The organism is Streptomyces sp. NPDC101191 (genome assembly GCF_044767915.1).
In the GTDB taxonomy this organism is placed as follows: Bacteria; Actinomycetota; Actinomycetes; order Streptomycetales; family Streptomycetaceae; genus Streptomyces.
The window spans coordinates 282499-337417 of the sequence record NZ_JBIWOU010000007.1 but is presented as its reverse complement, the minus strand read 5'-3'; the positions used below and the strand labels follow the sequence as shown (position 1 = coordinate 337417).

Genomic DNA, 54919 nt, shown 5'->3' with positions numbered 1-54919 from the left:
ATGCCCATGTTCAGGCCGCGCACCGCGAGCGCCACGATCGCCGTGATGGTGATCAGGATCGAGATGCCGTACCAGATCCTGCGGTTGCCGATGAAGTCGTAGCCGACCTCACCTCGGTGGAGCCGGGCGCCGAGATCTCCGAGCTTCGACATCTCACGCCTCCTTCGTGTCGACAGGGCCTGCGGCGGAAACGGACTGACGGCGGGAGCGGCGCAGCGGCGGCTTGGCACCGAGGCGCTTCGGGTCCAGGCCGGACCACTTGTGACCGTTGCCGAAGAACTTCGTACGGGCGAGGAGCGTCATCACCGGCTTGGTGAAGAGGAACACCACCACGATGTCGAGCAGGGTGGTCAGACCGAGCGTGAACGCGAAGCCCTGGACCTTGCCGACGGTGACGATGAAGAGCACCGCGGCGGCGAGGAACGACACGAAGTCGGAGACCAGGATGGTGCGCCGGGCACGCGGCCAGGCACGCTCGACGGCCGGGCGCAGGGTGCGGCCCTCGCGGATCTCGTCGCGGATGCGCTCGAAGTACACGATGAACGAGTCCGCGGTGATACCGATGGCGACGATGGCACCGCAGACGGCCGGCAGGTTCAGCGCGAAGCCGATGGCCGGGCCGAGCAGAGCCATGATCACGTACGTGAGCAGGGCCGAGACGCCGAGGCTGAGGATCGCGATGAACGACAGGCCGCGGTAGTAGATCACCAGGTACAGGATGACCAGGGCCAGGCCGATGGCGCCGGCGATCAGACCCGCGTGGAGCTGCTCGCCGCCGAGGGCGGCGGTGACGGTGTCGACGCTCTGGGTGTCGAAGGACAGCGGCAGCGCACCGTAGGACAGGATGTTGCCGAGGTCCTGGGCCGACTGCTGGTTGAAGCTGCCGGAGATCTCGGCGCTGGCGCTCAGCGTCTGGCGCACGGACGGGGCCGAGACGACCTCGCCGTCGAGGACGATCGCGAACTGGTTCTGCGGCTCGGTCTGCTGCGACAGCTTGCCGGTGATCTTCTGGAACTTCTTCGAGCCCTCGCCCGTGAAGTCCATCGTGACGATCCACATGCCGCGCTGCTGGTCGAAGACGCCCTTGGCGTCGTCGACGTCCTTGCCGTCGACCTCGGCCGGGCCGAGCAGGTACTTCTCCCACTGGCCGAGGGAGTTCTTGCCACAGGCGACGACCGGGTCGGCCGGCTTGACGCCCTGGCCGGCGGCGGCGCGCTGCTTGGGGTCGAGGCAGTTCAGCGCCGCGAACTTCTGCTGCAGGGCGTTGGTGGCGGCGTCACCCGACTGCGTCGGCTTCGGCGTCGTGGACGCCTTCGACGACGCGGAGGAGCTCGCGGTCGGGGTCGGGCTCGGGGCCTTCAGGGCCTCGCTGACCGCGCGGCCCTGGGTGGAGGCGCTCGCCGACGGGGTGGCGGTCGTGTCGCCCTTGCCCTTGCCCTTGTCCGCGGTGGCGCCGGAGGCCTTCGGCTTCGGCGAGGCGGAGGAGCTCGGGGTCGCGCTCGGGTTCGGCGCGGGCTGCTCGGCCGCGGCGACGGCCAGGACCGGCCGGAAGTACAGCTGGGCGGTGGTACCGACCTGCTCGCGGGCCTGCTTCTCGTTCGTCCCCTTGGGGATGTTCACGATGATGTTCTCGCGGCCCTGCGTCTGGACCTCTGCTTCCGAGACACCCAGACCGTTGACACGGCGCTCGATGATGCCGACCGCGGTGTTCATGTTGGTCTCGTTGACGGCGGACTCCTGTCCGGGCTCCGCCTTCGCCTTGAGCGTGATCGACGTGCCACCGGCGAGGTCGATGCCCAGGCGCGGGGTGGTGTGCCCCGACCAGAACATGCCGCCGGTGAGCGCGACCATGGCGATCAGAATGAGTGCCAGGGCGCGGCCCGGCCGGCTCTGGCCCCCCGCCGGCCTTCGGCCCTTCTTCGGTGCTGCCACCTGTCGTTTCTCCCTGTCCAAACCGCCCCGCGCCGGGTGGGCACGAGACGGCCACGAAGTGTGTGTGGGGACCTGCCCCCGCAGACGTCGAACCGTTCCGGGGCGGCGGACGCCGGTGGGTGTCCGCGTCCGCCCCGGGGGCGATTACTTCGCCTCGGTCTCCCCGTCGGCCTTGCCGTTCTTCTCGACCTCGGAGTCGGCCGCCTCGGCGGCGTCCTTCTTGGTCAGGTCGGCCTTGGCCGCCCCCTCCTGACCCTCGGCGTCGTCGGCGGCCTCGGTGAGCGAGGACGCGTCGTCCGGGACGACGGTGTCGCTGTCGTCGTCGCCGTGGACGATGCGGTTGTACTCGGAGTCCTCGAGGACCGCGCCGATCGCGTTCTTGGCGTAGACGGCGTGGACGCCGGGAGCGACCTCGAGGAGGACGGTCTCGTCGCCGATCTCCTTGACGGTGGCGTACATCCCCCCGATGGTGCGCACGCCGGTGCCCGGCTGCATCTCGTTGCGCATCTGAGCCGCCTGTGCCTGCTTCTTCTTGGCAGAGCGGGTCATCAGGAACATGGCCCCGATGAGGACGATGAAGGGGAGGAGGGTCACGATGTTCACGGGACGGGTTTCCTTCGCACGGTCGCGGAGGAACCGCGGCCTGATCTTCGGGGGTGGGTACGCCGACCAGAAAGGGCGGCATCGGCGGAGTCTAGGCGAGTCCGCATCGATGGAACAACGCCCAGCATCGCACCGTGGTTCCTGGTCGGGCGAGTCTCCGCGCCGTCGGGCGGCGCGCAGGGCGCCGTCACGCCCCGAAGAGACCCTGTTGTCCCGATCCAGCCGCCCCCGGGCCCGCTGCCTGCGGCGGAACCAGTCCGAGGTGGGTCCAGGCCGCCGGAGTGGCGACCCGGCCACGGGGTGTGCGCGCGAGGAGTCCCTCCCGTACGAGGAAGGGTTCGGCGACCTCCTCGACGGTCTCGCGCTCCTCCCCCACGGCGACCGCGAGGGTGGACAGACCGACCGGTCCGCCGCCGAAGAGCTTGAGCAGGGCCTGCAGCACGGCGCGGTCGAGGCGGTCGAGGCCGCGGCTGTCGACCTCGTACACGCCGAGGGCGGCCGCGGCGATGTCGCGGGTGATCACTCCGTCGGCCTTCACCTGCGCGTAGTCCCGCACCCGGCGCAGCAGCCGGTTGGCGATGCGGGGGGTGCCGCGGGAGCGGCCGGCGATCTCCGCGGCGCCGGCCGGGTCGATCTCGACGTCGAGGAGCCCCGCGGAGCGGCGGACGACGCGCTCCAGCTCGTGCGGCTCGTAGAACTCCATGTGCGCGGTGAAGCCGAAGCGGTCGCGCAGCGGGGGCGGCAGGAGGCCGGCCCGGGTGGTGGCCCCGACCAGGGTGAAGGGCGGCAGCTCCAGGGGAATGGCGGTGGCACCGGGGCCCTTGCCGACGATGACGTCGACGCGGAAGTCCTCCATCGCCATGTAGAGCATCTCCTCGGCGGGCCGGGACATCCGGTGGATCTCGTCGAGGAAGAGGATCTCGCCCTCCTGCAGGGAGGACAGAATGGCGGCGAGGTCGCCGGCGTGCTGGATGGCGGGGCCGCTGGTGATCCTGATCGGGGCGTTCATCTCCGCCGCGATGATCATCGAGAGCGTGGTCTTGCCGAGGCCGGGGGCGCCGGAGAGCAGGACGTGGTCGGCGGTCGCGCCGCGCTGCCGGGCCGCCTTCAGGACCAGGTCGAGCTGCTGGCGGACCTTCTCCTGGCCGACGAACTCGCGTAGGTCCTTGGGCCGCAGCGCGGCCTCGACGGCCTGGTCGTCGCCCTCGGCGGAGGCGCCGACGATGCGCTCCTCGGCGGCCGCTGCCGTCTCGTCGTCCCAGTTCACGATGGTGGTTGCCTTCTCGTTCGTACGGCCGGTCAGCGGGCGCGGTTGAGGGTCTGCAGGGCGGCGCGCAGCAGCTGCGGGACGGGCGCGGAGCCGGTCTCGGCGAGCGCGGCCTCGGCCTGCGGCGTGACGGCGGCGACGGCCTCCTCGGCGTCGCGGCTCGCGTAGCCGAGGCCGATGAGCGCGGCGGAGAGCTGCTCGCCCCAGGGGGCGGGTCCGGTGGCGACCGCGCGCTGCTGCCCGACGAGGCCGCTGCTGCCGAGCGGGGCGCCGAGCTTGTCCTTCAGTTCGAGGAGGAGCTTCTGGGCGCCCTTCTTGCCGATGCCGGGCACCGCCGTCAGCGCCTTCTCGTCGCCGGTCGAGAAGGCGAGCCGCAGTGCGTCGGGGCGGTGCACGCCGAGCATCGCCTGGGCGAGCCGCGGCCCGACGCCGCTGGCGGTCTGGAGCAGCTCGAAGACCTGGCGCTCGTCGTCGTCGGCGAAGCCGTACAGGGTGAGCGAGTCCTCGCGGACGACGAGGGAGGTGGCCAGCCGCGCGTGCTCACCGACGCGCAGGCCGGCGATCGTGTCGGGGGTGCACTGGACGGCCATGCCCACGCCGCCCACCTCGACGACGGCGGTCGTGGGGGCGAGGGCGGCGACCGGGCCGCTGACGAAGGCGATCATGGCGTGCGGCCTTTCGAGGCGTGCAGGGCGACGGCCTGCTGGAGGCGGTTCTGGGCGGGAGCGCGCCAGATGTGACAGATGGCGAGCGCGAGGGCGTCGGCGGCGTCGGCCGGCTTGGGCGGTGCGGAGAGTCGGAGCAGCCGCGTGACCATGGCGCCCACCTGGGCCTTGTCGGCGCGGCCGCTGCCCGTGACGGCGGCCTTGACCTCGCTGGGGGTGTGCAGGGCGACGGGGATCCCACGCCGGGCGGCGCACAGCATCGCGACGGCGCTGGCCTGCGCCGTGCCCATCACCGTGCGCACGTTGTGCTGGCTGAACACCCGCTCCACGGCGACGAGTTCGGGGTCGAAGCGCTCGATCCACTCCTCGATTCCGCGCTCGATGCCGACCAGCCGGAGTCCGATGTCGGCGTCCGCGGCCGTCCGCACCACGCCGACGCCGAGCATGGTCAGCGGGCGTCCCGCGACCCCCTCGACCACGCCCACGCCGCACCGGGTGAGCCCCGGGTCCACCCCGAGTACGCGCACGCCGCCCCTCCCTGATCGCAAGTCTGTTTGTGCAGGCTATCGGCTGCCACTGACAACGCAGCGGGCCGACGGGTGTGTCCCGTCGGCCCGCTGCTGAGAAAGCCCGCGATCAGGCGTCGACCTTCTCCATGACCTCGTCGCTGACGTCGAAGTTGGCGAAGACGTTCTGCACGTCGTCGCTGTCCTCCAGGGCGTCGATGAGCTTGAACATCTTGCGCGCGCCGTCCTCGTCGAGCTCGACCTGCATGGTCGGGACGAAGCTGGACTCGGCCGAGTCGTAGTCGATGCCGGCCTCCTGGAGCGCGGAACGGACCGCGACCAGGTCGGTGGCCTCGCTGATGACCTCGAAGCTCTCGCCGAGGTCGTTGACCTCTTCGGCGCCCGCGTCGAGGACGGCACCGAGGACGTCGTCCTCGGAGAGCTCGCCCTTGGGCAGCACGACGACGCCCTTGCGGTTGAACAGGTACGACACCGAGCCCGGGTCGGCCATGGAGCCGCCGTTACGAGTCATGGCGACGCGCACGTCCGAGGCGGCGCGATTGCGGTTGTCGGTGAGGCACTCGATGAGCACCGCGACACCGTTCGGGCCGTAGCCCTCGTACATGATCGTCGCGTAGTCGACGCCGCCGGCCTCGAGGCCGCCGCCGCGCTTGACGGCCGAGTCGATGTTCTTGTTCGGAACGGACGACTTCTTGGCCTTCTGGATGGCGTCGTAAAGCGTCGGGTTACCGTCCGGGTCGGAGCCTCCGGTGCGGGCCGCGACCTCGATGTTCTTGATCAGCTTCGCGAAGAGCTTGCCGCGCTTGGCGTCGATCACGGCCTTCTTGTGCTTCGTCGTAGCCCATTTAGAGTGGCCGGACATCTGCCTGTCTCCTTCGCGTAACCCATTTCTGAACGAACCCCAGAGATCCTACAAGGATCGGGTCACCGCTCGGCGCGCACCATGTTCACGAACAGCTCGTGGATCCGGTGATCGCCGGTGAGTTCGGGATGGAACGAGGTCGCCAGCGCGCGGCCCTGCCGCACGGCGACGATGTGGCCCTCGTGCTCGGCGAGCACCTCGACCTGGGCACCGACGGACTCCACCCACGGGGCGCGGATGAAGACGCCCTCGACGGGAGAGTCGATCCCCGCCACGGTGACGCCCGCCTCGAAGGACTCGTTCTGGCGTCCGAAGGCGTTGCGGCGCACGATCATGTCGATGCCGCCGAAGGTCTCCTGGCCCGAACGCGGGTCGAGGATCTTGTCGGCGAGCATGATCAGGCCGGCGCAGGTGCCGTAGACCGGCATGCCCGCGGCGATCCGCTCACGCAGCGGCTCCATGACCCCGAAGAGCACGGCGAGCTTGGAGATGGTGGTGGACTCGCCACCGGGAATGACCAGGCCGTCGATCTCGGCGAGTTCCTCGGGGCGCCTGACGGGCCTGGCCACGGCGTCTGCCGCGGCCAGGGCGATCAGGTGCTCCCGTACGTCGCCCTGGAGGGCCAGGACACCAATGACGGGAGTGCTCATGGGTGCTTACCAGCCCCGGTTCGCGTAGCGCTCGGCCTCGGGCAGGGTGTCGCAGTTGATGCCGACCATGGCCTCGCCCAGGTTGCGGGAGGCGTCCGCGATGACCTTCGGGTCGTCGTAGAAGGTGGTGGCCTTCACGATGGCGGCGGCGCGCTTGGCCGGGTCGCCCGACTTGAAGATGCCGGAGCCGACGAAGACGCCCTCGGCGCCGAGCTGGCGCATCAGCGCGGCGTCGGCCGGGGTGGCCACACCACCGGCGGAGAACAGCACGACCGGCAGCTTGCCGAGCTCGGCGACCTCCTTGACGAGCTCGTACGGGGCGCGCAGCTCCTTGGCGGCGGCGAACAGCTCGTTGTTGTCGAAGCCGCGCAGCTTGGCGATCTCGTTCTTGATCTGGCGCAGGTGACGGACGGCCTCGACGACGTTGCCGGTGCCGGCCTCGCCCTTGGAGCGGATCATGGCCGCGCCCTCGGCGATGCGGCGCAGGGCCTCGCCCAGGTTGGTGGCCCCACACACGAACGGGGTGGTGAAGGCCCACTTGTCGGAGTGGTTGACCTCGTCGGCCGGGGTGAGCACCTCGGACTCGTCGATGTAGTCCACGCCCAGCGACTGCAGGACCTGGGCCTCGACGAAGTGACCGATGCGGGACTTGGCCATGACCGGGATGGAGACGGCGCCGATGATCTCTTCGATCATGTTCGGGTCGGACATGCGCGCCACGCCGCCGTCCTTGCGGATGTCGGCGGGGACCCGCTCCAGGGCCATGACGGCCACGGCGCCGGCGTCCTCGGCGATCTTCGCCTGCTCGGCGTTGACGACGTCCATGATCACGCCGCCCTTGAGCTGCTCGGCCATGCCGCGCTTGACGCGGGCCGTGCCGGTCTCGGGGGACTGGACGTTGGTGGAAGGCGTGGTGGACACGGGGTACCTCACTCGTGACAACGGGGTTGACGACTAGAGCGAGGAAACAGTCCACGAGCGGTCCACATCAAGGGCCAATGTGGAGCCGGTGGATCGTTTTCGCGGATTACGAAGGCAGAGCCCCGTCAGACCGGGCGATCCGCAAGTGCGACAGGCGGTTCATCATCCATTTCGAAGGCCATGGGAAACGGGGCGTGGCCCGCCAGCCGGAACCAGCGCACCTTGCGGTGCCGGCGCAGCGCGCGGGCGGCGCGGACGGCGTCGTTGTGGAAGCGCCGCGCCATCGGCACCCGGCGCACGGCCGCCGCGAGCTCCCCCGCCGCCTCCTCGCCGCCGGGCGCCGACCGCACCACCTCGACCTGCTCCGGCTCGCCGAACACCGCCCGCAGCGCCTGGCTCAGCTCGCTCTCGGCGACCTCACGGTGGTCCTCCTCGGCCTGGCGGGCCGCGTGGGCCGCCTCGTACAGCACGATCGACGCGGCGGGGTCCAGCACCCCCGAGGTGGCCAGCTCCTGCGCGACCGAGGCCCGCCGCAGCAGCTGCGCGTCGAGCGCGGCGCGCGCGGCGTCGATCCGCGTGTGCAGCCGGTCGAGGCGGCCGGCGGTCCAGCTCAGGTAGACGCCGACGAGGATCAGCGCGACGACGGTCCAGATCACGGTTTCGGTCACGGGCGCACAGGCTACCGGGGCGTCGGCAGCGTCCCTTCCCGGACCTCCCGGTCATGGGCGAACAGGACCCGCACGTCCCGCCCGCCCGCGAGCTCCGCGATCCGCCCGATCCAGGACCGGTACGGCGTCCCGAACTCGTGCGCGAAGTCATAGGCCTGCCCGGCGAGCACGGTCACCCGGTCCCCGTGATCGAGCACCACCGACTGATGCCCCTCGGTGTGCCCGGGCGTCGGCAGCAGCAACACCCCGTCCGCGATCCCGTACTCCCCCTCGACCTCCTCGTAACGGACGCCGGGCAGCAGGGAGTCGATGGTGTAGCCGCCGGCCCGCGCGGTGGCGAGCTCCTTGCGCTGCACGAGGACGGGGGTGTCGGGGAACCCCTGATTGCCGCCGATGTGGTCGAAGTGCAGATGGGAGTTGACCACGAGGTCGACCTCGCCCACCGTCAACGGCCGCCGCACCGGCCGGTAGTGCGCGTCGGTCTCCGGGGACCCGGTCCCCATCCCGGTGTCGAAAAGGAGACTCCCGCCCTCGTACCGCACGAGGTACGCGAGCACCGGCTCCTCGCGGTCGTGGGGGCCGCCCCACTCCGCGGCGGGTCGCGTGAAGTATCCGAGATCGAGACGCTCGACAGAGATCATGAGGACAGCGTCCTCCGCGCGCCGCTCCTCCGCGAACGACTCCGCCGACAGCGGAAAGCAGCGATCCATCCCCACGGGACGGGCAGCCGACGACGGCGGGGAGGGGGCCGGTGACTCCGCGGGGGAGGGGGTGTCCGGACGTGGCGGCGACCTCCACGAGCGAAGCGAAGTGGAGCTCGCAGTCCGGACACCCCCTCCCCCGCGGAGCCGCCGGCCCCCGTGAACACACGGGGTTTCCGCGCGGCACACCACAGGGCGCGCGTCGACGCACAGGGAGCCTGGGCCCGGCAAGGGCCGACGTCGTGTGCCCCGAACCGGGGGGACCGCAGCCCAGCGATGGAGGCGGGCGGACGCACCCACGCACCGGCCCGAGGCCCGCACGAAACGGCCCGCCGCCCCGGCCCCCCGCGGCCCCGGCCCCCCGCCCCCGCGGAAAGCGGGCCAGGCGGAGGCGTCACCCGCCCCCGCGGGGCGGCCTACAGACCCAGGCGGGCGCGGAGGCCGGTGGCCCGCTCGTCGGTGGCCACCGACGCCGCGCCGTCCGTCACCGTCTCGTACACCGCGAGGATGTCCGCGCCGACCGTCGCCCAGTCGAAGCGCCGCACGTGGGCGGAGCCCCGCTCGCGGAGTTCCTCGCGGCGGGGCTCGTCGCCGAGGAGGCGGATCGCGCGGTCGGCGAGGTCGTCGGCGTCCTCGTTGGCGAAGAGTTCGCCGGCCGCGCCCTGGTCGAGGACCTGGGCGAAGGCGTCGAGATCGGCGGCGAGCACCGGCGCCCCGGCCGAGAGCGCCTCGACCAGGATGATGCCGAAGCTCTCGCCGCCCGTGTTGGGCGCCACGTACAGGTCGACGCTGCGCAGCAACCGCGCCTTGTCCTCGTCGCTGACCATGCCGAGGAACTCGACCCGCGAGCGCATCTCGCGCGGCAGGGAGGCGACGGCCTCCTCCTCGTCGCCACGCCCGGCCACGAGCAGCCGGGTCTCGGGGCGTTCCGTGAGGATCTTCGGGAGCGCCTTCATGAGGACCGGCAGGCCCTTGCGCGGCTCGTCGATCCGCCCGATGAAGCCGAGCGTGCCGCCCTGCCACTCCTTCTTCGGCTCGGCGCGCGCGAAGAAGTCGACGTCGACGCCGTTGGGGATGACGACCGCGTCGCCACCGAGGTGCTCGACCAGCGTGCGGCGCGCGTACTCGCTCACGGCGATCCGGGCGCTGATCTTCTCCAGGGCGGGCTGGAGGATCGGGTACGCGGCGATCATCGCGCGCGAGCGCGGGTTGGACGTGTGGAAGGTGGCCACGATCGGCCCCTGTGCCGCCCAGCAGGTGAGCAGCCCGAGCGAGGGCGAGGTCGGCTCGTGGATGTGCACGACGTCGAAGGTGCCCTCGTGCAGCCAGCGCCGTACCCGCGCGGCGGACAGGAAGCCGAAGTTGAGGCGGGCGACGGAGCCGTTGTACGGGACGGGTACGGCGCGCCCGGCCGACACGACGTACGGCGGGAGCGGGGTCTCGTCGTCGGCGGGCGCCAGGACGGAGACCTCGTGGCCGAGCCGGATGAGGTGTTCCGCGAGGTCGCGGATGTGGAACTGGACGCCGCCCGGCACGTCCCAGGAGTAGGGGCAGACGATGCCGATCCTCACGCCGTCCGGTCCTCCTGCCGCTGCTCGAGATCGGCCGTCCACAGTCGCTGCAGCATGTGCCAGTCCTCCGGGTGGTCCGCGATGCCCCCGGCGAAGACGTCGGCGAGGGCCTGTGTCATGACGGACGTCTTCTCGGCGCGGGTGCCTGACTCGGGCACGTCGATCGGTGCGTGCACCTGGCCCCGCATGACGTCGGTGTCGTCGTACCAGAGCGTCACGGGCAGCAGCAGCGCCCCGGTCTGCTGGGCGAGTATCGCCGGGCCGGCCGGCATCCGCGCCGGCTCGCCGAAGAAGGAGACCTGGACGCCGGAGGCGGACAGGTCGCGGTCGGCGACGAGGCAGACCAGGCCGCCGGACCGCAGCCGCCGGGCGAGGGTCCCGAAGGCGGAGCCGCCGGTGTGCGGCAGGACCTCCATGCCGAGGGACTCGCGGTAGGCGACGAAGCGGTCGAACAGCGACTCCGGCTTGAGCCGCTCGGCGACGGTGGTGAACGGCACGCCGAGCCCGCGCGTGACCCACACGCCCGCGAGGTCCCAGTTCGCCATGTGCGGCAGGGCGAGGACGACGCCGCGCCCGGAGGCGAGCCCGTCGGTGAGGTGGTGGACGTCCTTGGGGTCGAAGCTGCCGGCCGCCCGTTCCTGGCTCCAGGCCGGCAGCCGGAAGGACTCCATCCAGTAGCGCATGTAGGAGCGCATGCCGGCCCGGGAGAGCGCGGCGAGGCGCTGCGGGGAGGCGTCGGGGACGACCCGCGCGAGGTTGGACTCCAGCCGCAGGACGCTCTTCCCGCGCCTCTTCCACGCCGTGTCGGCGATGCGCCGGCCGAGGCCCTTGGCCACCGGCTCGGGCAGCTTCTTGACCGTCGCCCAGCCGAGCCCGTACAGCCCGTCCGTCACGCTGTCCTTGATCCCGGCGAGTCCGCCGGGTCCGCCGCGTCCGCTCATGACGTCGCCTCGCTCCCCCTGGCGGCGGCGTCCGCCTCCGCCGACTCCCTGCGTACGGTCACGACCCGCTGGCCCAGGGTCACGGCCGAGCCGACCGCGACGATCCAGAGGGCGATGGGCAGCAGCACCTGGATGCCGGGCACGCCGAAGGTGTGCAGTCCGGCGAGGCCCGCGGCGACCAGCGAGATGACGAGCCGCTCGGCCCGCTCGACGAGGCCGTTGACGGCCACCGGGAGGCCAATCGATTCGCCTCGCGCCTTGGTGTAGGACACCACCTGACCGCTGGCCAGACAGAAGATCGCGACGGCGCACAGGATGTTGTCGTCGCCCTTGCCGGCGTACCAGAGGGCGAAGCCGCCGAAGATCGCTCCGTCGGCGACCCGGTCGAGGGTCGAGTCGAGGAAGGCGCCCCAGCGGCTCGAGAGGCCGGCCTGGCGGGCCATGTTGCCGTCGACGAGGTCCGAGAAGACGAACAGCGTGATGACGATCGTGCCCCAGAAGAATTCTCCGCGGGGGAAGAAGACCAGCGCGCCGGCCACGACCCCGGCGGTGCCGATCAGGGTGACGGTGTCGGGGCTCACCCCCCGGCGGAGCAGGAACGCGGCGAACGGTGTGAGGACACGCGTGAAAAACGCACGCGCGTACTTGTTCAGCATGGCCTTGAGGCCTTCCCGAGGTTCGGTGGGCCGCGCGGCCCCTACGGCCACCGGCCCGCCCATCGTAGCCACGCGGGCCCGCCCGGGAGCGGCGGCACCCGCCAGCCGCGTCGCCCGCCCCCGCCGGGCCGGTACGGCGGGGGGAACGCTCCGCTCCCGCCGGACCGGTGCGGCAGGGGAACGCCCCGCCCCCGCGTACGACGTATGGACGCACCGTGACGTCGGTGCAAAGCTCGAAGGACAACCGCGGGCGTCGCCGGAACCGCACGCGACAGGCGGCCCTCCGCCGCCGGTGCCACCACTCCCCCGTGCCCGCGCCCCCCTCACCGTACGAGCAGTCGGGAGGAAGAAATCATGGGCGACAAGGCGAACACCTCCGGGGCCGCCGGCAGGGCTCCAACGGCCGACCGGCCCTCGGCCGTGCGGAACGTGGTGCTGGTCGGCCACAGCGGATCGGGCAAGACGACCCTCGTCGAGGCGCTGGCACAGACCGCGGGGGCGGTCAACCGGGCCGGACGCGTCGAGGACGGCGGGACGGTCTCGGACTACGACGAGATCGAGCACCGCCAGCAGCGTTCCGTACAGCTCTCGCTCGTCCCGGTCACCTGGGGCGAGTACAAGATCAATCTTCTGGACACACCCGGGTACGCCGACTTCGTCGGGGAGCTGAGGGCCGGTCTGCGCGCGGCGGACGCGGCCCTCTTCGTCGTGTCGGCGGCGCAGGAGGCCGACGCGGTGGTCGGTTCGACCCGCGCGGTGTGGGAGGAGTGCGCGGCGGTCGGGATGCCGCGGGCGATCGTGGTCACCCACCTGGACACGGCCCGCACCGACTACACGCGCCTCACGGAGGTCCTGGCGTCGCTGTTCGGCGGCGACGACCCGGATGCCATCCTCCCGCTCTACCTGCCGGTGCGCGGCCCCGAGGGCGCCGACGGGCACGCGCCCGCCACCGGCCTGGTCGGCCTGCTCACGGAGCGGATCTTCGACTACTCGACCGGGGCGCGGCGGGAGGACCCGCCGGACGAGGAGCAGCGGGCGCTGATCGCGGAGGCCCGGGCCCGGCTGATCGAGGGGATCATCGCCGAGAGCGAGGACGAGACCCTCATGGACCGCTATCTCGGCGGCGAGCACATCGACCTGGGGACGCTGATCGAGGACCTGGAGAAGGCGGTCGCGCGGGGCACCTTCCATCCGGTGCTGGCGGCGGCCCCGGCGACGGACGGCGGGAAGCAGGGGCTCGGCACGGTCGAGCTGCTGGAGCTGATCACGGGCGGCTTCCCGACCCCGCTGGAGCGGGAGGCGCCGGCCGTCACGACCCCCGGGGGCGAGCCGCGTCCGGCGCCGGTCTGCGACCCGGAGGGGCCGCTGGTCGCGGAGGTCGTGAAGACCTCCTCGGACCCCTATGTGGGACGGATCTCGCTGGTCCGGGTCTTCTCGGGGACCCTGCGCCCGGACGAGACGGTGCACGTGTCGGGGCACGGACTGTCCGACCGCGGGCACGAGGACCACGACGTCGACGAACGGGTGGGGGCGCTGACCTCACCGTTCGGCAAACAACAGCGCACCCTCGCGCACTGTGTGGCGGGCGACCTGGCGTGCGTGGGCAAGCTGACGCGGGCGGAGACGGGTGACACCCTGTCGGCCAAGGACGCCCCGCTGCTGATGGAGCCGTGGTCGATGCCGGAGCCGCTGCTGCCGCTGGCGATCGAGGCGCACAGCAAGGCCGACGAGGACCGGCTCTCGCAGGGGCTGGCCCGGCTGGTGGCCGAGGACCCGACGATGCGCCTGGAGCAGAACCAGGACACGCACCAGATCGTGCTGTGGTGCCTGGGCGAGGCGCACGCGGACGTGGCGCTGGAGCGGCTGCGCGGCCGGTACGGCGTGCAGGTCGACACCGTGCCCTACAAGGTGTCGCTGCGGGAGACCTTCGGCGAGGCCTCGGCCGGGCGGGGCCGGCACGTGAAGCAGTCGGGCGGGCACGGGCAGTACGCGATCTGCGAGATCGACGTGGAGCCGCTGCCGCCGGGCAGCGGCATCGAGTTCGTCGACAAGGTGGTCGGCGGCGCCGTGCCGCGCCAGTTCATCCCCTCCGTGGAGAAGGGCGTCCGGGCGCAGGCGGCCCGCGGGGTGGCGGCCGGATATCCGCTGGTGGACATCCGGGTGACGCTGCGGGACGGCAAGGCGCACTCGGTGGACTCCTCCGACGCGGCCTTCCAGACGGCAGGTGCGCTGGCCCTGCGGGAGGCGGCGGCCGAGGCGCCGATCCGCCTGCTGGAGCCGGTCGCGGAGGTGACCGTGATGGTGCCGGACGACTACGTGGGCCCGGTCATGAGCGACCTGTCGGGGCGGCGCGGCCGGGTGGTGGGCACCGAGCAGGCGACGCCGGGGCGGACCGTGGTGCGCGCGGAGGTGCCGGAGATCGAGATCGGACGGTACGCGGTGGACCTGCGTTCCGTCTCCCACGGGACGGGCAGTTTCGACCGTGTGTACGCACGGCACGAGGCGATGCCTCCCCATCTGGCGGACAAGGTCCGCGAAGGGGGCGAAAAGGGTTAGCGACTGACGGTCCGTCGCCCGGATGACGCCGATGCCGCCCGCGCAACTCCCCTCCGGCGGGCGGCATTCGGCCGCCCCCCGTGCATTCGGACGCCTCCGCCCGCTCCGGTGACGCATCCGGCGCCACCCGGTTACGCTGTGGTGCCCAGCTCAGAAGGTGTGCGGGGCGCGGCAGTTGGGAACAGCCCGCACAGGGAACAGTGGCGATGGGGGCGGCAGTGACGATCGGCAGTTTCGGACCCGGGGCGCAGATTCCCCTTCAGGGCTCGGACGCACAGACGGCGGCGACCCATGCCCTCGCCTCCGCCGCGTACCGCGACAGCCCGGTCGAGGTGATCCTGGAGGCCAACAACGAGTGGCACAAGTCGACGGTCAAGGAAGGGAAGTGGAAGAAGCTCTTCCGACCCGACCTCGGCGAGGCCTTCTCCCGTGCCGTCCAGGTGCGCATGCTCGGCGGCGCCCGCAAGCCGCTCATCCAGTCCTTCGGCGCGGACCCGCAGCCCGTCGTCGAGCACTGCCTGGCCGCCAGCAGCATCCGCAAGCAGCGTGACATCAAGCTGACCCTGGTCACCTTCGTCTTCGGCGTGCTGTTCCTGCCGGGACTGCTGCTCTGGCTCGGTGTCATCCAGCTGCGCCGCATCGCCGCCGGCTCCGAGAAGAAGCGCACCAGCGCCATCGGCACGGCCGTGCTGCTCGCGGCCGGCGCCCTCGCGGTGCTGGTGCTGCTGCGGCTGCCCTTCGACGGCCTGCTGCCCAACTACCTGCGCGCGATGATCGTGGCCCCGGTCGTCGGCTGGTTCCTGGCCCGCCGGATCTGCGAGAGCACCGCGGTCGACCTGCGCGAGCGCTGGACCGCCCTGCTCAGCGGCGGCGGCATCGGCGCGGCGGTCCCCGAGGCCGTGCCGAAGGACCCGACCGAGAAGACCGCCGAGGAGCTGCGCCTCAACCTGGAGAAGCTGACCGCCGAGCAGCAGTCCAACGTCGTCTTCTACGCGGGCCCCAAGGGCATACTGGGCATGGGCACCCGCTGGGGCAGCTGGACCCTGGCCGAGGAGCTGCTCCCGCAGACCGGCAAGGAGATCCACGACTTCCGCGCCTGGGACGTGGTGCGTCAGATCCACACCGAGCTGACGCTGCTCGAACGCGGCTCCCTGAAGACCGGCTTCCCCAAGCCGACCGTGAAGCACTGGATCGTCTCGCCCGTCGGCGAGGGCGCCGACGAGGTCGGCCGCCCCGAGGGCGACAACATCGTGCACTTCCAGGTGAAGCCGCACGAGATACAGCGCATCTGCAACGACCAGCAGTTCGGCAGCGGGAACCGGCACTACCTCGGCGTCCAGTTCACGCTCTGGGACGGGCAGTTGGTCCTCACCATGATGGTGACGGTCACCTCGCTCCACCACACGCTGCGCGTCGAGGTCACCGGTCACGCCCTCGGCCCGGTGCACGGCCTGTTCACCACCAAGCCGAAGGCGAAGACGAAGGAGGTCTCCAAGACCGTCAGGTTCTGGGAGACCCGCGAGATCCAGCTGCCGCTGACCGACACGGACGACGTGGTGCGCCAGGCGGTCCGCGCCCCGCTGACCTGGTTCCCGCCGGTCCTCGACTTCCTCGGCGGCAAGCTGGTCCTGCCCGAGCCCTTCGGCCTGCGGCACGCCTGGGCGGGCCAGCCCTGGCGACACCGCTTCATGGCCGACGACGCCATCCGCGCCGCGACCCCGGTCCTGCGGGCGGTGCACGCCGCGACCGTCAGGGTGCTCGACGACCACAACGTGGACACCGAGCGCTTCACGAACCGCTCGCTGATCCTCAGCGCCGGGATCCAGGACCCCGGCCCGAAGAAGGCCGACCTCTACGACGCGTAGCCGGGTCCGTCCGGATCAGATGCCGGCCGGCCAGGCGTCGGCCAGCATCTTCCGGGTGTCGGCGAGCAGCTGCGGCAGCACCTTGGTGTGGCCGACCACCGGCATGAAGTTGGTGTCGCCGCCCCAGCGGGGAACGACGTGCTGGTGCAGGTGCGCGGCGATCCCGGCGCCCGCGACCGTGCCCTGGTTCATACCGATGTTGAAGCCGTGCGCCCCGGAGGCCGCGCGCAGCGCGACCATCGCCCGCTTGGTGAAGTCGGCGAGCTCCGCCGTCTCGGGCACGTCGAGGTCGGTGTAGTCGGCGACGTGCCGGTAGGGGACCACCATCAGGTGCCCGCCGTTGTAGGGGTACAGGTTGAGCACCGCGTAGACGCTGGTGCCGCGCGCGATCACCAGTCCGTCCTCGTCCGACTTCGACGGGATGGTGCAGAAGGGGCAGCCGTCCTCGGCACCCGGGCCGGTCGGCTTGTTCTCGCCCTGGATGTAGGCCATCCGGTGAGGCGTCCACAGGCGCTGGAACGCGTCCTGCGTCCCCACTCCGATCTGCTGCTCCGGCTCAGTCGTCATGCTGTGCAGCATATTGCTTCGCCCGTTCGGAACGTGTCGCCGGGGCGGAAGATCCATGCGGGGGCCATGCTGATGCGATGAAGGACAGGCCGCCGACCCCGCCGGGGCAGGAGCGCTGGGACCGCCGGATGGACATGCCGCTGACGGTGACCTCGCTCGTCTTCCTCGGCAGCTACGCGATGCGGATCCTCGGCCGTGACCTGCCGTCCGGCTGGCGTGACGTCTGCCTCGCCCTCACCTTCGGCTCCTGGATCGTGTTCGTCGTCGACTACGCGGTGCGCCTCAGACTCAGCGGTCTCGGTCCGCTGCGATTCGTGCGCCGGCACTTCCTGGACACGGTGGTGCTGATCCTGCCGCTGCTGCGCCCGCTGCGGGTGGTGACCGCGTACGACCGGGCCCAGCGCCGGCAGCAGGAGCCACGGCTCACGCTCTACGCCCGGGTGATGGCGTACGCGGGACTCTCCGCCACGCTGCTCGGCTTCGCCGGCGCGCTCACCGTCTACGACGTCGAGTACGGGGCTCCGGGCGCGTCCATCGTCACCTTCGGCGACGCGGCGTGGTGGGCCTGCGCGACCCTGGCGACCGTGGGCTACGGCGACGTGGTGCCCGTGACGCCGGCGGGACGGGTGGTCGCGGTGGGGATGATGGCCTGCGGTCTGGCCCTGCTCGGCGCGGTGACGGGCTCCTTCTCGTCCTGGCTGATCCAGGTCTTCCGCCGGGAGGGCGAGGAGGGCTGACGGGACCGGCCCCCGGGGGAGCCAGGGCCGAGGGGCCCGGGCCGAGGGACGCGGGACCGAGGGACGCGAGGCCGAGGGACGCGGGGCCGAGCAACCCGGGGCCGAGGGGCCCGGGGCCGAGCAACCCGGGGCTGAGCAGCGCGGGCGTGAGCAACGCGAGGCCGAGGGACCCGGGGGCCCGGCGCTCGGGGCGAGGCCGGTGGACGGGGAAGGCCCCCGGGGCGCTCCCCCAGGGGCCTTCCGACCGCGCTGCGCGTGCGTCAGACCTGGACGCGGTCCTCGACGATCTTGGCGATCTTGGCGATGGCCTCGTCGACCGGGACGCCGTTCTCCTGCGAACCGTCGCGGTAGCGGAAGGAGACGGCGCCGTTGGCCATGTCCTCGTCACCAGCGATGATCATGAACGGGACCTTCTGCTTCTGCGCGTTCCGGATCTTCTTCTGCATCCGGTCCGAGGAGGCGTCGACGTCCACCCGCAGGCCCTGCTTCTTCGCCTTGGCGGCGAACTCCTGCAGGTATTCGACGTGGGCGTCGCCGATCGGGATGCCGGTCGCCTGCACCGGGGCCAGCCAGGCCGGGAACGCGCCCGCGTAGTGCTCCAGGAGCACCGCGAAGAAACGCTCGATCGAGCCGAAGAGCGCGCGGTGGATCATGACCGGGCGCTGCTTGGTGCCGTCCGGGGAGGTGTACTCGAGGTCGAAGCGCTCCGGCAGGTTGAAGTCCAGCTGCACGGTCGACATCTGCCAGGTACGGCCGATGGCGTCGCGGGCCTGCACGGAGATCTTCGGGCCGTAGAACGCGGCGCCGCCCGGGTCGGGGGTCAGCGGGAGGCCCTGCTTCTCGGCGACCTGCTGGAGGACCGCGGTGGCCTCCTCCCACACCTCGTCGGAGCCGACGTACTTCTCCGGGTCCTTGGTGGACAGCTCCAGGTAGAAGTCGGTCAGACCGTAGTCGCGGAGCAGATTGAGGACGAAGGTGAGCGTCTTGTCGAGCTCGTCCGCCATCTGCTCGCGGGTGCAGTAGATGTGCGCGTCGTCCTGCGTGAAGCCGCGGGCCCGGGTGAGACCGTGCACGACGCCCGACTTCTCGTACCGGTACACGGTGCCGAACTCGAACAGGCGCAGCGGCAGCTCACGGTAGGAGCGCCCGCGCGCGTCGAAGATCAGGTTGTGCATCGGGCAGTTCATGGGCTTGAGGTAGTAGTCCACGCCCTCGTCGAGCTGCATGGGCGGGTACATGCCCTCGGCGTACCAGTCGAGGTGGCCGGACTTCTCGAAGAGCTTGCCCTTGGTGGCGTGCGGCGAGTAGACGAACTCGTAGCCCTCCTCCTCGTGCCGGCGGCGCGAGTAGTCCTCCATGACCCGGCGGATGATGCCGCCCTTGGGGTGGAAGACGGCGAGGCCGGAGCCGATCTCATCCGGGATGGAGAAGAGGTCGAGCTCGTTGCCGAGCTTGCGGTGATCGCGCTTCTCGGCCTCGGCGAGGAAGTCGAGGTGGGCCTTCAGCTCCTCCTTCGACGGCCACGCGGTGCCGTAGATGCGCTGGAGCATCGGGTTCTTCTCGCTGCCACGCCAGTAGGCGGCGGCGTTGCGCATGAGCTTGAAGGCCGGGATGTTCCGGGTGGTGGGCAGGTGGGGACCCCGGCAGAGGTCCTTCCAGCACAGGTCGCCGGTCTTGGCGTCGAGGTTGTCGTAGATGGTCAGCTCGCCGCCGCCCACCTCGACGTTCGCGCCGTCGTCGGTCGACGCGGCGCCCTTGATGCCGATGAGCTCCAGCTTGTACGGCTCGGCCGCGAGCTCCTCGCGGGCCTCCTCGTCGGTGACCACGCGGCGGGCGAACCTCTGCCCGCGCTTCTGGATCTCCTGCATCTTCTTCTCGATGGCCTTGAGATCCTCGGGCGTGAACGGCTTCTCGACGTCGAAGTCGTAGTAGAAGCCGTCACGGACCGGCGGGCCGATGCCCAGCTTGGCGTCGGGGAAGAGCTCCTGCACGGCCTGGGCCATGACGTGGGCGGTGGAGTGGCGCAGGATGTCGAGACCGTCCTCGGAGGAGATCTCCACACCCTCGACGACGTCGCCCTCGGCGAGTTCGTACGCCAGGTCCTTCAGCTCACCGCCGACGCGGGCGGCGATGACGGTGCGGTCGTCGGCGAACAGGGCGCCGGCCGTGGTGCCCGCGCTCACCGTCCTCTCCTCTGCTCCCGAGGCGGACTGGACGGTCACACGGACTTCAGACACGGAGTGCTCCATACATAGGGGCGCTGGCAGACACGAGGTGCCGGCGCCGGCGAGGCGCGGCAGAGACGAGGTGCCGCGCAGCCTTGATCCTACCGGGGTGCCCGTGCCCCCTCGTCAGTCCTCGCCGGGCCCGCACGCCTCCTCGAAGATGTCCAGGTTCTCGTGGAGGGACTTCATCAGCCGGTCCCGCTCCGCCTCGTCCACCTGCACCGGTACGACCCCGGTCGCGTCGGTCAGCCGGCGGAAGCCGCCGCGGCTCTCCAGACGCCCGACGACGCGGATCGGCAGACCGACGAGGTGGGCGTGGCCCGCGGTGCGATAGCCCTCCTCGTCGAGGCTGACCCGGACGTGACCCACCTCGGCGCCGGCGAGGACCCGCAGGCGTACGGTGCCCTCGCCGCGCGGTCCGGAGCGGCGCATGCGGACCACGGCGCCGGTGATCCGGACCGGCACGGAGGGCTCGTCGGTCAGATAGCGGATGCCGGCCTCACGCAGGGCCGGCAGGTCGCCGGGCGAGAACTCGACGGGCTCCGGGCGGGCGGCGCAGCCCTCGGGGGTGCCGGCGGCCGGGGACCACTCCAGGGCGACGCTCGCCCCCTCGGTGCCGCGGACCAGTGCGACGAGGGCCTCGGTGAGCTCGCGGCTCACCCCGGCCTGGACGGCCGTGTCGAAGGCCTCCATGCCGCCGGTCGCCCGCTGGTAGTCGACGGCCTCCCGCGCGGCGTACAGCGCGTGGTACAGCCGGACGGAGACGGCCCGGCCCGGGTCGACGGGCAGGAAGGCGGTCAGCGCCCGCCCGCCGGGGGCGGCGCCGACGACGACGCTCTCGAGGGAGGTCTGGGCCTGCCGTCGGTGCCGGGATCCGTGGTATCCGTTCCGGCCGCGTACGGCGAGGGCGCCGGCGAGCAGCAGGGCGCGGGCGGCGGACCTGAGCTGTTCCTGCACGGGCCACGGCACGGTGCCGGCCGGGCCGGGGGGCACGTCGCGCCACCAGCGGATCTCGTCGCTGGGGACGGTGAGTCCGGTGAGGACCTCGCGCGCGGAGGGCGCGGCGCTGTGGGCGAGGGCGGTCAGCGCCTCGCCGAGCAGGTCCTCGCAGTCGGGGAAGGCGCGGCTCTCGGGCACGAGCAGGCTGGTGCCGCGGCCGAGCGACTCGGGCCCCGGCGGGGTCCAGCGGCTGTAGCGGCCCGCGGCGCCGCCGCGCCGCCGCCAGCCGTGCCGGGCGAGGAGCGCGCCGAGGACCCGCGGGTCGACCCGGCCCGGGTCGGGGATCTCCCCGGCGTCGGCCCAGGGGCCGGGGGGCACGGCGGGGATCCCCGTCCAGTGGCCGGGCAGCTCGCCGGGGACGGGGTGGCTCCGGGGACGGGAGGGCGGCACGCCGTGCGGGGGGCGGGACAGCGGGCCGGGGCCGTGGCCGGCCCCGTCCCCGGGCTCGTCGATCGGCCGGTGCATCAAGGTCTCCCTCCCACGCCGACCCGCGCCATGATCTCGCAGAGCGCCCGGTCGTCGAAGATCCGTGCCGTCGGGATGCGCACGGTGGTCCTGCGGCGTCCCGTGACCGGATGGCCGGCCAGGTTGATCCAGTAGCAGCAGTGGCGCAGGTCGAGGCGGTCGTGCCCGGCCCGCAGCCAGTCCCCCTGGTCCCGCGGCACGAGCATCACGACCAGGATCTTGTGGACCGCCACGGGGGTCCGGGCCAGCTTCACCAGGTGCTCGTTGTCGAGGGTGAACGAGAACGTGCCGGGGTCGGCCACGGGCCGGCGCGGCGGTATCTGGTAGGTGCACTTGAGCTGCACCTTGACGGTCACTTCGTCGTCGACGGTGTGGCCGGGAGCGCTGTGGCTCACGTGCCAGTCGATGCCGTTGTCCGGAAACGGCTGCGACAGCGAACAGCCCGCCGCCGCCGCGACCGCGTGGAGGTATCCCACCTGGAGCGTCTCCATGCAGGCGGTGGTGGCGAGTGAGCCGCGCAGCGGGTCTGCCCGCTGGGTCGGCAGCCCTCCCGATTCAGGCTGGGCGAGCGCCATGTCAATGTCCTTCCCCGTCACCTGTGTTGTGACCGGTCCGCGTACGGCGCAAACAGCCCGGGTATCAACGATTCGGGCAGGGGGATGGCCATCTGCCGCGTACGTGCGAGGAGTTCGGGGATGACGACGCACTGGTTCGAGGGGCCCCTGGCCGCTTTCGACACGGAGACCACAGGAGTCGACGTCGAGGAGGACCGGATCGTGTCCGCCGCCCTCGTCGTCCAGGACGCGGCGGGCATGCGGCCGCGGGTGACCCGCTGGCTGGTGAACCCGGGTGTCCCGGTGCCCGCCGAGGCCACCGCCGTCCACGGCCTGACGGACGATCACCTCCAGCGCAACGGGCGGTGGCCGTCGCCGGTGGTGGAGGAGCTGGCCCGGGCGATAGCCGAACAGAGTTCGATGGGGCGCCCGTTGGTGGTGATGAACGCGCCCTTCGACCTCACGATCCTCGACCGCGAGCTGCGCCGCCACCGCGCCTCGTCGCTGGGCCGCTACACGGAGCACGTGCCGCTGTGCGTGCTCGATCCGCGGGTCCTGGACAAGCACCTGGACCGGTACCGCAAGGGGCGGCGGACGCTCACGGACCTGTGCGGGCAGTACGGGGTGGTCCTCGACGGCGCCCACGACGCGGCGGCGGACGCCCAGGCGGCGATGGAGGTCGTGCGGGCGGTGGGGCGGCGGTTCGCGTCCCGGCTGGAGCGGCTGACCCCGGGCGAGCTGCACACGCTGCAGGCGGTGTGGCACGCGGCGCAGGCACGGGGCCTGCAGGCGTGGTTCGCGCGGCAGGGCACCCCGGAGACGGTGGACCCGGCGTGGCCGCTGCGGCCGGAGCTGCGGACGGCGGCCTGACGGCCCGTCGGGAACGATGAAGGCCGGTCCGTCTTTCGACGGACCGGCCTCTCCCGGTGGGCGATACTGGGATCGAACCAGTGACCCCTTCGGTGTGAACGAAGTGCTCTCCCGCTGAGCTAATCGCCCGGGCAACGCGTTGAACCATACAGGCCCGACGGGGCTTCGTTCAAACCGGCGGCGGCGAGGCGCGCAGGCGGGCGGCGAGGCCGCGGCGTCCGCCGCGCATCATCAGGGCGTGGTTGGCGCGGAACAGCGGCCGGCCGGGGACGGAGAGCGTGCGCATCAGCGGACTGCGGACCTCGACCTCCTGCTCGTAGAGGGCGCGGGTGCCGGCGCCGCCGGGCAGGGCGGTGAGGGTCCAGCGGGCCCAGCCCTCGAGGTCGCCGCGCATCGCGACCTCCAGGACACCTGCGGCCGGGTCGCGGCGCCGGGCCTCGGCGGTGACGAAGAGGTCGTACGGGAGGAGCGAGCGGAAGCGGGCGGTGCCGGTGTGCTCGTCACGGGGGACGACCTCGCGGACCTGGGGCCACCAGCGGGGGTACTCCTCGGCCCGTTCCAGCACGGCGTAGACGGCGGCGGGCGGGGCGTCGAGGCGCCACACGCTGCGGAAGCGGTAACGGCACCAGTCCATGGCCCCAGTGTGGGCTACTCAGGCGCGGATCTGAGTACGCGCGCGCATCCCCTTTCCCCGTGTCCGGCGCCACACTCCGCCTATGGACTCCTCCCTGCCTCCCGCGGAAGAGCTGGTGCTCGTCGACCGCGAACTGGCCCGACTCGACGCCCACCGGGCCCAGTTGCTGGCCCGCCGGGACTGGCTGCTGCGGGTGCTGAACCCGGCGGTGGCGGCGCCGGCGGCATGGCCCGTGCCCACGCCCCAGGGGGCGGCGGCGCCGCGGCGGCCCGAGGCGAGCCCGCGCAGCACGCAGAACGTCCTGCTGACCCTGGGCGGCGTGCTGCTCACCGTGGCGGCGCTCGTCTTCACCCTGGTGAGCTGGGGTTCCATGGGCATCGGCGGGCGGGCGTCCGTGCTGGCGGTGGTGACCTCGGCGGCGCTCCTCGCCCCGGTGGCGCTGCTGCGCCGCGGGCTGGTGTCGACGGCGGAGTCGGTGGGCGCGCTGGGCCTGGTCCTAACCCTGCTCGACGCCTACGCGCTGCACCGGGTGGCGCTGCCGGACGCGGACGGCCTGACGTACGCGGCGGCCGCCTCGGGGGTGCTCGCGGCGGCCTGGGCGGGTTACGGCTCCGCCCTGACCCGGCTGCGGGTGCCGCGGCCCGCGGCCGTGGTGGCGGCCCAGCTGCCTCTTCCGCTCGGGGTGCTCGCCGTGGGCGGTGGTGAGCTGTCCTTCGCGTGGGCGGGCCTCGCCACCGGCGTCCTCGACCTCGCGCTCGTGCTCGCGCTCCTGTCGCGGGGGAAGCTTCTCGGTGTGCGCGTGACGGCGGGCGTCGGCGCTGCCGCGCTGGGTGGCTGGGCGCTCCTGACCGGCCTGTTCCTGTCCTTCGCCGCCCCGGGGCGGGCCGCCCCGCTCCTCGTGGCCGTCGCCGCGGTCCTCCTGCTTCTCGCGGTCCGCCACGCCCCGACCGCTCTCGCCTCCGCCGTCGTGGCGGGGCTCGCTGCGATCGCCGCGGCGGGGGGTCTGCTGCGCGCGGCGGTCCCCGGCGTCTGGGCGGTGCCGGGGTACGCGCTCTGCGGCGTGGTCCTCGCCGCGGCGGCGTGGACGGTCCACGGGGTCCGGGGCCGGCGCGGGGACGAGAGCGCCCCGACCGCGGGCTCCGGTTCGCCTCGCCCGAGGATGTCGCCGACGCCTCCGGAGGCGTCCTCCCCCGCTCCTGCCCCGGTCCCTCCCCCGCCGGCCCCGGGCAGGTCCTCGGTACGGGACGGGCTCGTCGCGGCGGGCGGCGGCGTCCTCGGCCTCGCCACCGCCTGGGCCGTGCCGCCGGTGGCGGCGGGGCTGCTCGCGCCGATGGTGCGCACGACGGGCGTGTGGTCGGGTGCGCACGCCGAGCGGGTGCTCGACGGCTATCCGGCGACCGCCCCGCTGGTGCTGCTGCTCGCGGCCGTGGCCCTCGCGGTGGTGCCGCGCCTGTGGGCCCGCTGCGGAGCGCTCGCCCTGGCCTGGGCGCTGCTCACCGCGCTGCCGGTGTCCCTGGACCTGTCGTACGGGGTGACCGTGGCGCTGCAGCTGGTGGCCACGGCGGCGATGCTGGCGGTCGCGGTGCGGCCGACGGGGCCGGCACGGGGGCTCGTGGTGGCGACCGTCCCCAGCCCTCCCACCCCGGGCGCCGGCGGGACGCCGGGTGCGGGGGTGCGGCCCGCCGAGGTGCTGGCGTGGCTCGCGTTCGCGTGCGGCCTGGGGTCCGCGGCCGGGGCCGTGGGTCTGGCGCTGGACACGCGGGGGGTCACGTTCGGGGTGCTGGGGGCGCTCGTGGTGCTGTTCGGCGGGGTCGCCCTGCTCGGCGAGGGAGCCCGCCGGCTGGTCGGGGCCTGCGGGGGCGTGCTCGCCGTGGGCGGGCTGGTGGCGGCGGGCGCGGCGGCGGCGCAGCTGGCGCCGGCGGTGACCGGGCTCGTCCTGCTGGCCGTGCCGGCCGGTACCGCGGCGGTCGGAGCGCGGCTGCGGCGGCACCCGGTGGCCTTGGCGGTGGAGGGCACGGGCGCGGCCGTGGGGCTGTGCGCGCTGGGGCTCGCCGCGGAACGGCCCGCGCTGCTCGCGCTCGCGCTGGCCCTCGGCGGGGTGGTCGCGGCGGCGACGGCGGTACGGCCGGAACGGCGCCGGGTCGCCTCGTGGGCCGCGGCGGGGCTGTTCCTGCTCGCCACCTGGGTGCGGCTGGCGGTGTGGGAGGTCACGACGCCGGAGGCGTACACGCTGCCGGTGACCGTCCCGGCCCTGGTGGTCGGTGTGCTGCGGCGGCGCCGCGACCCGGAGGCCTCGTCCTGGACGGCGTACGGGCCGGGTCTGGCGGCCACGCTGGTGCCGAGCCTCTTCGCGGCCTGGACCGATCCGCAGTGGGCGCGTCCACTGCTCCTGGGGATCGCGGCGCTCGTGGTGACGCTGCTGGGCGCCCGCTTCCGGCTGCAGGCGCTGCTGCTGCTCGGCGGGGCGGCACTGGCCCTGGACGGGCTGCACGAGCTGGCGCCGTACGTGGTGCAGGTCGTGGGCGCGCTGCCGCGCTGGCTGCCGCCGGCGCTCGCCGGGCTGCTGCTGCTCGCGGTGGGGGCGACGTACGAGCAGCGGCTGCGCGATGCCCGCCGGCTGCGGGAGCGGCTCGGCCGGATGCGGTGAGGCCGGGAACGCCGAAGGCCCGGAGACGGAATCCGTCTCCGGGCCTTCGGTCCGGGTGGTGGGCGATACTGGGTTCGAACCAGTGACCTCTTCGGTGTGAACGAAGCGCTCTCCCACTGAGCTAATCGCCCGGGCGCACCGCAAACATTACCCCATGTCAGCGGGGCTCCCGCACCACCTTCGGGTCACTGGTCGATCTTCCACGGCATCACGAGGCCGAACTTCCAGAGGTAGATGCCGAGCAGCACGGCGATGATCACCAGGCCGATCGTGGTCAGGATGATGTTCCGGCGCCGGACCTTGGGGTCGAGGGCGCGCTGGGCGGCCTCGGTGACCTTCCGCTTGGTCCAGCGCAGCACCAGCTGGGCCCAGACGAACTCGGTGGCCCAGATCGCCATGCCACCGAAGATCACCAGCCAGCCGGGGCCGGGCAGCGGCAGCATCACGATGCCGGCGCCGACCACGGCGAGTCCGACGACGAAGACGCCGACCTGCCAGCTCAGGTGCAGGGTCCGGCGGGCCTTGATGAACTCGGGCGCCCGCGATCCCAGCGGCGCCTCTTCGGCCTTCTCCGGGCCGTTCCCCCCGCTCGCCGCGGACTCGCCGGTGCGCTCGTCACTCTCCGCATTCATGACCCCAACTTACCGGACGGGCGCGGCTTGCCGGAATGGCGGCATTACCCAAAGTTACACGCACCCAAACGAGCTACCTGAACGATCACAAAACAGACAGAGGGGTTTACAACGGCACCGTAGGTGGCATGTCGATTTCGCCGACGTGCGAATCCCCGAGCGCACACTGAGCGAAAGGCCCTGGCGCTTATGAACACCACGGTCAGCTGCGAGCTGCACCTGCGCCTCGTTGTGTCGAGCGAGTCATCACTGCCTGTACCCGCGGGCCTGCGGTATGACACGGCCGATCCGTATGCCGTGCACGCCACCTTCCACACCGGAGCCGAGGAGACGGTCGAGTGGGTCTTCGCCCGCGACCTTCTCGCCGAGGGGCTGCACCGGCCCACCGGCACGGGCGACGTCCGAGTCTGGCCGTCCCGCAGCCACGGCCAAGGAGTCGTCTGCATCGCCCTGAGCTCCCCCGAGGGCGAAGCCCTGCTCGAGGCCCCGGCGAGGGCCCTGGAGTCGTTCCTGAAGAGGACCGACGCCGCCGTGCCACCGGGCACCGAGCACCGGCACTTCGATCTCGACACGGAGCTCTCCCACATCCTGGCCGACAGCTGAGCCAGGCCAAGCACCGCACGGCGCCGTCCGACTCGGGGAGACGGCGCCGCGCGGAGAGCCGCATACGCCTTCCTTCGGCGCCCCCCACCGCGCAGCCGGCGCGGTGCGGGGCGCCGATGCGCGTTTCCGGGTCGCGCTAAAGTCAGCGCCATTCCGCGGGCACCCGCCCGCAGCCGGCCAGGGAGCGAATCGTGCTGATCCCCCACGACACCCGGATCGCCCTCGACACCGTCGTCGATCTGGTGAACACCACAGCGCAGGGCGACCGCGACGACGAGCTCGGGGACATCCCGGCACTGCGGTCCTTCGTGCACGCTCACAAGATCAGCGACGTGGGCGAGCTCGGCGCCGAGGATCTCCGGGCCGTCCGGGACGTACGCGAGCGCTTCACCGCCGTGTTCTCCGCGCCCGACTCCCGCATCGCCGCCGCGCTGATCAACCAGCTGGTCACCGCCGCGGGCACCACCCCGCAGCTCACCGACCACGACGGCTACCCCTGGCACGTGCACTACTTCGCGCCGGGCGCCTCGGTCGCCGACCACCTGGCCGCCGACTGCGGCATGGCGCTCGCGTTCATCGTCGTCGCGGGCGAGCAGGAGCGGCTGCGCCGCTGCGAGGCACCGGACTGCGGCCGCGCCTTCGTCGACCTCTCCCGCAACCGCTCGCGCCGCTACTGCGACAGCCGCACCTGCGGCAACCGTCTGCACGTCGCCGCCTACCGGGCGCGGCGCAAGGAGGCCGCGGGCTGAGCCCGTCCGCCGGCCGTCTCACAGCAGGAACAGATCATGGAGGGCGGCCATGAGCAGCAGGCCGCCGATCACCGCGAGGAAGATCATCAGGGGCGGCTGGGAGAGCGCGAACAGGCAGCCGCGCGGCTCCTCCGAGGGGGCCGCGGTGGGGGTGGGGACGGGGTCCCGCGAGGTATCCAGCATCTCGGGGGGATGATGGGGCACACGGCGCCCCGAAGATCCCCCACACACCCCACGACACGCCCCGTTCACTCCATCCCGTGGATGGGGGGAGCGAGAAGCGTCAGAACCGGTCGGCCCGTGGTCCGATCCCGGTCAGATTCCGTGCTTCTTCAGAATCGCCTCGATGTCGCTGAAGTCGTCCTCGGCCGCCTTTCCGGCCTTGGCCTGCGGCCGGGGGGCCGCGCCGCGCGGCGCCGCGCCGAGCGACGGCCCCGGGGCCGCGGGCGCCACGGCCGTCCGGCCCTCTTCCCCGGTGGTCTCGCGCCTGCCCGCCCTGCGCCGCTCGATCGTCCGGGTGGACGAGAAGAGCAGCCAGGCCACGCCCAGCAGCCCGAAGCCGATCCAGGCGGTGAGACTGAAGGCCGAGCTCGCCAGCCAGTCGATCACGCCCGTCATCACCAGGCCGAGCGGCACCAGCGCGTAGGCGGCGATCCGGGTCGCGGCCAGATAGCGCTTGCGGTAGGCCGTGATCGCGGCGATGCCCAGGCCGGCCACGGCCACCGCGGAGCAAACGGTCTCGGCGAGCATGGCGGTCCTCCTGGTCCCGGGTGATACGTCCCTTCCATCCTGCACCGGCCCGCCCCTCCACGGCCATGCCCCGTCCCCCGCATCAGGGAGATCTCCGGGTCGTCCCCCAGGGGCCCGGGAGGCCGCGCCCGCGCGGGGCGGACGCGATGGGAGACTCTTTCCATGAGTGAGTCCACCGCCCCCGCCTCCCCCGCCGTCCTGGAGGCCTGGTTCGACCTGCAGTGCCCCGACTGCTTCAAGGCCCTCGACGACGTCCGCGGGCTCCGCGAGAAGTACGGCGAGCGCCTCGACGTCCAGCTGCGCCACTTCCCGCTCGCCAAGCACAAGCACGCCTACGCGGCGGCGCAGGCCGCCGAGGAGGCCTTCGCCCAGGGCAAGGGCTGGCCGTACACGGAGGCGCTGCTCGCCAGGACCGCCGAGCTCGGCGGGCGCGGCGAGCCGGTACTGCTCGAGGTGGCGGGTGAACTGGGCCTGGACAGCGAGGAGTTCGACACCGCCCTGATCGACGGCCGGCATCTGCTGACGGTCGACGCCGACGAGGCCGAGGGCAAGGCGATCAAGGTCACCGGGACCCCGACGTACGTCATCGGCGGCGAGCGGCTCGACGGCGGCCAGAGCCAGGACGGCCTGCGCGCGCGCATCGAGGAGATCGCCGACCGGCTGCTGCAGGGCTGACGGCCCCTACAGCAGGTTCTTGAAGCTGTTGACGTGCGTGGTGCGATAGCCCAGCGACTCGTACAGCCGGATCGCCGGGGTGTTGCCCGTGAAGACATGCAGTCCGAGCAGGCGCTCCCCGGCCGACAGCGCCACGCGCTCGGCCACCAGCATCAGCGCCCGGCCGTAGCCGCGGCCCCGGTGCTCCTCCGCGACCTCGATGTCGTAGACGTAGCTCGCGCTCTCGCCCGTCTCCAGCTCGCGCAACCCGGTCCACACGTGGCCGAGGACCTCGCCGTCGCCCACGAGCAGGTTGACCGCCGTGCCGGGAGTGGCCAGTCCCCGCGGCAGCAGGTCCCTATGGCTCGCCTCCGCCTTGGCGCGGGCCCGGTCCTCCGGCACGCCGCGGGCGATCCAGCTCTCCGCGAAGCCCCGCAGCGTGCGGGCCTCCCACCCGGTGAACTCCGCCTCCGTCATGGCGCGGACCCCCAGGCCCGGCGGCAGCTGCGGCGGCACGGCCGGCAGCTCCTTGACCATGTTCCGGCTGCGCTCGCTGTAGCCCAGCGCGCGGACCATCCGCAGCGCCGGCTCCGCGTCCGCGGGCACCGAGACCGCCACCTGGCCACAGCCCCAGCCGCGCAGCACCTCCTCCGAGGCGAGCGCCGCCACCGTGCCCCTGCCCCGCCCGCGATCCGGTTCGTCGACCCGGAGCCGTTCGATCAGACCGGCGGCGGGACCGAAGGCCGGGTCGGTGGCGACGTGCACGGAGCCGACCCGGCGGCTGTTCACGCAGATGTCGTACGTGCGCGAACGGCCGCCGTCGGCGGACTGCTGAAGCGGCTCGGACGGCCGCAGGGTGGTGGTCATCACCGATGTTCTACCCGCGCCGCCCGGCATCCGTCATCCGATGTGACCGAGCCGCGGGTCCCGGTCCCGGGCGGCCCGCTCGTCGAAGATCCGCATGGCCTTGGCCGTGACGGGCCCCGGCGTCCCGGCGAGCTCCCGGTCGTCCACCCGGTGGACCGCCTGGACGTCCCGCAGGGTCGACGTCAGGAAGATCTCGTCGGCGCTCTCCAGGACCTCCAGCGGAAGGTCGGTCTCCTCGGCGCCGGTCCACTCCACGGCGAGGGCGCGGGTGATGCCCGCGAGGCAGCCGGAGGAGACGGGCGGGGTGTGGATGCGCCCGTCGAGCACCACGAAGACGTTGGAACCGGTGCCCTCGCAGAGCTGCCCGACGGTGTTGCCGAACAGGGCCTCGGAGGCGCCCCGCTCGCGCGCTCGCGCGAGGGCGACGACGTTCTCGGCGTACGAGGTGGTCTTCAGGCCCGTCAGCGCGCCGCGCTCGTTGCGGGTCCAGGGGACCGTGATCACGGCGGTGGAGTCGGGGCGTCGGCCGGTCTCGCCGAGGGCCACGACGAGGGTGGCGCCCGCGTCGCCGCGCTCGGAGCCGAGCGGCGAGAGCCCGCCGGTGTACGTGATGCGGAGCCGGCCGAGTTCCATCGGGTTGGCCTCGAGCACGGCGGCGCAGGCGCGGCGGACCTCGTCGAGGTCCGGGTCGGGCAGCCCGAGGCCGCGGGCGGAGCGGGTGAGGCGCTCCAGGTGGAGGGTGAGCGCAAACGTTTCTCCACGCTCGGCCTTGACCGTCTCGAAGATGCCGTCGCCGACGGTCAGGCCGTGGTCCAGGACGGACACCTGCGCGGACCGGGCGTCGTACAGTCCGCCGTTGACCCAGAGTTTCATCGAGATATGGCCTTTCCGCTCGCCTCGTACGCGCCAGACGCTATCGCGACGAGCCGGGCCGCCTTGAGTTCGGTCTCGGCCCATTCGCGCTCGGGGTCGGAACCCCAGGTGATGCCGGCGCCGGTGCCGAAGCGCAGCGCGCCCTCGGGACGGTCGATCCAGAACGTGCGTATGCCGACGGCCAGCTCGGCGGTCCGCCGGTCGGCGTCGACCCAGCCGATGCCGCCGCAGTAGGGGCCTCGCGGGGCGGTCTCCAGGGCCTCGATGATCCGCAGGGCACTCGACTTGGGCGCGCCGGTCACGGAGCCCGGCGGGAAGGTCGCGTCGAGCAGCTCGCGCCAGCCGGCCTGCTCGCGGAGCTCGCCGCGGACGGTGGAGACCAGGTGGACCAGGCCGGGGTGGGGTTCCACGGCGCAGAGCTCGGGCACGGTGACCGATCCGGTGGCGCAGACGCGCCCCAGGTCGTTCCGTACGAGGTCCACGATCATCACGTTCTCGGCGTGGTCCTTCTCCAGGAGGTCCTCGGCCGTCCTGCCGGTGCCCTTGATGGGGCCGGACTCCACGGTGCCGCCGGTGCGGCGCAGATAGAGCTCGGGCGAGGCGGTGGCGATCTCCACGCCGTGCGCGGGCAGCCGGATCGTGCCCGCGTAGGGCGCGGGGTTGCCCTGGGCAAGGAGGGCGGTGAGCGCGTCGACGTCCGCGCGGGCCGGATCGGGCAGCGGCGCGGACATCACCCGGCAGAGGTTCGCCTGGTAGACCTCGCCGCGCGCGATGTGCTCGCGCACGCGGCGGACGCCGGCGGTGTACGCGGCGCGGTCGAGCGAGGACGTCCAGTCACCGGCCGCGGGCCCGCACCAGCCCCCCGGCACGGGCGCGGGGACCGGATCCGGCCTGACGTCGCCGAAGCGCGCGCAGGTGAGACGGCCCTCGAAGTCCGCGCACACGGCCCAGAAGCCGGAGGAGTCCAGGGCCTCGGGGTCGTGGGTGACGTCCCGGAGATCGGTGGCGAGGAGGCCGCCGAAGCGGGCCAGAGGAGCGAGGGAATGCACGCTTGTGAGTCTAGGTGGGCGAACGGCCGCGGCGCCGGGCCGCGCGGTGGGGCGGTGGACGGGTCGGACGGCGGGCACGCGAGGGGCCTGCGAGGCGTTCGGAGAGACACCTTCGCGCCACCTCGGGAACACGTGGAGTGAACGCCGCGCGAACGCTCCCGGACCCCATGGCTGCTCCGCAGGTCAGCACGCTGCGGAAACGCGTTTTTGTACTGGCCCAGGAATCCGCTAGAGTTCAACACGTCGCCGGGACGCGCAAGCGGAACGGAAACGACAAGCGGACGTGGCTCAGTTGGTAGAGCATCACCTTGCCAAGGTGAGGGTCGCGAGTTCGAATCTCGTCGTCCGCTCGATGTGGGGGATCATCCCGAACCCCCGTATTCACTCCTGGTGGAGTGGCCGAGAGGCGAGGCAACGGCCTGCAAAGCCGTCTACACGGGTTCAAATCCCGTCTCCACCTCCAAGGACGATTAGCTCAGCGGGAGAGCGCTTCCCTGACACGGAAGAGGTCACTGGTTCAATCCCAGTATCGTCCACTGGGCCCTCGGGCCCTGGATCTTCGGATGCCCCGCGCGATTAGCTCAGCGGGAGAGCGCTTCCCTGACACGGAAGAGGTCACTGGTTCAATCCCAGTATCGCGCACGCAGTACCCGCACCTTCGGGTGTGCCCGCGCGATTAGCTCAGCGGGAGAGCGCTTCCCTGACACGGAAGAGGTCACTGGTTCAATCCCAGTATCGCGCACGCAGCACCTGCACCTTCGGGTGTGCCCGCGCGATTAGCTCAGCGGGAGAGCGCTTCCCTGACACGGAAGAGGTCACTGGTTCAATCCCAGTATCGCGCACCAGACACGAGAGCCCCCGGCCGCGAACAGCGGTCGGGGGCTTCTTCGTGCGCCGGCGGGGGCGAGCGCATGGGCGTCGCCCCCGCGGCCCCTGCCGCCAGGGAGGCGGGCAGGCCCCCGAAGGGGCCTGCGCTCGGCGCCGGGAGGCTCTGCGTCAGGAGGAGAAGAGCATCCGGCCGAACCCGCGGTGGTGGCCGCCGTGGTGACCGTGGTGACCGTGGTGCTGCTGGGCGCCCCAGGCCGGGGCCGCGGGCTGCGCCGGGTAGGCCGGCGGGGCGGGCGGGGCCTGCCACTGGGACTCCAGGCGGGTCAGGGCCTCGAGCTCCCCGTAGTCCAGGAAGATGCCGCGGCAGCCGCTGCACTGCTCTATCTGGACGCCGTTGCGGTTGTACGTGTGCATGGGCGCGTGGCACTTGGGACACTGCATGCGGTCTCAACTCCCTGCCGTTCGAAAGGTGCTCTCACCCTACGTGGACGCGGGCGGAGCCAACTCGGTTCGGAGCGAAGCGATTCGGGCGCAGGTGTCGATCATCACGTGCTCGACCTCGTCCAGCGCCCGCCCCTCGGCGGTGGACTTGGCGAGCGCGAGCGCGGCGGTCTGCACGGTGAGGGCGCGGGCCGGGACGTCGAGCCTGGGCCAGGGGTCGCCCCCCGTGCCCGCGGTCGCGGGGCCGCCGGCCGCCTCGTACGCGCCGAGGAAGCGCGCCCACACCTCCGGCGCCAGCAGCCCCGCCGCGAACCAGGCCGCGGGCCGGGCCAGGTCCCAGGCCGGGTCGCCGACCCCGAGGTCGTCGACGTCGATCAGGCGCCAGTGCGGGGCGCGGACGAGCTGGCCGAGGTGGAAGTCACCGTGACAGAGGGCGGGCCCGTCCGGCCGCGAGGGGTCCGGTGGGTCCGGGAGGGTGCGCCAGGCACGCAGCACCGTGGCCGTTCCCGGATGGTCCGGGGCCACGCGCCGCATCCGCTCCACGGCGAGCGCCGCCTTCACGGGCGCCCGCATGGGCGGGAGGCCCGGAGGAGGCGGGGTCCGGTGGAGGGCGGCCAGCAGGCCGGCCGCCTCCTCCCAGGGCGCGGCGTCGGGGGCGTCCGGGTCGACGGGGACCCCGTACGGCCAGGCCGTGAGCGAGCGCCCGGCGAGCTCCCGGCGGGGCCGTGGCAGGGGCGCGAGGAGGACCGCTCCCAGGCCGGGCGCCGCCGCGACCTCGACCCTCGACCGCAGCTCCCCCGGCGCGCCGTCGGGCGCGTGTGCCTTCAGGACGAGGTCCCCATGACGCACCACGGTGCCGTCGTCCCGGTCCGCGAGCAGCCCCACCGGACAGGGGCAGGGCCGGGCCGGGGCGCCGGCGGGGTGCGCGGCGTCCCGCGCGAGCGCGTACAGCTGTCCGAGTTCGGTCTCCTCCACGCGGGGAGCCTACGCGGAGGCAGGTGGTGGGGCGGTGGGGCGGGGCGGGCGGGGGCTACGGCTGGGGCGGGCGGCTGCGGCTGCGGCTGCGGCTCGGCTGGGAAAGGACCGGCACGGGAAACCGGCACGGAAGACCGGCACGGGAAACCGGCACGGAAGACCGGCACGGAAGACCGGCACGGGAGACCGGCACAGGAGAGGCCGCTCCGGCTCTCGCGTCGGGAAAGCGCGAGGGCCGGTCAGCTCCCCAGCCGACCGGCCCCACGCTGCCGTCCGCCGCACCCCCGTCCCCACGGGGCTGTTGGCCGGATGTCCCCGACCCGGGCCGCTCTCCCGGGTCCGAGGCGCCGATCAGCGCCCCAGCATCACGCCCACGGACGACGCCTGTGTGACCACTGCGTCCCAGCCGCCGAAGGCGACCACGAGCAGGGCCGCGAGAGGGAGGACCATGGCGGTCGCCACCAGCGGGTGACGGCGGCTCGAAGGGCGGGTGGTCATCCGCGGTGCCGAATACGCCATGGTTCCTCTCCTGTCGTGTCTGACGCGGCGGGTGCGGTGACCTCGGGGGACGAGTGCTGCACCCGCCGCTTGACCTCAACATTAGGGAGCGGGGCCCGCCGGGGCGTCATGCCCGCGTACCGACTTGCGGGCCTCCCGGAGGATGACGGACCTCCGCTCGGCGTACTCCCCTGGGTGGAGACACCGCCCCCGCTCTGGGGGACTTCCCTGAGGGGTGCGTGACGTCGCTCACGTTTGCCGGCGCGAGCCGCCGTGTCCTGCAGGGAAAATCCCAACGCCCCTGATATGAGGAGGTGTTGGCGAACGCCACGGCTGACCGGGCCTCAAGTGTCCCCCTCAGCACTGACAATCGACGCGGCCACGAGGGCGCGGCCTGTGAGCACGCCGGGGCGGCGGTACGTAAGCTGTGCCACGTCGAACGGACGAGGGGACGGACATGGCGATGATGCGGCTCCGGCGCGAGGACCCGCGGATCGTCGGGTCGTTCCGGCTCCACCGCAGGCTGGGGGCCGGCGGCATGGGAGTCGTGTACCTCGGCTCCGACCGGCGCGGGCAGCGCGTGGCGCTCAAGGTCATCCGGCCCGACCTGGCCGAGGACCAGGAGTTCCGCTCCCGGTTCGCCCGCGAGGTGTCCGCCGCCCGCCGTATCCGCGGTGGCTGTACCGCCCGGCTCGTCGCCGCCGACCTGGAGGCCGAGCGCCCCTGGTTCGCCACCCAGTACGTGCCCGGGCCGTCGCTGCACGACCGGGTCGCCGAGGAGGGCCCGCTGCGGGCGGCCGACGTGGCCTCGATCGGCGCCGCGCTCTCGGAGGGGCTGGTCGCCGTCCACGAGGCCGGGGTCGTCCACCGCGACCTGAAGCCGTCGAACATCCTGCTCTCTCCCAAGGGCCCGCGCATCATCGACTTCGGCATCGCCTGGGCGACCGGTGCCAGCACGCTCACCCACGTCGGAACGGCCGTCGGCTCGCCCGGCTTCCTCGCGCCCGAGCAGGTGCGGGGCGCGGCCGTCACCCCGGCCACGGACGTCTTCTCGCTGGGCGCGACGCTGGCGTACGCGGCGATGGGCGACTCCCCCTTCGGGCACGGCAGCTCCGAGGTCATGCTCTACCGGGTCGTCCACGAGGAGCCCCAGCTGCACGGCGTGCCGGACGCGCTGGCGCCGCTCGTCCGGGCCTGTCTCGCGAAGGACCCGGAGGAGCGACCGAGCACCCTCCAGCTGTCCATGCGGCTCAAGGAGATCGCCGCGCGGGAGGCCCAGGGGCTGCCCGCCGCCACCCGTCCGCCCGGACAGCGAGAGCGGGCCGAGGAGCGGCACACCGTCCGGCCCACGGAGCGGTACACCGAACGCACGACCGAACGGTCCGGCGAGCGGGGGGCGGAGCGACCGGCCCACGACCGGCCGGCCGGCGACCGCCCCACCGGCGGGACGGGGCGCTCCGGGGCCTCCCGGCCGTCGGCGTCCCGGCCCTCCGCGCCGCGTACGGGCGGGGGCTCGCGGGCATCGCAGTCCCGGCCCGGCACCCGGCCCGGGGCGCGCTCGACGTCGACCGGGCGCGGCGTCGCCAACCCTCGGCTGCTGCGCCAGCGGCTGTTCGTGTTCGTGGTCGTGACGCTGGTCGTCGCCCTGGGGATCGCGGCCGCGCAGGCCCTGCAGGGCTAGGTCGTGTCCGGAAAATAGCGCCGTCCGCCCGGAGGGAGGGCGGGGCTCGCGGCGCCTGGTGCGTGCGATCGCAAGGCGCAGGGTCCGCCCTCGTACCGGGCCGTACTCGGGTGACCGACCACGCGGTGAGCGTGCGTGCCAGGCGTCGCGAGCCGGGCGGGACTTCACGGACACGGCCCGGGCGTGTCCTGTCGATCAGGCCGGATCAGGGCGAGCCCGGCGTGATCGGCGAGACTCCCACGGGGCCGGGTCCTGCGGATCATGCCGGGTCCGGGCGTCGGCCTGTCCTTCGCGGCAGGCGTCCGCAGCCCGTCCCCGGGTGCGGACGGCTCAGGCCTGCGGGCGGCCGCTCGTCACCGCGTAGAAGGCCACCGCCGCCGCGGCGCCCACGTTGAGCGAGTCCACGCCGTGCGCCATCGGGATCCGGACCCACTCGTCCGCCGCGCGCAGCGCCTGCGTCGACAGGCCCTCGCCCTCGGCGCCGAGCATCAGGGCCACCCGGTCCAGCTTGTGCGGGGCCGCGTCGTCGATCGAGGCGGCCCGGTCGGCGGGGGTCAGGGCGAGCAGCTTGAAGCCCGCCTCCCGTACCGCCTCCAGGCCCCGGGGCCAGGTCTCCAGGCGGGCGTACGGGACCGAGAAGACGGCGCCCATGGAGACCTTCACGGAACGGCGGTACAGCGGGTCCGCGCAGTCCGGGGAGAGCAGCACCGCGTCCATGCCGAGCGCGGCGGCGCTGCGGAAGATCGCGCCGATGTTGGTGTGGTCGTTGACCGACTCCATGACGGCGACCCGGCGGGCCGTGGCCAGCAGGTCGGGCGCGGTCGGGAGCGGCTTGCGCTGCATCGAGGCGAGGGCGCCGCGGTGCACGTGATAGCCGGTGACGCGCTCGGCGAGGTCCGGCTGCACCGCGTACACGGGGGCCGGGACCTCGTCGATGACGTCGCGCATGACGTCGACCCACTTGGCGGAGAGCAGCATCGAGCGCATCTCGTAACCCGCCTGCTTGGCGCGGCGGATCACCTTCTCGCCCTCGGCGATGAACAGGCCCTCGGCGGGCTCGCGCCTGCGGCGCAGCTCGACATCGGTCAGTCCGGTGTAGTCGCGCAGACGCGGGTCGTCGGGGTCGTCGATCGTGATGAGTTCGGCCACGGGGTGATACTGCCTTGTCCGGTGGGTGGTGCCAATGTGTGCGGGTCGCGCTCAGGAGAGCGGCTTGTCCGGGCCCTCGTTCACGACCTCGCCGATGACGATGACGGCCGGGGGCCGGACGTCCTCGGCGGCGACGGTCGCGGCCACGGTCGCCAGGGTCGCGTCCACGCGGCGCTGGGTGGCCGTGGTGCCCTCCTGGACCAGTGCCAGGGGGGTGTCCGGGGACTTGCCGTGGGCGATCAGCGCCTCGGCGATCTTTCCGATCTTGTCGACGCCCATGAGGATCACAAGCGTCCCCGTGAGCTTGGCGAGGGACGCCCAGTCGACGAGGGAGCGCGGGTCGTCCGGGGCCACGTGGCCGCTGACGACGGTGAACTCGTGCGCGACGCCCCGGTGCGTGACCGGGATGCCGGCCGCGCCCGGCACGGAGATCGAGCTGGAGATGCCGGGGACCACGGTACAGGCGATGCCCTCGGCGGCCAGCGCCTGGGCCTCCTCCATGCCGCGGCCGAAGACGAAGGGGTCGCCGCCCTTGAGGCGGACGACCGACCTGCCTTGCTTGGCGTGCTCGATGAGCGCGTTGTTGATGGCCTCCTGGGCCATGAACCGGCCGTACGGGATCTTCGCCGCGTCGATCACCTCGACGTGCGGGGGCAGTTCGCTGAGCAGGTCGCGCGGGCCGAGGCGGTCGGCGATGACCACGTCCGCCTCCGCGAGGAGCCGGCGGCCGCGGACGGTGATGAGGTCCGGGTCGCCGGGGCCGCCGCCGACCAGGGCGACGAAGGGGGTGCGCGAGCGGTGGGCGGGCGCGGCGAGGGAGCCGTCGCGCAGGCCCTCGACGATCGCGTCCCGGACGGCCGCCGAGCGGCGCGGGTCGTGGCCGGTGAGCACGGCGACGGTGACACCCTCGCTGGCCCCGGTGGCGGGGGTCCATGCGGTGGCCGCCTCGGCGTCGTCGGAGCGCACGCACCAGGTCCTGGTCCGCTCGGCCTCGGCGGAGACGGCGGCGTTGGCTGCCGGGTCGGTGGTGGCGACGAGCGCGTACCAGGCGTCGGCCAGGTCGCCCTCCTCGTAGCGGCGCCTGGTCCAGGTGATCTCGCCGGCCTCGGCCATCGCCTCGACGGAGGGCGTGGCGGAGGGGGAGATCAGGGTGACGTCGGCGCCCGCGGCGATCAGCGCGGGGAGGCGGCGCTGGGCTACCTGCCCACCGCCGAGGACGACGACGCGGCGGCCCGAGAGGCGCAGTCCGACGGGGTAGGCGGGGTGGTCGGCGTGCTCGGCCATGTGCGGGCGGCTCCTCGGAGGGGCGTGGATGGGCGCTGGCCCACCTCACGATATCGGTGACCTGGGGTTGTCACGCTGTGACGGATGTCCCTCGGGCCGAGCGCCGTCGGTCGGTGCGTGGGGGACGTGCGGGGGCCTGTGTCCGGGGTCCGGACACAGGCCGCCTCGCGCTTTCTGCTTCTCTGCGCCTACTTCTCCGTGACGCCCGCGGAGTCGAAGGTCGCCACCTCGTGCATGGCGCGCGCGGCGCTCTGGACCACCGGGAGGGCCAGCAGCGCGCCGGTGCCCTCGCCGAGGCGGAGGTCCAGGTCGACCAGCGGGCGCAGGCCGAGCTTGTTGAGGGCCGCGACGTGGCCCGGCTCGGCGCTGCGATGGCCGGCGATGCAGGCCGCCAGGGACTCCGGGGCGATGGCGCGGGCGACGAGGGCAGCCGCACCTGTGGAGACGCCGTCCAGGATGACCGGGGTACGGAGCGAGGCCGCGCCCAGGATCAGGCCGACGAGCGCCGCGTGCTCCAGACCGCCGATGGCCGCGAGGACGCCGATCGGGTCCGCCGGGTCCGGCTTGTGGAGGTCGAGGGCGCGGCGGACCACGTCCACCTTGCGGGCGTGCATCTCGTCGTTGATGCCCGTGCCGCGGCCGGTGACCTCGGTCGGGTCCACCCCCGTGTAGACCGAGATCAGGGCGGCGGAGGCGGTGGTGTTCGCGATGCCCATCTCACCGGTGAGCAGCGCCTTGTTGCCGGCGGCCACGAGGTCGCGGGCGGTCTCGATGCCGACCTCGATCGCGGCGACCGCCTCGTCGCGGGTCATCGCCTGGCCGATGGTGAAGTCACCGGTGCCGGGGCGGACCTTGCGGGGCAGCAGGCCGGGGGTGGAGGGCAGTTCGGCGGCGACGCCCACGTCGATGACGCAGACCTCGGCGCCCACCTGGTTCGCGAAGGCGTTGCAGACCGCGCCGCCACCGAGGAAGTTGGCGACCATCTGGCCGGTCACCTCCTGCGGCCAGGCGGTGACGCCCTGGGCGTGCACCCCGTGGTCGCCGGCGAAGATCGCCACGGCTGCGGGCTCCGGGATCGGCGGCGGGCACACCCGGGAGAGGCCGGCGAGCTGCGCGGCGATGATCTCCAGCATGCCCAGGGCCCCGGCGGGCTTGGTCATGCGCTTCTGGCGCTCCCACGCCTCGCCGAGCGCCTTGGCGTCGAGCGGGCGGATGTTGGCGACGGTCTCCTGGAGCAGGTCGTGCGGCTCCTCGCCGGGCAGGGCGCGGCGGCCGTAGGTCTCCTCGTGGACGACCCAGGAGAGCGGGCGGCGCTTGGACCAGCCCGCCTGCATCAGCTCGGGCTCGTCCGGGAACTCGTCGACGTAGCCGACGCAGAGGTACGCGACCACTTCGAGGTGCTCGGGCAGGCCGAGGGCGCGGACCATCTCGCGCTCGTCGAAGAAGCTGACCCAGCCGACGCCGAGGCCCTCGGCGCGGGCGGCGAGCCAGAGGTTCTCGACGGCGAGGGCCGAGGAGTACGGGGCCATCTGCGGCTGCGTGTAGCGGCCGAGGGTGTGGCGGCCGCCCCGGGTCGGGTCGGCGGTCACCACGATGTTGACCGGGGTGTCGAGGATGGCCTCGATCTTCAGTTCCTTGAACTGCTTGGCCCGGCCCTTGGGCAGCGACTTCGCGTACGCGTCACGCTGGCGCGTGGCCAGTTCGTGCATGGTGCGGCGGGTCTCGGCGCTACGGATGACGACGAAGTCCCACGGCTGCGAGTGCCCGACGCTGGGCGCGGTGTGCGCCGCTTCGAGGACGCGCAGGAGCACCTCGTGCGGGATCGGGTCGGAGCGGAAGCCGTTGCGGATGTCGCGGCGCTCGCGCATCACGCGGAGCACTGCCTCGCGCTCGGCCTCGGCGTAGCCGGGGGCCCGCTCGCCCGCCGCCTCGTCGGCGTCCGGGGCCTCCGGGGTCTCGGTCGGAGCGTCCGCGGCCTCGACGGCCTCGACGGCCTCCTCGCCGGTGCGCTGCTCGGCGGCCTGCTCCTCGGCGGCCTGCTCCGCGACCGCGACCGCGACCGGCTGCTCGGGCTGCTCGGGCTGAGGGGCGGCCTCGGCGGCCGGCTCCTCGGCGGGCTGCGGGATCTGCGCCTCCGGCTGCTGCTGCCCGGGGACGTCCTCCGCCACGACGGGGATCTCCTCGGCCACGACCGGGGCGGGGGTCCCCACCGGCTCCTCGGGCGCGGGCCCGGCGGCCGGGATCTCCTGGACGACGGGCTCCGCGACCGGAGCTTCGACGGGCGCTTCGACGGTGGCCGGCTCGGCGGCCACGTGCTCGGCGACGACCGGCTCGGCGACGACCGGCGCGGTGGCGACGGCCTCGCCCGTGACCTGCTCGGCCGGGGCGTCGTGCTCGGCCTCGCGCGGGGCGGGGACCGCGGTCGCGGCCTCCGGGGCGACAGGCTCCGCGGCGGGCTCGGCCACCAGCTGTCCGGCGACGGCCGGCTCGGCAACGACCGGCTCCGCGACCTCGGCCTCGGGCGCGGCCGGCTCCACGACGGGCTGCTCGGCAACGGGCTGCTCGGCGGCCACCGGCTCCCCGACGAGGGCCTCGGCGGCCACCGGCGCCCCGACGAGGGCCTCGGCGGCGGGTGCTTCCGCGGCCGGGGCCTCCACGACCGGAGCCTCGGCGACGGGCGCCTCGACGACGACCGGCTCGGCGGCCACGGGCTCGGCGACGACCGGCTCCGTGACGTCCGGCTCCGTGACGTCCGAGTCCGTGGCGACCGGCTCGGCGGCCACGGGCTGCTCGACGGCCGGCTGCTCGGCCACGGCGGGCTCGGCCGGGGTCCGGACGGGCTCCTCCGCCGCCACCGGCTCCTCGGCCTGCGGCGCCTGGGGCTCCGGCAGGGGCGTCGGGGCCAGGTGCGGGGCGGTCGGGACGGAGCCCTCGACCGGGACGAACTGGGCGGCCTGCGGGACGACCGTTTCTGCGGTGTCCTGCGGCTGCGCGGGCCACGGCACCGCGCCCTGCGGCGCGGTCTGCTGGTCCTGCGGGACGTCGAGGTACTCGGGACCGGTCGACGGCGGACCCGGGGTGCGGACCGGCATCGGGGTGGGCGCCGTGGCGGCGGCCGGGACGGGGGCGGGCTGCGCGGCCGGGGCGGCCGGACCGCGGTCGGCGAGGGAGCGGACCACGCCGGTGGCGTCGGGGACGGCCGGGCCCATGTGCAGGGGGCGGCGGGACGGCGCCGGGGCCGCGGGCAGACGGACGCCGCCGAGGTCGACGGAGCCGGAGTCCCGGCCGGCGGCCTCGTGGGCGCCGGTGTCGAGGATGCCGGGCTCGTAGCCGTGGTCGGCGAGCGCGGGCTCCTGCGGGGCGGCCAGGGGCACGCCGTGCGCGGGGGTGCCCTGCGGCGGGAGCGGAACGCCCTGCGGCGGCGTGGCGGTGACCTGCTCCAGGGGGGCGGTCAGCGGGTCCACGAAGGCGGGGGCGGGCACGGTGACCGGCGGCGCGGGCGCGACACCCGGCTGCTGCTCGACCCAGGCGCCCTGGGCGCCCGGCATCAGGAGCAGTTCGTCTTCCTCGGCTGCCGTCGTGGAGGGGTCCAGGAAGGTGTACGCGTCCGGAGCGGGGATGCCCGGCTGCTCGACCATGCCTGCGTTCCCCGGCAGCCCCTCGCCCGGGACCTGGCCGGTGTCCGTCATGCTGCGTACCCCTCGCCCATCGGTTGTGCTCCTTCAGACCTTGCCCGTCGACAAGAACGAGCGTGCGCGCCGCGCGGCACGAGGCGCGCGGACACCCATGCATTGTCGCGGCCTTCGGCCATCGTGGCAGGCGGATCCGCCACGGTGCGCTGTGGACTGCGCCACGTCGCGCCGTCCCCCGTTGCTCCGTACCACATCAGCGACCCAATGGAGCCACTACTTCCGGACATTGGGGAACAAAATGCCGAACGTCCGGGTGCGGTACAACAATCGGCCAGCCTACCCCGCCGGGCAGGCGGCGCGATCACTCAGGTCCGGTGGCCGGACAGCAGGAAGACCACGGAGCGAGACCGTTCGGCGAAGTCGTCCGGGTCGAGTCCGACGGTCTGGAGCAGGGCGCATTCGACCTGGTAGCCGCCGTCGGCGAGCGCGGCGCCGACGGCCTCGGCCTCGTCGCGGGTGCCGGCGTGGGCGACGATCCGTTCGGGCCTGCGGTCGGTGCAGGCGGTGACCACGGGCACTCCCCCGCCCCCGATACGGACGACGTCGGGCTCGGGCAGGCGTTCCAGGACGTGCGGGGCGCGCCCGGTCACGGTCTGCAGCTGGACGCCGGAGCGACGGGCGGCGGCCTCGGTGCGGGCACAGGCCTCGGGGTCGGTGTCGACGCCGATGACGGCGGCGCCGAAGCGGGCGGCCTCCACGGCGAAGGCTCCGCCGGCGCAGCCGATGTCCCAGACGAGGTCGCCGACCCGGGGGCCGAGGCGGGCGAGTTGGGCGGCGCGCAGGGTGGCGTCCTGACCGGTACGGCCCTCGGTGTCCTCGGTGGGCAGGGCCCAGCCGCGTACCGAGGGGGTGTCGTGGCCCATGAGCCAGCCGGCGGCGGACCCCCCGCCGATGGCGAGGACGACGTTGGGGTCGCGCCAGACGTGGTCGGCGGCCTTGTCCGAGGTGAGCACGGTGACCTGTTCGCGCTCGGTGCCGAGTTCCTCGCAGATGACGAAGGTGCGGTGGACGCCGTCGAGGAGGAGGGCGAGTTCGGCGGGTCCGGCGCCCGGGGAGGTGAGGACGGCGACCTTGGGGTGGGCGCGGCAGACGTTGACGGCGCGCCGCAGGGTGCGCTGGTGGGCGACGACGATCTTGGCGTCGTCCCAGGGCATGCCGGCCCGGGCGAAGGCGGCGGCGACGGAGGAGACGGCCGGGACGACCTCGACCTCGAGGCCGTGTTCGGGGGCGCGCAGGGTGCGCACGACGCCGAAGAAGCCGGGGTCGCCGTCGGCGAGGACGACGGCGGTGCCGCGGTGGCCGGCGATCCGGCGGGCGGCGAGGTCGACGCTGCCCAGGCGGATGCGTTCGGCTCCGGCCGGCACTTCGGGGAGCGCCAGGTGGTGGGCGGCACCGGCCACGAGGGTGGCGGCGGCGAGCGCGGACCGGGCCGCTGCGGTGAGGGGCGAGCCGTCCCATCCGATCACCGTGACCCGGTCGGCCATCTGTGTCTGTCTCCCTGGGCGAGTGTGCAGGTCGGGGGCGGTTCGAGCCTACCTGGGCGGTCAGCTCCAGTCGGCGTAGGTGGAGAAGCCCGCGTCGGCCATCTGGTCGGCGACGTCGTCCAGGTCCTCGGGGAGGAGGCTCCAGACGATGAGGTCGGTGCGGACCTCGGTCCAGGCGCCGGACTCGGTCTGGCTGCGGGCTATCCAGGCGTTGCGGAGGACGCCCTCGCTGATGCAGCCGATCTTCTGCGCGACCTGCTGGGAGGCGGTGTTGTCGGCGGCGGTGCGCAGTTCGATGCGCTCGAAGCCGCGGTCTCCGAAGAGCCACTGGGCGGCGGCGAGGACGGACTCGGTGGCGTAGCCCTCCCCGCGTGCCCAGGGGGCGGTGACGTAGGCGACCTGGGTGGCGCGGGTGCGCCAGTCGGTGCTGTGGAGGTGGAGGGTGCCGACGAGTCGCTGGGTGAGGAACTCGGTGACGGCGAAGACGATGCCGCGTCCTTCGGTCCGTTCCGCAGGAGCGATCCTGCGCACCCAGGCCTCGGCGTCGGCCTGGGTGTACGGGTGCGGCACGGAGGTCCAGGCGACGACGAGTTCGTCGTTCATCATCTCCACGAACGCGGGGATGTCGGCCTCTTCGTACGAGCGCAGCACCAACCGGTCCGTGCTGATGGAGATGGACGGGAAGGTCGTAGTCATCTGCAACTCCATACGTGAATGACCGTGAACGCACAGCATGCAGCATGCAGATGCCGCCGCGCATACGCGGGTGAGCCGAAGGCCCCGTGCGCCGGACGGGGCGCTCGGGGCCTTCTGGGTGCGGACGTTACCGCGAGGGCTACTTGGCGGGGGCGCCGAAGGCCGGGACGACCGAGCCCTTGTAGGTGTCCTCGATGTACTGCTTCACCTCGGGCGAGTTGAGGAGCTTCGCGAGCTTCTGCACGCGGGCGTCCTTCTCGTTGCCCTCCTTGACGGCGAGGAAGTTGGCGTAGGGGTTGCCCTCCGCCTTCTCCAGCGCGAGGGAGTCCTTGGCGGGCTGCAGCTTGGCCTCGATGGCGTAGTTGCCGTTGATCACGGCGGCGTCGACGTCGTTCAGGGCGCGGGGCACGGTGGCGGCCTCCAGCTCCTTGAACTCCAGGCCCTTCTTGTCGGTGATGTCGGAGAGCTTGGCGTCGGTGCCGACGCCCGCCTTGAGGGTGATGAGCCCGTTGTCGGCGAGCAGGTGGAGGGCGCGGCCCTCGTTGGTGGTGTCGTTGGGCACGGCGATGGTCTGGCCGGCCTTGACGTCCTTGAGCGACTTGACCTTCTTGGAGTAGAGGCCGAGCGGCTCCAGGTGGACGTCGACCACCGGGACGATGTGGGTGTTGTTCTTCTTGTTGAAGTCGTCGAGGTACGGCTTGTGCTGGAAGAAGTTGGCGTCGACCTGGCCGGTCTCGGTGGCGGTGTTCGGCAGGACGTAGTCCGTGAACTCCTTCACCTCCAGCTTCAGGCCCTCCTTCGCGGCGAGCTTGTCCTTGACGAAGTTGAGGATGTCGGCGTGCGGCGTCGGGGACGCGGCGACGACGAGGGGCTTGTCGGCGGAGCCGGCCGCGTCCTTGGCGGAGGACGGGTCGGAGGAGGTGCCGCAGGCCGTGAGACCGAGGGCGAGGGCGGAGGTGGCGACGATGCCCGCGGTGAGCTTGGTGTTCTTGCGCACGAAGAGTGCCTCTTTCCGGTGGAGCGGTGATTTCGCCCTGGACGACAAGTCCGGGCTCTTCTTCGGGTTGCGAAGTCTGGGGAGCCGTTACGCGGTGCGGCCGCGGCGGGCGAGGAGGCGGACGATCCCGTCGCCGAGGAGCTGGACGACGGTCACGATCGCGACCAGGACGACGACGGTGACCAGCATGAAGGTGGTGTCGAAGCGCTGGTATCCGTAGGTGACGGCCTTGGATCCGAGGCCTTCGCCGCCGACCGCGCCGGCCATCGCGGAGTAGCCGATGAGCACGATCACGGTGGTGGTGACGGCGGAGACGAGGGACGGCAGGGCCTGCGGGAGCAGGACCTTGCGGACGATGGTCGGGATGCCGCCACCCATGGCCTGGACGGCCTCGACGAGCCCGTGGTCGACCTCGCGCACGGCGGTCTCGACGAGCCGGGCGAAGAAGGGGATGGCGCCGATGGCGAGCGGCACGATCATCGCGGTCGGCCCGATGAAGGTGCCGACGACGAAGGTGGTGAAGGGGATCAGGGCGATCAGCAGGATGATGAAGGGCAGCGAGCGGCCCACGTTCACGACCGCGCCGACGACCTTGTTCACCGGCCGGTTCTGCAGCAGTCCGCCCTTGTCGGTGAGGACGAGGAGGATGCCGAGCGGGAGGCCGCCGACGATGGTGACGACGGTGGCCCACAGGACCATGTAGAGGGTGTCGACGGTGCCCTGCTCAAGCAGCGGCTGCATCTCGGACCAGGTCACTGGGCACCTTCCTTCACCAGCACCGACGCCTGGGCGGGCACGTGCGGGTCCTGCGGTTCGACGATCTCGACCTGGAGGCCCTGCTCGCGCAGGAAGCCGACGGGGACGACGTTCTCCTCGTAGCGGCCGGGGAGTTCGATCCGCATGCGGCCGATCTGGCGCCCGCCGACGGTGTCCATGGCGGCACCGAGGATCGAGATGTCGATGTTGTACGTACGGGAGAGCTGCGAGATCACCGGCTGGGTGGCGGTCTCGCCGTGGAACGTGACGTCCACGACCGTGCGGTCGGGGGCGGTGGCGGCGCCGCTGACCGGGAAGAGCTCGGCGGCCAGCTGGGAGCCGGGGGTGGCGAGCAGTTCGCCGACGGTGCCGGACTCGACGACGCGGCCCTTCTCCATGAGGGCGGCCGAGTCGCAGATGGTCTTGACGACGTCCATCTCGTGGGTGATGAGCAGGATGGTCAGTCCGAGCTGCTGGTTGAGGTCGCGCAGCAGCTGGAGGATGGAGCGGGTGGTCTCGGGGTCGAGGGCGCTAGTGGCCTCGTCGGAGAGCAGGACCTTGGGCTCGCCGGCGAGGGCGCGGGCGATGCCGACGCGCTGCTTCTGGCCGCCGGAGAGCTGGCCGGGGTAGGACTTGGCCTTCTCGGCGAGGCCGACCAGGTCGAGGAGTTCCAGGGCGCGGCGCGAGCGCTCGGCGCCGGAGACGCCGAGGATCTCCAGGGGCAGTTCGATGTTGTCCTGGACGGTGCGCGAGGACAGCAGGTTGAAGTGCTGGAAGACCATGCCGATGCTGCTGCGCGCGCGGCGCAGGTCCTTGCCGGCCCGGCGGCTCTTCCCGGCGAGGGCGGTGAGGTCCACGCCGTCGACGGTCACGGTGCCGGAGGTGGGGCGCTCCAGGAGGTTGACGCAGCGGATGAGCGAGGACTTGCCGGCGCCGCTCTGGCCGATCACGCCGAAGACCTCGCCTTCGCGGACGTGGAGATCGACGCCGTCCAGAGCGGTGACCTGGCGGCCTCGCGACTCGTAGACCTTGGTCAGGCCCGTAGTGGTGATCACAGGGTTTCCGTCACTGTCGAGTGCGCGGCGCGTGGTTCCGCCGTGCACGGCATTCGTCATTCGGAAGTCAGGCGCGTGGCGGCCGGTCGCGGCGGTGGGCCGGGAGGCAGCGCGTGCGCGGGGCAGGGCTCGGTCCGGGCGCCGGAGCGGCGTGCGGATCGGCTCGGCCGTCGGGGCTCGCTTCGGGGCGCGATCCCCCAGCCTTCGGCCGGGGGTACCCCCACGGCGGGGGCCCTCAGTTGGCGCACATTCGACACATACAACGAGCACCGGGCGTCGGGTTCGCCTCGGTCGCAAGGGTGCGGCTGCTCGTCGTGGTCATGGCTGCAAGTAAAGCATGCAAACGTGCGAACGAAAGGTGGCTGTCCGAATAGCGGACGTAGATGAGACGCCATGCGGACAGTGCGGGTGGTGCGCGGTACGGCCCGGGGGGCCGCCGACGGCACCGCTCCCGGGGTGCGGCCTGGGCCGACACCCGCGGGAGATCGCGCACGACCCGCAGGGTGGCGGGCCGGGCCCGGGGGTGGGTTGTGGTCAAGGCCACGGCCGGCGGGCCCGCCCTCCGCGCGTCGCGCGGGCGAAGGGCGGTCGGGCGGTCTGCCACGCGGACGCCACGCGGGGCGGGGCCGGTGCCCGGCTTCGCGGCCGCGAGCAGGGAAAGCCCCGGGGCCACGCCCGGCCCGGCGTCCCCGCCTCGCCCCTTCGGCCGCCGCCCGCCGCATCGCCTGCCCGCCCCTCCGCCCGCCGCATCGCCTGCCCGCCCCGCCGCCGTCCGCCCGCCCCGCCGCCCGCCGCCGGACCGGGGCTCCGGACAGGGGCCGCGCGCATCGGGCCATTCGGCCCGTAATACCCTCGGGCGCATGCTTGACGCCCTGACGGTCGCGGTATCGGTGGCCGCGCTCGCCCTCGCCGCCTGGTGCGGCTTCGCCTTCACCCGGAATCAGTCCACCAAGGACTGGCACTTCATCGGCATGGCCGTGGTGACCGTCCTCGTGCTGGTGCAGCTGGTGGTCGGCATCGTGCAGCTCGCGCGCGGCGAGAGCGCCGAGGAGGGCACGACGATCTTCGTCGCCTATCTGCTGGGCGCGCTGTGCGCGGTGCCCGCGGCGGGCCTCATGTCGCTGACCGAGCGCAGCAGGTGGGGTTCGGCGACGGTGGCGGCCGGCGCGGTGGTGCTCGCGGTGCTCGAAGTGCGTCTCTACGACATCTGGACGGTGGGCTGACCATGACGACGACCGAGACCGAGGGAGCCCCGGGGACCGGCCGCCTGGTGAAGGGCCCGGGCCTGCTGCTCGTCTGGCTGTACGGCGTGATGTCGGTGGGCGCGGTGTCCCGCTCCATCTACCAGATCGCGACCGAGTTCGACCGTGCCCCGCTCGCGTACGGCCTGTCGGCGGTGGCGGCCGTCGTCTACGCCTTCATCACGTACACGCTGGTCCGGGGCGGCGAGACGGCCCGCAGGGCGGCGCTGGTGTGCTGCGCCGCCGAGCTCGCGGGCGTGCTGATCGTCGGGACGTGGACGCTGGTCGAGCCCTCGGCCTTCCCGGACGCGACGGTCTGGTCGGACTACGGCTACGGCTACGTCTTCATCCCGGTGCTGCTGCCGCTGACCGGCATCTGGTGGCTGCGGAAGTCCCGGACCCTGGCGTCCTGACGGTCCGCCGGCGCGGGCTCCGGCCGCTCAGGCCGCCTTCTCCAGGGTGACCAGCGTGAGGGCGGGGCCGATCTCGCGGGTGGAGACCTGCTCGTAACCCTTGCTGCGGTAAAGCCGCAGATTGCCCTCGCTCCGGTGTCCGGTGAAGAGCTGGAAGCGCTTGGCGGCGGGGGCCGGTTCGCCCGCGAAGTGGGCCTCGATGGCGTCGAGGAGCCGGCCACCGAGGCCGTGGCGCTGCATGCGCGGGTGCACGATGAGCTTGGCGATCTTCACGGTGCCGTCCTCGTCCAGCCGGCCGCGCACGGAGGCGACGATCTCGTCGCCGAGACGGGCGACGAAGCCCTGGCCCTCGGCGAGTTCGGCACGCAGGGCGTCGAGCGTCTGGGTGAGCGGCTCGATCGACCAGTCCTGGTAGATCTCCGCCTCACGCTGGTAGCAGAGGAACTGCAGCTTGAGGATGTGCTCCGCGTCCTGCGTCGTGTCCGCCGCTGAGATGGTCACGCTCATGCCCATGTGTGCATGCCTCCCGCTCACCTGATCCGCCGTCGGTCTACGGCACCCTTCCCCCGCCGTCGGGGGCGGGAACCTCCGCAGCCAGCATTCTGCGCAGGCAGCCGAGGCAACGGGAACGCATCGGCCCCAGACTGCCCTGTGAGATACCCAACGCTCCCGCGATCTCACGGTAGGTGGGGTCGGCGGGGTGGAGCATCGCGGTCAGCAGCCGGGGGCAGTGGCCGGGGGTGCGGCGGACGGCGGCGCGCAGCGTGCGGCGGCGTTCGGAGACGAGCGCGGAGCTCTCGGGCGAACGGTGCGCCTCCTGGGGCGGTTCGCCGTGGTACGGGCGTTCGCGGGCCGAGGCACGGCGGGCCCGGCGGGCCTCCGCCCGGACGGCGCGGCGCAGCCAGTCGGCGGGGTGCTCGGGGGCACCGTCCTCCTGGAGCCGCTCCAGGAGGCGCAGCCAGACGGCCTGTTCGAGGTCGCCGGCCTCGACGCCGGCGGCCGGTGCCTCCGCCCGGGACTCGGCGGCGAGCAGCGGCGTGAGGGTGGCGAGCAGCGTTTCGCGGGGGGTCATGCCCGCGACGATGCGGGGCGGAGCGCCCGCGGTTGCGGGCCCGGCCGCAAACCACCCGGTCGGGGGTAGGGCCGGGCCGCGCGTGCGGTCAGCGGGCGGAGAAGTCCGCGGCCGCGAGCAGGGCCGTGTCGGCGTTGTCGGAGAAGATGCCGTCGATTCCCGTCGCGAAGAACCGCTGCAGCGCGCCGAAGGCGTCCCCGTACGCGACGGGGTCGGTGCCCCGGCGGTACTCGGCGGGCAGGAAGCTGTTCTCGTTGCGCTGGGTGTACGGGTGGAGGATCAGGTCCTCGGCGTGCGCGTCGCGCACCAGGGTGGTCTCGGTGCCGAGCCGGCCGCTCGCGTCCCGGGGCAGGATCAGGTCGATGGTGGGGCCGATGCCCTGCGCGTACGAGGCGATCCAGCGCAGGCCCTCCGGCGTGACCAGGTCGGCGACCGTGCGCGGATCGCCGGACTGCACGAAGTCCCAGGGGCGGGTGTTCGCGGCGGACAGCAGCACGACCCGCGGGGAGTCCACGAGGCGGGCCAGGCGCTGGATGCTGCCGGGCTCGAAGGACTGGAGGAAGACCGGGGAGTCGGCGCGGTGCCGGCCGTAGCGGCGGAGCAGCCGGGCGAGGCGCTCCTCCAGGGCGAGGCCGAGGGAGCGGAAGTAGGTGGGGTGCTTGGTCTCGACGTGCAGCCACACCTCGCGGCCGCGGCGGCGGCCCTCCTGTTCGGCCCAGCGCAGCACCTCCTCGAAGGTGGGGACGTCCCAGCGGCCGTCGTAGAGGGTGTTCTCCTGGCGGGTGGCCGGGATGCGTTCCTTGGCGCGGAGGGTCTTCAGCTCGGCGAGCGTGAAGTCCTCGGTGAACCAGCCGGTCAGAGCGACCCCGTCGACGGTCTTGGTCGTCCTGCGGGAGGCGAACTCGGGGTGGTCGGCGACGTCGGTGGTGCCGCCGATCTCGTTCTCGTGGCGGCAGACGAGGTGCCCGTCCTTGGTGGGGACGAGGTCCTGCTCGATGACGTGAGCGCCCATGTCGAGGGCGAGCCGGTACGAGCCGAGGGTGTGCTCGGGGCGGTAGCCGCTGGCGCCGCGGTGGGCGATGACGGTGGGGACGGGCAGCGAGCGGTAGCCGTGGCCCTTGCGCCGGGCGTCGTGGCCGGTATCGGCGGCGACGGCCGACTGCACGGCCTGCGCGGTGCCGCCGGCGAGGACGGTGGAGCCGCCCAGGACGGCCGCTCCGGCGGCTCCGAGAACGGCGCGTCGGGCCGGGGTCCGGCGCTCAGGCTGTGTCATGAACACTCCTTCGGTGTGATGTCCCGCACCTGCCAACTGAGGTACCGACGCTAGGCAAAGAGCCCCTACAGGCGGCAGACCTGGGCGGAACATGGCGGAAACACGCGTCAACACCGCGTATCCACTCCGTGAACCCGATGTGCGACAGGCTGTGACCCGCGAGTATCGTCGCGATCTGCACTTGTCGGCTCCGCACGAGCCGCTCACCCGACACCGGAGGAACCGTTGTCCCGTCTCGCGATCATGAAGGCCACCCTGGGCCCGGTCCTGCGCCTCATGTTCCGTCCCCGCGTCGAGGGCGCGGAGAACGTCCCCGGCACCGGGCCGGTGATCCTCGCGGGCAACCACCTGACCTTCATCGACTCGATGATCATGCCGATCTGTCTGGACCGTCAGGTCTTCTTCATCGGCAAGGACGAGTACGTGAAGGGCACCGGCTTCAAGGGCCGCCTGATGGCCTGGTTCTTCACCAGCGTCGGCATGATCCCGGTGGACCGCGACGGCGGCCGGGGCGGCGTGGCCGCGCTGATGACGGGCCGCCGGGTCCTGGAGGAGGGGCGGATCTTCTCGATCTACCCCGAGGGCACCCGCTCCCCCGACGGGCGCCTCTACCGCGGCCGCACCGGCATCGCGCGGCTGACCCTGATGACGGGCGCGCCGGTGGTGCCGTTCGCGATGATCGGCACCGACAAGCTGCAGCCCGGCGGCGCGGGCTTCCCGCGCCCGGGCCGGGTCACCGTCCGCTTCGGCGAGCCGATGGAGTTCTCCCGCTACGACGGCATGGACCGCGACCGCTACGTGCTGCGCGCGGTGACGGACTCGGTGATGGCGGAGGTCATGCGCCTCTCGGGCCAGGAGTACGTGGACATGTACGCGACCAAGGCGAAGGAAGCGGCGTAGCACCCGCAACCCGCACGCGCAGGAGGGCGCCCCCGGGAACGGGGGCGCCCTCCGTCATGTCCGGACGGGTCAGTGCTCGACGCCGTCGGCCAGCTTCTGACCCTTCAGGAGGAACCAGGCCGCGACGGCGGTCACGAGCAGGACCGCCGCGCCGGCGCCCGACGCGATGCGCAGGCCGTCGACGAAGGCGTCCTGGGCGGCGGTGACCAGGGCGTCGGCCTGGGCCGGGGCGAGGCCCGCGGAGGCCTCGACCGCGCCGCCCAGCGAGTCGTGGGCCGCGGCGGCGGTGTCGGCCGGGATGCCGGCCGGGGCGGCGAAGCCCCGGTAGACGCCGGTGACGATGGAGCCGAGGAGCGCGATGCCGAGGGCGGCGCCCAGCTCGTACGCCGTCTCCGAGACCGCGGAGGCGGCACCGGCCTGCTCCTTGGGGACGGTCGAGAGGATCACGTCGGCGGTGACGGTGAAGGCGAAGCCCGCACCGACGCCGACGACCAGGAGGCTCACGCCGAGCAGCGGGTAGCCGGTCGACTGCCCGATGGCGGTCAGGGCCGCGAGGGCCAGACCGATGGCACCGAGACCGCCCGCGACGACGGAGCGGACGCTGTAGCGGCGGGCGACGCTGCCCGCGACCAGACCGGCCGTCACCGCGCCGACGGCGGCGGGCAGTTCGGCGAGTCCGGCCTCCAGCGGCTGGCGGCCCTGGACCAGCTGGAAGAACTGGGACAGGAAGAACACCAGCCCGGACAGGCCGAGGATGGTCAGCAGGTCGGCCGTGACGGCGGCGGAGAAGCCACGGTTGCGGAACAGGCGCATGTCCAGGAGCGGGGTCGGCAGGGTCAGCTGCCGGCGCACGAACCCGGCGAGTCCGCCGATGCCGACGGCGGCGGCCAGGGCCGCACCGGACGTGAGCCCCTCGGCCGCGAGTTCCTTGACGGCGTAGACGACGCCGATCACGCCGACGAGCGAGAGGCCGACGCTGGCCACGTCCCACGGCCCCGGGTCGGGGTTCTTCGACTCGGGGATCAGCTTGACGCCGACGACGACCAGGACAGCCATGACCGGCAGGTTGATGAGGAAGACCGAGCCCCACCAGAAGTGCTCCAGCAGGAATCCGCCGACGACCGGGCCCACGGCGGCACCGGCCGAGGCCATGGCGCCCCAGATGCCGATGGCGAGGCTGCGCTCGCGCGGGTCGTGGAACAGGTTGCGGATCAGGGCGAGCGTGGAGGGCATGAGGGTGGCACCGGCGACGCCCAGCAGGGCGCGGGCCACGATCATCATCTCGGGGCTGGTGGCGTAGGCGTTGAGCACCGAGACGGCGCCGAACGCGACGGCTCCGGTGAGCAGCAGCTTCTTGCGGCCGATGCGGTCACCGAGGCTGCCCATGGAGACCAGCAGACCGGCGATGACGAAGGAGTAGACGTCGCCGATCCACAGCAGCTGGGTGCCGGACGGCTTGAGGTCCTCGGAGAGGAAGGGCGTCGCCAGACCGAGGACCGTGGCGTCGACCGCCACGAGCAGCACGGCCAGGACGAGCACGGCGAGGGCGAGCCACCGGCCGGAACGGCGCACGCCCCCGATATGGCTCTCGTGCTTGACGGTGTCGGTGATCACTTCTCCACGCTCCTGCGCGCTCCGCCGAGCAGCAGCTCGGCGATCATGTACTGAATGTCGTTGGCGGCGACCCGCCCGTCGGCGACCGCCCAGGCGCCCGAGCCGAGCAGGCCGTAGAAGGCCTCGCAGAGCCAGGCGGGGGTCAGGTCGATCCGGAAGTCGCCCTCCTCCTGTCCGCGCCGGAAGAGCGCGGCGAGCCGGTCGTCGAGGCGGGTCCAGCCGGCGTTCTGCTGCTCGCCCTCGAAGAGCTGGTTCTCGGTGTAGAGGAAGGCGAGCAGGGGCGCGACGGGCTCGGATGCGCCGATCAGCCGGCGCACGGCCTCGTCGGCGGGCCCCTCGTCGAGGCGGGCCGCGTCGAGCGCGGCCTCCGTCTCCTCGATGCACATCTGCTCCAGCGCCCGCACCAGCGCGTCCCGCCCGGCGAAGTGCCGGTGCAGCGTGGCACGTCCGATCCCGGCGGCCCGGGCGACCTCGTCCATCGTGGCGGTCGCCTTGCGGGAGAGCAGGGCTGCGGCGGCGTGGAGCACCTCGGTGCGGTCGACTGACATGAGACAACCATACATCGAATGAGACAACAATGTCTCATTCGAAATTTCAGTGCCTCACCGGG

53 protein-coding genes and 8 tRNA genes (1 of these 61 cut by a window edge) are annotated in these 54919 nt (G+C 72.9%); 18 read left to right on the top strand and 43 right to left on the bottom strand.

Going from position 1 to position 54919, the window contains the following annotated elements; translation table 11 throughout:
* The 14 genes from secF to pgsA all read right to left on the bottom strand — a co-directional run.
* Positions 1-152 carry the 5' portion of a protein translocase subunit SecF gene (secF, locus tag ACIRQF_RS27725; protein WP_382482655.1) on the bottom strand. It extends 931 nt beyond the left edge of the window, so only the first 152 of its 1083 coding nucleotides appear in the window; the start codon lies at positions 150-152; its stop codon lies off the left edge, out of view.
* A gap of 1 nt (position 153) precedes the next feature.
* Positions 154-1932: a protein translocase subunit SecD gene (gene secD, locus ACIRQF_RS27720; protein WP_404095901.1), complete on the bottom strand. Its 1779-nt coding sequence runs from the start codon at positions 1930-1932 to the stop codon at positions 154-156.
* A 144-nt stretch (positions 1933-2076) separates the two neighbouring features.
* Positions 2077-2535: a preprotein translocase subunit YajC gene (gene yajC / locus ACIRQF_RS27715; RefSeq protein WP_376637350.1), complete on the bottom strand. Its 459-nt coding sequence runs from the start codon at positions 2533-2535 to the stop codon at positions 2077-2079.
* A gap of 187 nt (positions 2536-2722) precedes the next feature.
* The gene (gene ruvB, locus ACIRQF_RS27710; protein ID WP_376637349.1) at positions 2723-3802 is read right to left on the bottom strand and encodes a Holliday junction branch migration DNA helicase RuvB; all 1080 of its coding nucleotides are present in this window, start codon (positions 3800-3802) and stop codon (positions 2723-2725) included.
* A 32-nt stretch (positions 3803-3834) separates the two neighbouring features.
* On the bottom strand, positions 3835-4467 hold the full coding sequence (gene ruvA / locus ACIRQF_RS27705) for a Holliday junction branch migration protein RuvA (protein ID WP_376637348.1): 633 nt from the start codon (positions 4465-4467) through the stop codon (positions 3835-3837).
* A complete protein-coding gene (ruvC, locus tag ACIRQF_RS27700) occupies positions 4464-4994 on the bottom strand; it encodes a crossover junction endodeoxyribonuclease RuvC (RefSeq protein WP_404095897.1) in 531 nt (176 codons plus the stop codon). Before ruvC ends, ruvA begins: the two co-directional genes overlap by 4 nt.
* 109 nt (positions 4995-5103) lie before the next feature.
* Positions 5104-5856, bottom strand: coding sequence for a YebC/PmpR family DNA-binding transcriptional regulator (locus ACIRQF_RS27695; protein ID WP_376637346.1), 753 nt, complete (start codon positions 5854-5856; stop codon positions 5104-5106).
* A 62-nt stretch (positions 5857-5918) separates the two neighbouring features.
* A complete protein-coding gene (pdxT, locus tag ACIRQF_RS27690; RefSeq protein WP_403529256.1) occupies positions 5919-6506 on the bottom strand; it encodes a pyridoxal 5'-phosphate synthase glutaminase subunit PdxT in 588 nt (195 codons plus the stop codon).
* 6 nt (positions 6507-6512) lie between these two features.
* Entirely contained in the window at positions 6513-7427 is a 915-nt protein-coding gene (pdxS, locus tag ACIRQF_RS27685) for a pyridoxal 5'-phosphate synthase lyase subunit PdxS (protein ID WP_376637344.1), read from the bottom strand.
* A 125-nt stretch (positions 7428-7552) separates the two neighbouring features.
* A complete protein-coding gene (locus ACIRQF_RS27680) occupies positions 7553-8095 on the bottom strand; it encodes a hypothetical protein (protein ID WP_376637343.1) in 543 nt (180 codons plus the stop codon).
* Positions 8096-8106: 11 nt separating this feature from the next.
* Positions 8107-8736 carry an MBL fold metallo-hydrolase gene (locus ACIRQF_RS27675; protein ID WP_389754478.1) on the bottom strand — a complete coding sequence of 210 codons (630 nt, stop codon included), beginning with the start codon at positions 8734-8736 and terminating at the stop codon, positions 8107-8109.
* Between the two features lie 476 nt (positions 8737-9212).
* Complete coding sequence (locus ACIRQF_RS27670; RefSeq protein WP_382483004.1) at positions 9213-10367, bottom strand: glycosyltransferase family 4 protein; 1155 nt, start codon at positions 10365-10367, stop codon at positions 9213-9215.
* Positions 10364-11308: a phosphatidylinositol mannoside acyltransferase gene (locus tag ACIRQF_RS27665; protein WP_404095893.1), complete on the bottom strand. Its 945-nt coding sequence runs from the start codon at positions 11306-11308 to the stop codon at positions 10364-10366. The genes ACIRQF_RS27670 and ACIRQF_RS27665 overlap by 4 nt, the downstream gene beginning before the upstream one ends.
* Complete coding sequence (pgsA, locus tag ACIRQF_RS27660) at positions 11305-12027, bottom strand: phosphatidylinositol phosphate synthase (protein WP_376638491.1); 723 nt, start codon at positions 12025-12027, stop codon at positions 11305-11307. The genes ACIRQF_RS27665 and pgsA overlap by 4 nt, the downstream gene beginning before the upstream one ends.
* Positions 12028-12318: 291 nt before the next feature.
* On the opposite strand from pgsA, the gene ACIRQF_RS27655 reads away from it, so the two are divergent.
* Together ACIRQF_RS27655 and ACIRQF_RS27650 are read left to right on the top strand one after the other, a co-directional pair.
* Positions 12319-14520: an elongation factor G-like protein EF-G2 gene (locus ACIRQF_RS27655; RefSeq protein ID WP_404095890.1), complete on the top strand. Its 2202-nt coding sequence runs from the start codon at positions 12319-12321 to the stop codon at positions 14518-14520.
* 206 nt (positions 14521-14726) lie between these two features.
* Positions 14727-16385, top strand: a complete 1659-nt coding sequence (locus ACIRQF_RS27650; RefSeq protein ID WP_404095887.1) for a hypothetical protein — start codon at positions 14727-14729, stop codon at positions 16383-16385.
* A 15-nt stretch (positions 16386-16400) separates the two neighbouring features.
* Here the strand turns inward: ACIRQF_RS27650 and ACIRQF_RS27645 are convergent, their stop codons facing one another.
* Positions 16401-16964: an HIT domain-containing protein gene (locus ACIRQF_RS27645; protein WP_376638486.1), complete on the bottom strand. Its 564-nt coding sequence runs from the start codon at positions 16962-16964 to the stop codon at positions 16401-16403.
* A 65-nt stretch (positions 16965-17029) separates the two neighbouring features.
* On the opposite strand from ACIRQF_RS27645, the gene ACIRQF_RS27640 reads away from it, so the two are divergent.
* Complete coding sequence (locus tag ACIRQF_RS27640; protein ID WP_376638485.1) at positions 17030-17689, top strand: potassium channel family protein; 660 nt, start codon at positions 17030-17032, stop codon at positions 17687-17689.
* Positions 17690-17949: 260 nt separating this feature from the next.
* Here ACIRQF_RS27640 and thrS read toward each other — a convergent pair whose 3' ends face one another.
* From thrS to ACIRQF_RS27625, 3 genes are all read right to left on the bottom strand, one after another.
* Positions 17950-19926, bottom strand: a complete 1977-nt coding sequence (gene thrS / locus ACIRQF_RS27635) for a threonine--tRNA ligase (RefSeq protein WP_389759157.1) — start codon at positions 19924-19926, stop codon at positions 17950-17952.
* Between the two features lie 114 nt (positions 19927-20040).
* The gene (locus tag ACIRQF_RS27630; protein ID WP_376638483.1) at positions 20041-21378 is read right to left on the bottom strand and encodes a hypothetical protein; all 1338 of its coding nucleotides are present in this window, start codon (positions 21376-21378) and stop codon (positions 20041-20043) included.
* Positions 21378-21953, bottom strand: coding sequence for a DUF4365 domain-containing protein (locus ACIRQF_RS27625; protein ID WP_376638482.1), 576 nt, complete (start codon positions 21951-21953; stop codon positions 21378-21380). The genes ACIRQF_RS27630 and ACIRQF_RS27625 overlap by 1 nt, the downstream gene beginning before the upstream one ends.
* Positions 21954-22073: 120 nt before the next feature.
* On the opposite strand from ACIRQF_RS27625, the gene ACIRQF_RS27620 reads away from it, so the two are divergent.
* Positions 22074-22802: a 3'-5' exonuclease gene (locus ACIRQF_RS27620; protein ID WP_376638481.1), complete on the top strand. Its 729-nt coding sequence runs from the start codon at positions 22074-22076 to the stop codon at positions 22800-22802.
* A 57-nt stretch (positions 22803-22859) separates the two neighbouring features.
* Here the strand turns inward: ACIRQF_RS27620 and ACIRQF_RS27615 are convergent.
* Positions 22860-22931, bottom strand: a tRNA-Val gene (locus tag ACIRQF_RS27615).
* A gap of 40 nt (positions 22932-22971) precedes the next feature.
* Positions 22972-23436, bottom strand: coding sequence for an SRPBCC family protein (locus tag ACIRQF_RS27610; protein ID WP_404095883.1), 465 nt, complete (start codon positions 23434-23436; stop codon positions 22972-22974).
* Between the two features lie 82 nt (positions 23437-23518).
* Here ACIRQF_RS27610 and ACIRQF_RS27605 point away from each other — a divergent pair, with 82 nt between their 5' ends.
* A complete protein-coding gene (locus tag ACIRQF_RS27605) occupies positions 23519-26083 on the top strand; it encodes an SCO7613 C-terminal domain-containing membrane protein (protein ID WP_404095881.1) in 2565 nt (854 codons plus the stop codon).
* Positions 26084-26139: 56 nt separating this feature from the next.
* Here the strand turns inward: ACIRQF_RS27605 and ACIRQF_RS27600 are convergent.
* Positions 26140-26214: transfer RNA gene (locus ACIRQF_RS27600), tRNA-Val, on the bottom strand.
* Between the two features lie 54 nt (positions 26215-26268).
* A complete protein-coding gene (locus ACIRQF_RS27595) occupies positions 26269-26715 on the bottom strand; it encodes a TIGR02611 family protein (protein WP_376638478.1) in 447 nt (148 codons plus the stop codon).
* Between the two features lie 189 nt (positions 26716-26904).
* Between ACIRQF_RS27595 and ACIRQF_RS27590 the strand changes: the two genes are divergently transcribed.
* Together ACIRQF_RS27590 and ACIRQF_RS27585 are read left to right on the top strand one after the other, a co-directional pair.
* Positions 26905-27318 carry an SsgA family sporulation/cell division regulator gene (locus ACIRQF_RS27590; protein ID WP_015032345.1) on the top strand — a complete coding sequence of 138 codons (414 nt, stop codon included), beginning with the start codon at positions 26905-26907 and terminating at the stop codon, positions 27316-27318.
* Positions 27319-27509: 191 nt separating this feature from the next.
* Positions 27510-28067: a CGNR zinc finger domain-containing protein gene (locus ACIRQF_RS27585; protein ID WP_376638477.1), complete on the top strand. Its 558-nt coding sequence runs from the start codon at positions 27510-27512 to the stop codon at positions 28065-28067.
* Positions 28068-28085: 18 nt separating this feature from the next.
* Here the strand turns inward: ACIRQF_RS27585 and ACIRQF_RS27580 are convergent, their stop codons facing one another.
* Both ACIRQF_RS27580 and ACIRQF_RS27575 read right to left on the bottom strand, forming a co-directional pair.
* Positions 28086-28250, bottom strand: a complete 165-nt coding sequence (locus tag ACIRQF_RS27580) for a hypothetical protein (RefSeq protein ID WP_376638476.1) — start codon at positions 28248-28250, stop codon at positions 28086-28088.
* Positions 28251-28382: 132 nt separating this feature from the next.
* Positions 28383-28817: a hypothetical protein gene (locus ACIRQF_RS27575; protein ID WP_404095877.1), complete on the bottom strand. Its 435-nt coding sequence runs from the start codon at positions 28815-28817 to the stop codon at positions 28383-28385.
* Positions 28818-28979: 162 nt separating this feature from the next.
* Between ACIRQF_RS27575 and ACIRQF_RS27570 the strand changes: the two genes are divergently transcribed.
* Positions 28980-29492 carry a DsbA family protein gene (locus ACIRQF_RS27570; protein WP_404095875.1) on the top strand — a complete coding sequence of 171 codons (513 nt, stop codon included), beginning with the start codon at positions 28980-28982 and terminating at the stop codon, positions 29490-29492.
* A 6-nt stretch (positions 29493-29498) separates the two neighbouring features.
* On the opposite strand, the gene ACIRQF_RS27565 is transcribed toward ACIRQF_RS27570, so the two are convergent.
* Genes ACIRQF_RS27565 through ACIRQF_RS27555 form a run of 3 tightly spaced genes read right to left on the bottom strand, consistent with a single transcriptional unit; the run spans position 29499 to position 32260 of the window.
* The gene (locus tag ACIRQF_RS27565; protein ID WP_404095873.1) at positions 29499-30338 is read right to left on the bottom strand and encodes a GNAT family N-acetyltransferase; all 840 of its coding nucleotides are present in this window, start codon (positions 30336-30338) and stop codon (positions 29499-29501) included.
* Between the two features lie 33 nt (positions 30339-30371).
* Complete coding sequence (locus ACIRQF_RS27560; protein ID WP_404095870.1) at positions 30372-31211, bottom strand: aminotransferase class IV; 840 nt, start codon at positions 31209-31211, stop codon at positions 30372-30374.
* Positions 31208-32260: a chorismate-binding protein gene (locus tag ACIRQF_RS27555; protein WP_376638471.1), complete on the bottom strand. Its 1053-nt coding sequence runs from the start codon at positions 32258-32260 to the stop codon at positions 31208-31210. Before ACIRQF_RS27555 ends, ACIRQF_RS27560 begins: the two co-directional genes overlap by 4 nt.
* A 277-nt stretch (positions 32261-32537) precedes the next feature.
* Between ACIRQF_RS27555 and ACIRQF_RS27550 the strand changes: the two genes are divergently transcribed.
* The 6 genes from ACIRQF_RS27550 to ACIRQF_RS27525 all read left to right on the top strand — a co-directional run bounded on the left by ACIRQF_RS27550 (position 32538) and on the right by ACIRQF_RS27525 (position 33105).
* Positions 32538-32610 (top strand) — tRNA-Gly (locus tag ACIRQF_RS27550).
* Between the two features lie 39 nt (positions 32611-32649).
* Positions 32650-32723, top strand: a tRNA-Cys gene (locus ACIRQF_RS27545).
* A gap of 1 nt (position 32724) precedes the next feature.
* Positions 32725-32796, top strand: a tRNA-Val gene (locus ACIRQF_RS27540).
* Between the two features lie 34 nt (positions 32797-32830).
* Positions 32831-32902 (top strand) — tRNA-Val (locus ACIRQF_RS27535).
* A 28-nt stretch (positions 32903-32930) separates the two neighbouring features.
* A tRNA-Val gene (locus tag ACIRQF_RS27530) sits at positions 32931-33002 on the top strand.
* 28 nt (positions 33003-33030) lie between these two features.
* Positions 33031-33105, top strand: a tRNA-Val gene (locus ACIRQF_RS27525).
* A 151-nt stretch (positions 33106-33256) separates the two neighbouring features.
* Here ACIRQF_RS27525 and ACIRQF_RS27520 read toward each other — a convergent pair.
* From ACIRQF_RS27520 to ACIRQF_RS27510, 3 genes are all read right to left on the bottom strand, one after another.
* Complete coding sequence (locus ACIRQF_RS27520; protein ID WP_404095867.1) at positions 33257-33529, bottom strand: zf-TFIIB domain-containing protein; 273 nt, start codon at positions 33527-33529, stop codon at positions 33257-33259.
* 39 nt (positions 33530-33568) lie between these two features.
* Positions 33569-34504 (bottom strand): phosphotransferase family protein, encoded by a 936-nt coding sequence (locus ACIRQF_RS27515; RefSeq protein WP_404095865.1) that lies wholly within the window; start codon positions 34502-34504, stop codon positions 33569-33571.
* A gap of 351 nt (positions 34505-34855) precedes the next feature.
* On the bottom strand, positions 34856-35023 hold the full coding sequence (locus ACIRQF_RS27510; RefSeq protein ID WP_376638468.1) for a hypothetical protein: 168 nt from the start codon (positions 35021-35023) through the stop codon (positions 34856-34858).
* Positions 35024-35459: 436 nt separating this feature from the next.
* Between ACIRQF_RS27510 and ACIRQF_RS27505 the strand changes: the two genes are divergently transcribed.
* On the top strand, positions 35460-36683 hold the full coding sequence (locus ACIRQF_RS27505) for a serine/threonine-protein kinase (RefSeq protein WP_389759174.1): 1224 nt from the start codon (positions 35460-35462) through the stop codon (positions 36681-36683).
* Positions 36684-37013: 330 nt separating this feature from the next.
* On the opposite strand, the gene ACIRQF_RS27500 is transcribed toward ACIRQF_RS27505, so the two are convergent.
* The 8 genes from ACIRQF_RS27500 to ACIRQF_RS27465 form a co-directional block, all read right to left on the bottom strand.
* The gene (locus tag ACIRQF_RS27500; RefSeq protein WP_376637782.1) at positions 37014-37832 is read right to left on the bottom strand and encodes a TrmH family RNA methyltransferase; all 819 of its coding nucleotides are present in this window, start codon (positions 37830-37832) and stop codon (positions 37014-37016) included.
* Between the two features lie 51 nt (positions 37833-37883).
* Positions 37884-39116: a uroporphyrinogen-III C-methyltransferase gene (gene cobA / locus ACIRQF_RS27495; RefSeq protein ID WP_376637781.1), complete on the bottom strand. Its 1233-nt coding sequence runs from the start codon at positions 39114-39116 to the stop codon at positions 37884-37886.
* A gap of 188 nt (positions 39117-39304) precedes the next feature.
* Positions 39305-42805 carry a nicotinate-nucleotide--dimethylbenzimidazole phosphoribosyltransferase gene (gene cobT / locus ACIRQF_RS27490; RefSeq protein WP_404095861.1) on the bottom strand — a complete coding sequence of 1167 codons (3501 nt, stop codon included), beginning with the start codon at positions 42803-42805 and terminating at the stop codon, positions 39305-39307.
* Positions 42806-43113: 308 nt separating this feature from the next.
* A complete protein-coding gene (gene cbiE / locus ACIRQF_RS27485) occupies positions 43114-44292 on the bottom strand; it encodes a precorrin-6y C5,15-methyltransferase (decarboxylating) subunit CbiE (RefSeq protein WP_382482986.1) in 1179 nt (392 codons plus the stop codon).
* A gap of 60 nt (positions 44293-44352) precedes the next feature.
* A complete protein-coding gene (locus tag ACIRQF_RS27480) occupies positions 44353-45027 on the bottom strand; it encodes a GNAT family N-acetyltransferase (protein WP_382482985.1) in 675 nt (224 codons plus the stop codon).
* A gap of 100 nt (positions 45028-45127) precedes the next feature.
* A complete protein-coding gene (locus ACIRQF_RS27475; protein ID WP_376637777.1) occupies positions 45128-45985 on the bottom strand; it encodes a MetQ/NlpA family ABC transporter substrate-binding protein in 858 nt (285 codons plus the stop codon).
* 87 nt (positions 45986-46072) lie between these two features.
* A complete protein-coding gene (locus ACIRQF_RS27470) occupies positions 46073-46741 on the bottom strand; it encodes a methionine ABC transporter permease (RefSeq protein WP_376637776.1) in 669 nt (222 codons plus the stop codon).
* Positions 46738-47796 (bottom strand): methionine ABC transporter ATP-binding protein, encoded by a 1059-nt coding sequence (locus ACIRQF_RS27465; protein ID WP_404095855.1) that lies wholly within the window; start codon positions 47794-47796, stop codon positions 46738-46740. The genes ACIRQF_RS27470 and ACIRQF_RS27465 overlap by 4 nt, the downstream gene beginning before the upstream one ends.
* An 860-nt stretch (positions 47797-48656) precedes the next feature.
* Here ACIRQF_RS27465 and ACIRQF_RS27460 point away from each other — a divergent pair.
* On the top strand, positions 48657-49019 hold the full coding sequence (locus ACIRQF_RS27460) for a hypothetical protein (protein WP_376637774.1): 363 nt from the start codon (positions 48657-48659) through the stop codon (positions 49017-49019).
* A gap of 2 nt (positions 49020-49021) precedes the next feature.
* On the top strand, positions 49022-49450 hold the full coding sequence (locus ACIRQF_RS27455) for a hypothetical protein (protein ID WP_376637773.1): 429 nt from the start codon (positions 49022-49024) through the stop codon (positions 49448-49450).
* A gap of 27 nt (positions 49451-49477) precedes the next feature.
* On the opposite strand, the gene ACIRQF_RS27450 is transcribed toward ACIRQF_RS27455, so the two are convergent.
* The 3 genes from ACIRQF_RS27450 to ACIRQF_RS27440 all read right to left on the bottom strand — a co-directional run bounded on the left by ACIRQF_RS27450 (position 49478) and on the right by ACIRQF_RS27440 (position 51795).
* Positions 49478-49963: a GNAT family N-acetyltransferase gene (locus ACIRQF_RS27450; protein ID WP_404095851.1), complete on the bottom strand. Its 486-nt coding sequence runs from the start codon at positions 49961-49963 to the stop codon at positions 49478-49480.
* A gap of 37 nt (positions 49964-50000) precedes the next feature.
* A complete protein-coding gene (locus tag ACIRQF_RS27445; protein WP_404095848.1) occupies positions 50001-50522 on the bottom strand; it encodes a sigma-70 family RNA polymerase sigma factor in 522 nt (173 codons plus the stop codon).
* Between the two features lie 88 nt (positions 50523-50610).
* Positions 50611-51795 carry a glycerophosphodiester phosphodiesterase gene (locus ACIRQF_RS27440; protein WP_376637770.1) on the bottom strand — a complete coding sequence of 395 codons (1185 nt, stop codon included), beginning with the start codon at positions 51793-51795 and terminating at the stop codon, positions 50611-50613.
* 225 nt (positions 51796-52020) lie between these two features.
* Between ACIRQF_RS27440 and ACIRQF_RS27435 the strand changes: the two genes are divergently transcribed.
* Positions 52021-52695 carry a lysophospholipid acyltransferase family protein gene (locus ACIRQF_RS27435; protein ID WP_376637769.1) on the top strand — a complete coding sequence of 225 codons (675 nt, stop codon included), beginning with the start codon at positions 52021-52023 and terminating at the stop codon, positions 52693-52695.
* A 69-nt stretch (positions 52696-52764) separates the two neighbouring features.
* Here ACIRQF_RS27435 and ACIRQF_RS27430 read toward each other — a convergent pair whose 3' ends face one another.
* Both ACIRQF_RS27430 and ACIRQF_RS27425 read right to left on the bottom strand, forming a co-directional pair.
* On the bottom strand, positions 52765-54306 hold the full coding sequence (locus ACIRQF_RS27430) for an MFS transporter (RefSeq protein ID WP_404096111.1): 1542 nt from the start codon (positions 54304-54306) through the stop codon (positions 52765-52767).
* On the bottom strand, positions 54306-54857 hold the full coding sequence (locus ACIRQF_RS27425) for a TetR/AcrR family transcriptional regulator (protein WP_404095845.1): 552 nt from the start codon (positions 54855-54857) through the stop codon (positions 54306-54308). The genes ACIRQF_RS27430 and ACIRQF_RS27425 overlap by 1 nt, the downstream gene beginning before the upstream one ends.
* Between the last annotated feature and the right edge of the window lie 62 nt (positions 54858-54919).

What these genes read in the sequence shown, in the direction of transcription:
- ruvA (WP_376637348.1), bottom strand. Translation starts at nt 4,467, where the DNA reads ATGATCGCCTTCGTCAGCGGCCCGGTCGCCGCCCTCGCCCCCACGACC.
- ACIRQF_RS27695 (WP_376637346.1), bottom strand. Translation starts at nt 5,856, where the DNA reads ATGTCCGGCCACTCTAAATGGGCTACGACGAAGCACAAGAAGGCCGTG.
- pdxT (WP_403529256.1), bottom strand. Translation starts at nt 6,506, where the DNA reads ATGAGCACTCCCGTCATTGGTGTCCTGGCCCTCCAGGGCGACGTACGG.
- ACIRQF_RS27675 (WP_389754478.1), bottom strand. Translation starts at nt 8,736, where the DNA reads ATGATCTCTGTCGAGCGTCTCGATCTCGGATACTTCACGCGACCCGCC.
- ACIRQF_RS27665 (WP_404095893.1), bottom strand. Translation starts at nt 11,308, where the DNA reads ATGAGCGGACGCGGCGGACCCGGCGGACTCGCCGGGATCAAGGACAGC.
- pgsA (WP_376638491.1), bottom strand. Translation starts at nt 12,027, where the DNA reads ATGGGCGGGCCGGTGGCCGTAGGGGCCGCGCGGCCCACCGAACCTCGG.
- ACIRQF_RS27655 (WP_404095890.1), top strand. Translation starts at nt 12,319, where the DNA reads ATGGGCGACAAGGCGAACACCTCCGGGGCCGCCGGCAGGGCTCCAACG.
- ACIRQF_RS27650 (WP_404095887.1), top strand. Translation starts at nt 14,727, where the DNA reads ATGGGGGCGGCAGTGACGATCGGCAGTTTCGGACCCGGGGCGCAGATT.
- ACIRQF_RS27645 (WP_376638486.1), bottom strand. Translation starts at nt 16,964, where the DNA reads ATGCTGCACAGCATGACGACTGAGCCGGAGCAGCAGATCGGAGTGGGG.
- ACIRQF_RS27640 (WP_376638485.1), top strand. Translation starts at nt 17,030, where the DNA reads ATGAAGGACAGGCCGCCGACCCCGCCGGGGCAGGAGCGCTGGGACCGC.
- ACIRQF_RS27630 (WP_376638483.1), bottom strand. Translation starts at nt 21,378, where the DNA reads ATGCACCGGCCGATCGACGAGCCCGGGGACGGGGCCGGCCACGGCCCC.
- ACIRQF_RS27625 (WP_376638482.1), bottom strand. Translation starts at nt 21,953, where the DNA reads ATGGCGCTCGCCCAGCCTGAATCGGGAGGGCTGCCGACCCAGCGGGCA.
- ACIRQF_RS27620 (WP_376638481.1), top strand. Translation starts at nt 22,074, where the DNA reads ATGACGACGCACTGGTTCGAGGGGCCCCTGGCCGCTTTCGACACGGAG.
- ACIRQF_RS27610 (WP_404095883.1), bottom strand. Translation starts at nt 23,436, where the DNA reads ATGGACTGGTGCCGTTACCGCTTCCGCAGCGTGTGGCGCCTCGACGCC.
- ACIRQF_RS27605 (WP_404095881.1), top strand. Translation starts at nt 23,519, where the DNA reads ATGGACTCCTCCCTGCCTCCCGCGGAAGAGCTGGTGCTCGTCGACCGC.
- ACIRQF_RS27595 (WP_376638478.1), bottom strand. Translation starts at nt 26,715, where the DNA reads ATGAATGCGGAGAGTGACGAGCGCACCGGCGAGTCCGCGGCGAGCGGG.
- ACIRQF_RS27590 (WP_015032345.1), top strand. Translation starts at nt 26,905, where the DNA reads ATGAACACCACGGTCAGCTGCGAGCTGCACCTGCGCCTCGTTGTGTCG.
- ACIRQF_RS27580 (WP_376638476.1), bottom strand. Translation starts at nt 28,250, where the DNA reads ATGCTGGATACCTCGCGGGACCCCGTCCCCACCCCCACCGCGGCCCCC.
- ACIRQF_RS27575 (WP_404095877.1), bottom strand. Translation starts at nt 28,817, where the DNA reads ATGCTCGCCGAGACCGTTTGCTCCGCGGTGGCCGTGGCCGGCCTGGGC.
- ACIRQF_RS27570 (WP_404095875.1), top strand. Translation starts at nt 28,980, where the DNA reads ATGAGTGAGTCCACCGCCCCCGCCTCCCCCGCCGTCCTGGAGGCCTGG.
- ACIRQF_RS27565 (WP_404095873.1), bottom strand. Translation starts at nt 30,338, where the DNA reads ATGACCACCACCCTGCGGCCGTCCGAGCCGCTTCAGCAGTCCGCCGAC.
- ACIRQF_RS27560 (WP_404095870.1), bottom strand. Translation starts at nt 31,211, where the DNA reads ATGAAACTCTGGGTCAACGGCGGACTGTACGACGCCCGGTCCGCGCAG.
- ACIRQF_RS27520 (WP_404095867.1), bottom strand. Translation starts at nt 33,529, where the DNA reads ATGCAGTGTCCCAAGTGCCACGCGCCCATGCACACGTACAACCGCAAC.
- ACIRQF_RS27510 (WP_376638468.1), bottom strand. Translation starts at nt 35,023, where the DNA reads ATGGCGTATTCGGCACCGCGGATGACCACCCGCCCTTCGAGCCGCCGT.
- ACIRQF_RS27505 (WP_389759174.1), top strand. Translation starts at nt 35,460, where the DNA reads ATGGCGATGATGCGGCTCCGGCGCGAGGACCCGCGGATCGTCGGGTCG.
- cobA (WP_376637781.1), bottom strand. Translation starts at nt 39,116, where the DNA reads ATGGCCGAGCACGCCGACCACCCCGCCTACCCCGTCGGACTGCGCCTC.
- cobT (WP_404095861.1), bottom strand. Translation starts at nt 42,805, where the DNA reads ATGACGGACACCGGCCAGGTCCCGGGCGAGGGGCTGCCGGGGAACGCA.
- cbiE (WP_382482986.1), bottom strand. Translation starts at nt 44,292, where the DNA reads ATGGCCGACCGGGTCACGGTGATCGGATGGGACGGCTCGCCCCTCACC.
- ACIRQF_RS27480 (WP_382482985.1), bottom strand. Translation starts at nt 45,027, where the DNA reads ATGCTGTGCGTTCACGGTCATTCACGTATGGAGTTGCAGATGACTACG.
- ACIRQF_RS27460 (WP_376637774.1), top strand. Translation starts at nt 48,657, where the DNA reads ATGCTTGACGCCCTGACGGTCGCGGTATCGGTGGCCGCGCTCGCCCTC.
- ACIRQF_RS27455 (WP_376637773.1), top strand. Translation starts at nt 49,022, where the DNA reads ATGACGACGACCGAGACCGAGGGAGCCCCGGGGACCGGCCGCCTGGTG.
- ACIRQF_RS27450 (WP_404095851.1), bottom strand. Translation starts at nt 49,963, where the DNA reads ATGGGCATGAGCGTGACCATCTCAGCGGCGGACACGACGCAGGACGCG.
- ACIRQF_RS27445 (WP_404095848.1), bottom strand. Translation starts at nt 50,522, where the DNA reads ATGACCCCCCGCGAAACGCTGCTCGCCACCCTCACGCCGCTGCTCGCC.
- ACIRQF_RS27440 (WP_376637770.1), bottom strand. Translation starts at nt 51,795, where the DNA reads ATGACACAGCCTGAGCGCCGGACCCCGGCCCGACGCGCCGTTCTCGGA.
- ACIRQF_RS27425 (WP_404095845.1), bottom strand. Translation starts at nt 54,857, where the DNA reads ATGTCAGTCGACCGCACCGAGGTGCTCCACGCCGCCGCAGCCCTGCTC.